The 52,714-nt window shown below is 72.5% G+C and carries 45 protein-coding genes; 26 read left to right on the top strand and 19 right to left on the bottom strand.

Features of this window, described 5'->3' with window-relative positions:
- Positions 1–274: 274 nt before the first annotated feature.
- The gene (locus tag ABEB00_RS19280; protein WP_345621076.1) at positions 275–751 is read right to left on the bottom strand and encodes a GNAT family N-acetyltransferase; all 477 of its coding nucleotides are present in this window, start codon (positions 749–751) and stop codon (positions 275–277) included.
- A 67-nt stretch (positions 752–818) separates the two neighbouring features.
- Between ABEB00_RS19280 and ABEB00_RS19275 the strand changes: the two genes are divergently transcribed.
- On the top strand, positions 819–1,625 hold the full coding sequence (locus ABEB00_RS19275; protein ID WP_345621075.1) for an exodeoxyribonuclease III: 807 nt from the start codon (positions 819–821) through the stop codon (positions 1,623–1,625).
- A 13-nt stretch (positions 1,626–1,638) separates the two neighbouring features.
- On the opposite strand, the gene ABEB00_RS19270 is transcribed toward ABEB00_RS19275, so the two are convergent.
- Positions 1,639–2,418: a MerR family transcriptional regulator gene (locus ABEB00_RS19270; protein ID WP_345621074.1), complete on the bottom strand. Its 780-nt coding sequence runs from the start codon at positions 2,416–2,418 to the stop codon at positions 1,639–1,641.
- Positions 2,419–2,550: 132 nt separating this feature from the next.
- Between ABEB00_RS19270 and ABEB00_RS19265 the strand changes: the two genes are divergently transcribed.
- The 4 genes from ABEB00_RS19265 (at position 2,551) to ABEB00_RS19250 (ending at position 6,309) form a co-directional block, all read left to right on the top strand.
- Complete coding sequence (locus ABEB00_RS19265; protein ID WP_345621073.1) at positions 2,551–4,113, top strand: flavin-containing monooxygenase; 1,563 nt, start codon at positions 2,551–2,553, stop codon at positions 4,111–4,113.
- Positions 4,110–5,108 carry an alpha/beta fold hydrolase gene (locus ABEB00_RS19260; RefSeq protein ID WP_345621072.1) on the top strand — a complete coding sequence of 333 codons (999 nt, stop codon included), beginning with the start codon at positions 4,110–4,112 and terminating at the stop codon, positions 5,106–5,108. The genes ABEB00_RS19265 and ABEB00_RS19260 overlap by 4 nt, the downstream gene beginning before the upstream one ends.
- Complete coding sequence (locus tag ABEB00_RS19255) at positions 5,105–5,989, top strand: SDR family oxidoreductase (protein ID WP_345621071.1); 885 nt, start codon at positions 5,105–5,107, stop codon at positions 5,987–5,989. The genes ABEB00_RS19260 and ABEB00_RS19255 overlap by 4 nt, the downstream gene beginning before the upstream one ends.
- Positions 5,990–6,078: 89 nt before the next feature.
- Entirely contained in the window at positions 6,079–6,309 is a 231-nt protein-coding gene (locus ABEB00_RS19250) for a hypothetical protein (RefSeq protein ID WP_345621070.1), read from the top strand.
- 77 nt (positions 6,310–6,386) lie between these two features.
- Here ABEB00_RS19250 and ABEB00_RS19245 read toward each other — a convergent pair whose 3' ends face one another.
- A complete protein-coding gene (locus ABEB00_RS19245; protein ID WP_345621087.1) occupies positions 6,387–9,839 on the bottom strand; it encodes a S41 family peptidase in 3,453 nt (1,150 codons plus the stop codon).
- A gap of 255 nt (positions 9,840–10,094) precedes the next feature.
- On the opposite strand from ABEB00_RS19245, the gene ABEB00_RS19240 reads away from it, so the two are divergent.
- The 5 genes from ABEB00_RS19240 (at position 10,095) to ABEB00_RS19215 (ending at position 14,798) form a co-directional block, all read left to right on the top strand.
- Positions 10,095–10,694 (top strand): TetR/AcrR family transcriptional regulator, encoded by a 600-nt coding sequence (locus ABEB00_RS19240; protein ID WP_345621069.1) that lies wholly within the window; start codon positions 10,095–10,097, stop codon positions 10,692–10,694.
- 102 nt (positions 10,695–10,796) lie between these two features.
- Positions 10,797–13,067, top strand: coding sequence for an MMPL family transporter (locus ABEB00_RS19235; RefSeq protein WP_345621068.1), 2,271 nt, complete (start codon positions 10,797–10,799; stop codon positions 13,065–13,067).
- 152 nt (positions 13,068–13,219) lie between these two features.
- Positions 13,220–13,729 carry a YbaK/EbsC family protein gene (locus ABEB00_RS19230; RefSeq protein WP_345621066.1) on the top strand — a complete coding sequence of 170 codons (510 nt, stop codon included), beginning with the start codon at positions 13,220–13,222 and terminating at the stop codon, positions 13,727–13,729.
- Positions 13,730–13,914: 185 nt separating this feature from the next.
- Entirely contained in the window at positions 13,915–14,442 is a 528-nt protein-coding gene (locus tag ABEB00_RS19220) for a GNAT family N-acetyltransferase (RefSeq protein WP_345621065.1), read from the top strand.
- Positions 14,443–14,522: 80 nt separating this feature from the next.
- Positions 14,523–14,798 carry a DUF1876 domain-containing protein gene (locus tag ABEB00_RS19215; RefSeq protein ID WP_345621064.1) on the top strand — a complete coding sequence of 92 codons (276 nt, stop codon included), beginning with the start codon at positions 14,523–14,525 and terminating at the stop codon, positions 14,796–14,798.
- A 21-nt stretch (positions 14,799–14,819) separates the two neighbouring features.
- Here ABEB00_RS19215 and ABEB00_RS19210 read toward each other — a convergent pair whose 3' ends face one another.
- The 4 genes from ABEB00_RS19210 to ABEB00_RS19195 all read right to left on the bottom strand — a co-directional run bounded on the left by ABEB00_RS19210 (position 14,820) and on the right by ABEB00_RS19195 (position 18,716).
- Positions 14,820–15,989, bottom strand: a complete 1,170-nt coding sequence (locus tag ABEB00_RS19210) for a serine hydrolase domain-containing protein (protein ID WP_345621063.1) — start codon at positions 15,987–15,989, stop codon at positions 14,820–14,822.
- Between the two features lie 95 nt (positions 15,990–16,084).
- On the bottom strand, positions 16,085–16,879 hold the full coding sequence (locus ABEB00_RS19205; protein ID WP_345621062.1) for an energy-coupling factor ABC transporter ATP-binding protein: 795 nt from the start codon (positions 16,877–16,879) through the stop codon (positions 16,085–16,087).
- On the bottom strand, positions 16,867–17,658 hold the full coding sequence (gene cbiQ / locus ABEB00_RS19200) for a cobalt ECF transporter T component CbiQ (protein WP_345621061.1): 792 nt from the start codon (positions 17,656–17,658) through the stop codon (positions 16,867–16,869). The genes ABEB00_RS19205 and cbiQ overlap by 13 nt, the downstream gene beginning before the upstream one ends.
- Entirely contained in the window at positions 17,658–18,716 is a 1,059-nt protein-coding gene (locus tag ABEB00_RS19195) for an energy-coupling factor ABC transporter permease (RefSeq protein WP_345621060.1), read from the bottom strand. Before ABEB00_RS19195 ends, cbiQ begins: the two co-directional genes overlap by 1 nt.
- Before the next feature lie 201 nt (positions 18,717–18,917).
- Here ABEB00_RS19195 and ABEB00_RS19190 point away from each other — a divergent pair, with 201 nt between their 5' ends.
- Complete coding sequence (locus ABEB00_RS19190; protein ID WP_345621059.1) at positions 18,918–19,370, top strand: SsgA family sporulation/cell division regulator; 453 nt, start codon at positions 18,918–18,920, stop codon at positions 19,368–19,370.
- Between the two features lie 45 nt (positions 19,371–19,415).
- On the opposite strand, the gene ABEB00_RS19185 is transcribed toward ABEB00_RS19190, so the two are convergent.
- From ABEB00_RS19185 to ABEB00_RS19170, 4 genes are all read right to left on the bottom strand, one after another.
- Positions 19,416–21,086, bottom strand: a complete 1,671-nt coding sequence (locus ABEB00_RS19185; protein WP_345621058.1) for a penicillin-binding transpeptidase domain-containing protein — start codon at positions 21,084–21,086, stop codon at positions 19,416–19,418.
- A 76-nt stretch (positions 21,087–21,162) separates the two neighbouring features.
- The gene (locus ABEB00_RS19180) at positions 21,163–22,800 is read right to left on the bottom strand and encodes a penicillin-binding transpeptidase domain-containing protein (RefSeq protein ID WP_345621057.1); all 1,638 of its coding nucleotides are present in this window, start codon (positions 22,798–22,800) and stop codon (positions 21,163–21,165) included.
- A gap of 191 nt (positions 22,801–22,991) precedes the next feature.
- Positions 22,992–25,007 (bottom strand): pentapeptide repeat-containing protein, encoded by a 2,016-nt coding sequence (locus ABEB00_RS19175; RefSeq protein ID WP_345621056.1) that lies wholly within the window; start codon positions 25,005–25,007, stop codon positions 22,992–22,994.
- Between the two features lie 147 nt (positions 25,008–25,154).
- A complete protein-coding gene (locus tag ABEB00_RS19170; protein WP_345621055.1) occupies positions 25,155–26,909 on the bottom strand; it encodes a dolichyl-phosphate-mannose--protein mannosyltransferase in 1,755 nt (584 codons plus the stop codon).
- A 62-nt stretch (positions 26,910–26,971) separates the two neighbouring features.
- Between ABEB00_RS19170 and rsmI the strand changes: the two genes are divergently transcribed.
- The 9 genes from rsmI (at position 26,972) to ABEB00_RS19125 (ending at position 38,023) form a co-directional block, all read left to right on the top strand.
- On the top strand, positions 26,972–27,829 hold the full coding sequence (gene rsmI / locus ABEB00_RS19165; protein WP_345621054.1) for a 16S rRNA (cytidine(1402)-2'-O)-methyltransferase: 858 nt from the start codon (positions 26,972–26,974) through the stop codon (positions 27,827–27,829).
- A 232-nt stretch (positions 27,830–28,061) separates the two neighbouring features.
- Entirely contained in the window at positions 28,062–28,502 is a 441-nt protein-coding gene (locus ABEB00_RS19160; RefSeq protein WP_345621053.1) for a hypothetical protein, read from the top strand.
- 34 nt (positions 28,503–28,536) lie between these two features.
- Positions 28,537–29,424 carry a TatD family hydrolase gene (locus ABEB00_RS19155; protein ID WP_345621052.1) on the top strand — a complete coding sequence of 296 codons (888 nt, stop codon included), beginning with the start codon at positions 28,537–28,539 and terminating at the stop codon, positions 29,422–29,424.
- Between the two features lie 22 nt (positions 29,425–29,446).
- On the top strand, positions 29,447–30,331 hold the full coding sequence (gene rsmA, locus ABEB00_RS19150) for a 16S rRNA (adenine(1518)-N(6)/adenine(1519)-N(6))-dimethyltransferase RsmA (RefSeq protein ID WP_345621051.1): 885 nt from the start codon (positions 29,447–29,449) through the stop codon (positions 30,329–30,331).
- 30 nt (positions 30,332–30,361) lie between these two features.
- Positions 30,362–31,306 carry a 4-(cytidine 5'-diphospho)-2-C-methyl-D-erythritol kinase gene (locus ABEB00_RS19145; RefSeq protein WP_345621050.1) on the top strand — a complete coding sequence of 315 codons (945 nt, stop codon included), beginning with the start codon at positions 30,362–30,364 and terminating at the stop codon, positions 31,304–31,306.
- Positions 31,307–31,328: 22 nt separating this feature from the next.
- A complete protein-coding gene (locus tag ABEB00_RS19140) occupies positions 31,329–33,140 on the top strand; it encodes an ABC-F family ATP-binding cassette domain-containing protein (RefSeq protein WP_345621049.1) in 1,812 nt (603 codons plus the stop codon).
- Positions 33,141–33,373: 233 nt separating this feature from the next.
- Positions 33,374–35,332: an outer membrane protein assembly factor BamB family protein gene (locus tag ABEB00_RS19135; protein ID WP_345621048.1), complete on the top strand. Its 1,959-nt coding sequence runs from the start codon at positions 33,374–33,376 to the stop codon at positions 35,330–35,332.
- 55 nt (positions 35,333–35,387) lie between these two features.
- Positions 35,388–37,172: an outer membrane protein assembly factor BamB family protein gene (locus ABEB00_RS19130; protein ID WP_345621047.1), complete on the top strand. Its 1,785-nt coding sequence runs from the start codon at positions 35,388–35,390 to the stop codon at positions 37,170–37,172.
- A gap of 176 nt (positions 37,173–37,348) precedes the next feature.
- Positions 37,349–38,023 (top strand): helix-turn-helix transcriptional regulator, encoded by a 675-nt coding sequence (locus tag ABEB00_RS19125; RefSeq protein ID WP_345621045.1) that lies wholly within the window; start codon positions 37,349–37,351, stop codon positions 38,021–38,023.
- A 137-nt stretch (positions 38,024–38,160) separates the two neighbouring features.
- Here ABEB00_RS19125 and ABEB00_RS19120 read toward each other — a convergent pair whose 3' ends face one another.
- Entirely contained in the window at positions 38,161–38,463 is a 303-nt protein-coding gene (locus ABEB00_RS19120) for a hypothetical protein (RefSeq protein WP_345621044.1), read from the bottom strand.
- A gap of 21 nt (positions 38,464–38,484) precedes the next feature.
- The gene (locus tag ABEB00_RS19115) at positions 38,485–40,164 is read right to left on the bottom strand and encodes a sodium:solute symporter family protein (RefSeq protein ID WP_345621043.1); all 1,680 of its coding nucleotides are present in this window, start codon (positions 40,162–40,164) and stop codon (positions 38,485–38,487) included.
- A 187-nt stretch (positions 40,165–40,351) separates the two neighbouring features.
- Here ABEB00_RS19115 and galT point away from each other — a divergent pair, with 187 nt between their 5' ends.
- The 3 genes from galT (at position 40,352) to galK (ending at position 43,616) form a co-directional block, all read left to right on the top strand.
- A complete protein-coding gene (gene galT / locus ABEB00_RS19110) occupies positions 40,352–41,413 on the top strand; it encodes a galactose-1-phosphate uridylyltransferase (RefSeq protein ID WP_345621042.1) in 1,062 nt (353 codons plus the stop codon).
- Positions 41,410–42,369 carry a UDP-glucose 4-epimerase GalE gene (galE, locus tag ABEB00_RS19105; RefSeq protein WP_345621041.1) on the top strand — a complete coding sequence of 320 codons (960 nt, stop codon included), beginning with the start codon at positions 41,410–41,412 and terminating at the stop codon, positions 42,367–42,369. Before galT ends, galE begins: the two co-directional genes overlap by 4 nt.
- Positions 42,370–42,437: 68 nt before the next feature.
- On the top strand, positions 42,438–43,616 hold the full coding sequence (gene galK / locus ABEB00_RS19100) for a galactokinase (RefSeq protein ID WP_345621040.1): 1,179 nt from the start codon (positions 42,438–42,440) through the stop codon (positions 43,614–43,616).
- A gap of 79 nt (positions 43,617–43,695) precedes the next feature.
- On the opposite strand, the gene ABEB00_RS19095 is transcribed toward galK, so the two are convergent.
- A complete protein-coding gene (locus ABEB00_RS19095; RefSeq protein WP_345621086.1) occupies positions 43,696–44,175 on the bottom strand; it encodes a GNAT family N-acetyltransferase in 480 nt (159 codons plus the stop codon).
- A 309-nt stretch (positions 44,176–44,484) separates the two neighbouring features.
- Here ABEB00_RS19095 and ABEB00_RS19090 point away from each other — a divergent pair, with 309 nt between their 5' ends.
- A complete protein-coding gene (locus tag ABEB00_RS19090) occupies positions 44,485–45,252 on the top strand; it encodes a response regulator transcription factor (protein WP_345621038.1) in 768 nt (255 codons plus the stop codon).
- On the opposite strand, the gene ABEB00_RS19085 is transcribed toward ABEB00_RS19090, so the two are convergent.
- Positions 45,211–45,708: a MarR family winged helix-turn-helix transcriptional regulator gene (locus tag ABEB00_RS19085; RefSeq protein ID WP_345621037.1), complete on the bottom strand. Its 498-nt coding sequence runs from the start codon at positions 45,706–45,708 to the stop codon at positions 45,211–45,213. The two genes, ABEB00_RS19090 and ABEB00_RS19085, sit on opposite strands and share 42 nt — an antisense overlap.
- Positions 45,709–45,824: 116 nt before the next feature.
- Here ABEB00_RS19085 and ABEB00_RS19080 point away from each other — a divergent pair, with 116 nt between their 5' ends.
- Complete coding sequence (locus ABEB00_RS19080) at positions 45,825–46,634, top strand: trans-aconitate 2-methyltransferase (protein WP_345621036.1); 810 nt, start codon at positions 45,825–45,827, stop codon at positions 46,632–46,634.
- A gap of 59 nt (positions 46,635–46,693) precedes the next feature.
- On the opposite strand, the gene ABEB00_RS19075 is transcribed toward ABEB00_RS19080, so the two are convergent.
- On the bottom strand, positions 46,694–47,371 hold the full coding sequence (locus ABEB00_RS19075) for a TetR family transcriptional regulator (RefSeq protein ID WP_345621035.1): 678 nt from the start codon (positions 47,369–47,371) through the stop codon (positions 46,694–46,696).
- Positions 47,368–48,378 (bottom strand): acyl-CoA desaturase, encoded by a 1,011-nt coding sequence (locus tag ABEB00_RS19070; protein WP_345621034.1) that lies wholly within the window; start codon positions 48,376–48,378, stop codon positions 47,368–47,370. The genes ABEB00_RS19075 and ABEB00_RS19070 overlap by 4 nt, the downstream gene beginning before the upstream one ends.
- A 291-nt stretch (positions 48,379–48,669) precedes the next feature.
- Between ABEB00_RS19070 and ppc the strand changes: the two genes are divergently transcribed.
- Positions 48,670–51,420 carry a phosphoenolpyruvate carboxylase gene (ppc, locus tag ABEB00_RS19065; RefSeq protein WP_345621033.1) on the top strand — a complete coding sequence of 917 codons (2,751 nt, stop codon included), beginning with the start codon at positions 48,670–48,672 and terminating at the stop codon, positions 51,418–51,420.
- 82 nt (positions 51,421–51,502) lie between these two features.
- On the opposite strand, the gene ABEB00_RS19060 is transcribed toward ppc, so the two are convergent.
- Both ABEB00_RS19060 and pth read right to left on the bottom strand, forming a co-directional pair.
- A complete protein-coding gene (locus tag ABEB00_RS19060) occupies positions 51,503–52,003 on the bottom strand; it encodes a hypothetical protein (RefSeq protein WP_345621032.1) in 501 nt (166 codons plus the stop codon).
- A 54-nt stretch (positions 52,004–52,057) separates the two neighbouring features.
- Positions 52,058–52,660: an aminoacyl-tRNA hydrolase gene (pth, locus tag ABEB00_RS19055; protein WP_345621031.1), complete on the bottom strand. Its 603-nt coding sequence runs from the start codon at positions 52,658–52,660 to the stop codon at positions 52,058–52,060.
- Positions 52,661–52,714: the final 54 nt, after the last annotated feature.

Below are 52,714 nucleotides of genomic sequence, written 5' to 3'. Positions count from 1 at the left end.
GCTTCTCCGCTGCTGGTCAGACCCACTCGTGAACACCCCACCGCGACAACTGCTCGCGAAGCAGTTGAGAGAATCCCGTCCGATCGGATAGATCGGGCGGGATTCTTCGTTGTGGTGAAGCACTGCGGTGAAGCACTGTGGTGAAGCCCGTGGTGATGCCCCGTCACCTTCAGGGCCGTCGCGGCGCTCGTCCCGCCGAGGCCATCGCCGTGACCGCGCGGAGTCCGGGCCGCCCGCTTCTCCGGCGGTCCGGACTCCGCCGCTCCGGTGTCCGCTACAGCTTCTTGGCGTAGTTCAGGCTGTCCTCGTGGAAGCGGTAGTAGCCGAACTTCTCGCACGGTTCGTAGCCGCTGGAGGTGTACAGGGCGACGGCCTCGGGCTGCTTGGTGCCGGTCTCCAGGATCATGCGGATGCGGCCCGCGGCGCGGGCGTCCTCCTCCAGGGCGGCGAGGATGCGGCGGGCCAGGCCGCGGCCGCGCATCTGCTCGATCACGAACATCCGCTTCAGCTCGGCGTCCCCGTCCCGGTACCCCTCTTCGTCGGTCTCCCGGGAACGCCAGCCGCCGGTGGCGACCGGGACGCCCGCCTCGTCGTAGGCGATGAGGTAGAGGCCGTTCGGCGGCGCGAAGTCCGACGGCTGGAGGTAGGTGGCGTCGCCGTCGTCGCCGTAGCGGACGGCGTACTCGGCCTGTACCTCGTCGTTGAGCTTCATGGCGTCGGGGTGGTCGAAGGGCACCCGGCGTATGTCCATTGTTCCTACCGTATGTCAAGGTGAATCTGGGACGGGACAGCGTCCAGTGTGCCGGTATCGTGCCGGGATGTTCACCGTGACCTCCGTCAACGTCAATGGCCTGCGTGCCGCCGCGAAGAAGGGTTTCGTGCCGTGGCTCGCCGCCACCGAGGCCGACGTGCTCTGTCTCCAGGAGGTGCGGGCCGAACCGGACCAACTGCCGGACGAGGTCCGCGCCCCCGAGGGCTGGCACGTCACGCACGCTCCCGCCGCCGCGAAGGGCCGGGCCGGCGTCTCCCTCTACACCCGCCGTGAGCCGGACCGCGTCCGGGTCGGCTTCGGCTCCGCGGAGTTCGACGGCGGCGGCCGGTACGTGGAGGCGGACCTGCCCGGTGTGACGATCGCCTCCCTCTATCTGCCCTCCGGCGAGGTGGGCACCGAGCGCCAGGACGAGAAGGTCCGCTTCATGGACGAGTTCCTCGGCCACCTCAAGGGACTGCGCGAGCGGGCCGCCGCCGACGGGCGCGAGGTCGTCGTCTGCGGCGACTGGAACATCGCCCACCGCGAGGCCGACCTGAAGAACTGGCGCGCCAACCGGAAGAACTCCGGCTTCCTCCCCGAGGAGCGGGCGTGGCTGAGCCGCGTCCTGGACCCGGCCGACGGCGGCTACGTCGACGTGGTGCGGGCGCTGCACCCGCAGGCGGAGGGGCCGTATGCGTGGTGGTCGTACCGGGGGAGGGCCTTCGACAACGACGCGGGCTGGCGGATCGACCTCCAGGTGGCGACGCCCGGGCTCGCGGCCACCGCCGTCAAGGGTTACGTCGAGCGCGCCGCCACGCACGCCGAGCGGTGGTCCGACCACGCGCCGGTGACGGTGGTCTACGACCGGTCCTGAGGGGCGGGCCGCTCTACGGCCTCTCTGGCGGCCTCTTCGGCGACTCCTCCGGCGGCCTCTCCGGCGATTTCTCCGGCCGCCCCTCCGGCCGCCCCTCCGGCGGCCCGTCCGCGATCCTCTCCGAGGGCCCTTGCCGAAGGCCGGCCTCGGCCTGTTGTTCCCGTAGTTTCCGGTCCAGGGCCAGTGAGAGTTCCGCCTCCACCACGCTGCGGGCCAGGGGGCGCAGGCGGGGGAGGTCATCAGGGGCCGCGTGGCGCAGGACCAGGTCGGCGAAGAGGGCGGCCAGGGCGTCGGCGTGGGCGCGGACGCGTCCGCCCGCGCCGAGGACCTCGGCGAGCGGGACGCCCTCGCGGACCAGGGCCGAGGAGGCGTCCAGCAGCCGGCGGCTTATGTGGACGACCTCGTCGCCGTCGATGCCGAGATAGCCCAGCTCCATCGCGGCGGCGAGGTTCTCCGGGGTGTCCTGGCCCTCGAAGCGGGCGGCGAGTTCCTCGGGGGTGAGGCGGACCGGGATCTCCTCGGTGGGCTCGCCCAGGCCCAGCAGGTCGCCGACGTCGCGGCCGTGGTCGAAGGCGTCGGCCAGCTCCGCGATGCCGTTCAGGGTGTGGCCGCGTTCCAGCAGGGCGGAGATCGTGCGCAACCGGGCCAGGTGATGGTCGTCGTACCAGGCGATACGGCCCTCGCGGCGGGGCGGCGGGATCAGTTTGCGTTCCCGGTAGAAGCGCAGGGTGCGCACCGTGATGCCGGCCTGCCGGGCCAGTTCCTCCATGCGGTATTCACACTTCTCGGTCACGCCCCGACCTTACGGCGTACCGCCGGTAACTTTCCTTCGCCCGACCCCTACCCATCGGTAGCCGCCTCCTCTACGCTCCCCATTGCGCCAGTGTTCACTGGCGGAGTCAAGGCGATGCGTGGAGGCGTCGGGATGGCCGAGCACAAGCATGTACGGGTGGCGGTGGTCGGATCCGGGTTCGGCGGGCTGGGTGCCGCGGTGCGGCTGCGCCGCGAGGGGATCACCGACTTCGTCGTCCTGGAACGGGCCGGCAGCGTAGGGGGGACCTGGCGGGACAACAGCTACCCCGGGTGCGCCTGCGACGTACCGTCACACCTCTACTCCTTCTCCTTCGCGCCGCACCCGGACTGGCCGCGCGCCTTCTCCGGCCAGCGGCACATCCGCGCCTATCTGGAGCGGGTCGCCGACACCTTCGGGCTCCGCCCCCACCTCCGCTTCGACTCCGAGGTGCGGCGGATGACCTGGGACGCCGAGAAGTTCCGGTGGGAGATAGAGACGGCGAGCGGCAACCTCTCCGCCGACGTCGTCGTCTCCGCCACCGGTCCGCTCTCCGACCCGAAGGTCCCGGACATCCCGGGCCTGGACACCTTCCCCGGGAAGGTCTTCCACTCGGCCCGCTGGGACCACGACTACGACCTCACCGGCAAGCGCGTCGCCATGATCGGCACCGGCGCCTCCGCCATCCAGATCGTCCCGGCGATCCAGCCGAAGGCCGGCCGCCTCACCCTCTTCCAGCGCACCCCGGCCTGGGTGATGCCGCGCATGGACCGGGCGATCAGCGGCGCCGAGCGCCTGCTGCACCGCGCGGTCCCCGCCACCACCAAGCTCCGCCGGGGCCTGCTGTGGGGCATGCGGGAACTCCAGGTGCAGGCGTTCACCAAGCACCCCGAGGAACTCGGCTTCGTCGAGAAGATCGCCAAGCTGAACATGGCCCGCGCGGTCAAGGACCCGGCGCTGCGCGCCAAGCTCACCCCCGACTACCGCATCGGCTGCAAGCGCATCCTGCTGTCCAGCGAGTACTACCCGGCGCTCGCCCAGCCCAATGTGGACGTGGTCGCGAGCGGCCTCAGCGAGGTCCGCGGCTCGACCCTGGTCGCCGCCGACGGCACCGAGACCGAGGCCGACGCGATCATCTTCGGCACCGGCTTCCACGTCACCGACATGCCCATCGCCGAGCGGGTGGTGGGCGCCGACGGGCACACCCTCGCCGAGACCTGGAAGGGCGGCATGGAGGCGCTGCGCGGCGCGACGGCGGCCGGCTTCCCCAACTTCATGACGGTCATCGGGCCCAACACCGGCCTCGGCAACTCCTCGATGATCCTCATGATCGAGTCCCAGCTCAACTACCTCGCCGACTACCTGCGCCAGCTCCACGTGCTCGGCGGCCGGGTCGCCCTCGACGCCCGCCCTGCCGCCGTCGAGTCCTGGAACCACATGGTGCAGGAGCGGATGAAGCGCACGGTGTGGAACACCGGCGGCTGCACGAGCTGGTACCTGGACGCCAGCGGCCGCAACACCACCGTCTGGCCCGGCACCACCGCCGAGTTCCGGCGCGCGACGCGCCGCGTGGATTTGGCGGAGTACGAGGTGCTGCGCCCGGCCGCGACCGACCACCCGTCCTCGACCGGGGGCCGGAGCGTGGCCGGGAGCCCGTCCGCCGGGGCCGGGAAGAGCGGCGCGGAGGTGGGCGCGTGAGCCGTCTCCTCGCCACCGCCTCCGGCGCGTACGCCCCGCCCGCCCCCGCCCGGGAGCTGACCGCCGTCTCCGCCGACGGCGCCCGGCTGCACGTCGAGGTGCACGGCTCGGACGGCGCCCCCGCGGTCGTCCTCGCCCACGGCTGGACCTGCTCGACCGCCTTCTGGGCGGCGCAGATCCGCGCCCTCGCCACCGACCACCGGGTCATCGCCTACGACCAGCGCGGCCACGGCCGCAGCCCGGCGAGCCCCGCCTGCTCCACCGACGCCCTCGCCGACGACCTCGAAGCGGTCCTCGCGGCCACCCTCGCGCCCGGCGAACGGGCCGTGCTCGCCGGTCACTCCATGGGCGGGATGACCGTACTGGCCGCCGCCGCCCGCCCGGCGGTGCGCGCGCACGTCGCCGCGGTCCTGCTCTGCTCCACGGGCAGTTCGAAGCTGGTCGCCTCGGCCACGGTGCTGCCGCTGCGGCCGGGACCGTTGCGGACCTGGCTCACCCGCCGCGTCCTCGGCTCCCGGGCGCCGCTCGGACCGGTCACGCCCGCCGCCCGGCGGGTCCTCAAGTACGGCACCATGGGCCCGGGTTCGGCCCCCGACATGGTCGAGGCGTGCGCCCGGATCGTGCACGCCTGCCCGCGCGGGGTGCGCCACGCCTGGTCGCGGGTGCTCGACCTGCTCGACCTCGACCACGGCATACCGGAGCTGACCGCGCCGGTGGAGGTGGTCGTCGGCACCGCCGACCGGCTGACCCCGCCGGTGCACGCCCGCGCGCTGGCCGCCGCGCTGCCCCACCTCGTCGGCCTCACCGAACTGCCCGGAGTCGGCCACATGACGCCGCTGGAGGCCCCGGACCTGGTCACCGGCAAGATACGCACGCTCGCGGACACCTACCTGTCCGCGCCCGCCTCCGCTTCCACACAGTCCGCTTCCACACAGTCCGCTTCCACACGATCCGCTTCGACACAGACCGCCGTACCGGCCGAGGAGAACGCATGAGCAGGGTGAACCTGGAAGGACGGGTCGCCGTCATCACCGGAGCCGCGCGCGGCGTCGGGGAACTGCTGGCCCGCAAGCTCTCCGCGCGCGGGGTGAAGGTGGCGCTCGTCGGCCTGGAGCCGGACGGGCTGAAGCAGGTCGCCGCCAAGCTGCACAGCGACAGCGAGATCTGGCACGCCGACGTCACCGACCAGGACGCGATGACCCGGGTCGCGGGCGAGGTGAAGGACCGGTTCGGCAAGATCGACATAGTGGTGGCCAACGCCGGTGTCGCCACCGGCGGGCCGTTCGCCGACTCCGACCACGAGGCGTGGCGCCGGGTGATCGAGGTCAACCTGATCGGCTCGGCCGTCACCGCCCGCGCCTTCCTGCCCGCCCTCTTCGAGACCCGCGGCTACCTGCTCCAGGTCGCCTCGCTCGCCGCGCTCACCCCGGCGCCGATGATGTCCGCCTACTGCGCCTCCAAGTCGGGCGTGGAGGCGTACGCGCACAGCCTGCGCGCCGAGGTCGGGCACCGCGGGGTGCGGGTCGGCGTCGGCTACCTGTCCTGGACCGACACCGACATGGTGCGCGGCGCCGACCGGGACGACGTGATGCGGGAGCTGCGGCAGCGGCTGCCGTGGCCGACGAACAAGACGTACCCGCTGGGCCCCGCCGTGGACCGGTTCGTGGAGGGCATCGAGCGCCGGTCGAGCCATGTCTACGCGCAGTGGTGGCTGCGCGGCATGCAGAGCGTGCGCGGCTACCTGCCGACGGTCATCGGCGCGGTCGGGCAGCGGGAGATGCGGCGGTTCGCGGGCCGGCTGGACGGCATGCGGGTCGGGCTGGTCGGAGCGGGCGGCGCGGCCGACGAACAGCAGCGGACCACGCTCCGTAACTGATCGACATGCGCAGGGTCACCGCCCGTGTGAATCTGATCGGGCCCGGCCACTTCACCGGCCGGAACCGACTCACCCAGGAGTGAACCCACATGGGTATCAAGGACCAGTTCCAGGAGAAGTCCGAGCGGCTGCGGGACCAGGGCCGGCCCGAGGCCGACCAGGCCAGGGACCGCCTGCAGCAGGAGCGCGGCCGTCGTCGGGACGACGACGGCCCGGAGCAGCCGGCCCGCCGCGAGGCCGACGACCGCTTCGACACGGACTTCGACCGCGATCGCAACCGCGACCGGGACCGCGACCGGGACCGCGACAGCAACCGCTGACGCGAGACGCCGTCGAGCGGTCAGGGGCGCCCCTCCGGTGACGGAGGGGCGCCCCTTCCCTCTGTCCGGTCACTACCTCAGTTCTCGCGGGATTCGCGGGATTCGCGGGGCTTCCGGGGTGGCAGCGGCGGACGGGAGCGGTCCGGTACGTCGTCCAGGCCGGGCGGGGTGGCGGGCGGGCCGGCCGCCAGCAGCTCCAGGGCGATCCGGACCGCCTCGTCCAGCACCGGACAGCGGCCCTCGGCCCAGTCCAGCGGGGTGCGCAGGACGGGTACGTCGGGGTCGACGCCCCGGTTCTCCACCGACCAGCCGTAGGCGTCGAACCAGGCCGCGTTCATCGGCACCGTGATCACCGTGCCGTCGCCCAGGCCGTGCCGCCCGGTGATGCCGACCACCCCGCCCCAGGTGCGCTGCCCCACCACCGGCCCGAGCCGCAGCAGCTTGAACGCCGCCGTGATCATGTCGCCGTCGGAGGACGTCGCCTCGTCCGCGAGCGCGACGACCGGCCCGCGCGGCGCGTTCGAGGTGTACGACACCGGCTGCGCGTCCCGGGTCAGGTCCCAGCCCAGGATGGTGCGGGTCAGCTTCTCCAGGACCAGTTCGCTGATGTGCCCGCCCGCGTTGCCGCGCACGTCCACCAGGAGCGCCGGCCGGGAGACCTCCAGGCGCAGGTCGCGGTTGAACTGCGCCCAGCCCGAGCCGCCCAGGTCCGGGATGTGCAGATAGCCGCAGCGGCCGCCGCTCAGCTCCCGTACCAGCGCGCGGCGTTTGGCCACCCAGTCCTGGTAGCGCAGCGGCCGGTCGTCGACGAGCGGGACCACGGCGACGCGGCGGGGCGGCCCGCTGCCCTCGCCCGGCGCGAAGGCCAGCTCCACGGTCGTACCGCCCGCCCCGGCCAGCAGCGGGTACGGGCCCGTGACCGGGTCCACCGGGCGGCCGCCGACGTGGGTGAGGACCGCCCCCTCGCGGACGCCGGTGCCGGCCAGCGGGGAACGGGCCCTGGAGTCCGAGGAGTCGCCGGGCAGGATGCGTTTCACCACCCAGCGGCCGTCCCGGCAGACGAAGTCGGCGCCGAGCAGGCCTTGGCGGCGCCGGTAGTGGGCCGGGCCCTCGTTGCGGCGGGCGGCGGTGACGTAGGCGTGCGAGGTGCCCAGTTCGCCGAGGACCTCCCGCAGCAGGTCGGCGAAGTCGTCCGGGGAGGCGACCCGGTCCACCAGCGGGCGGTACTGGGCCAGCACCGCGTCCCAGTCCACCCCGCACATGCCGGGGTCCCAGAAGTGGGCGCGGATCAGCCGGCCGGCCTCCTCGTACGCCTGGCGCCACTCGGCACCCGGGTCGACCTCGTGCAGGATGCGGCGCAGGTCGATCCAGGTGGTGCTGTCGCCGTCGCCGGGCTCGGCGGCGGGCACGGCGCGCACCTCGTCCTCGTCCAGCACGACGAGGCGGGTGCCGTCGCCGCTGACCGCGAACCAGTCCAGGTGGTCGACGAGTTCGGACTTGCGGGCCTTGGCGAGGTCGAAGTGCTCCAGGGTGGGCCGCTCGCTGGGGTCGGCGGGGTTGGCGAAGGTCTCACCGAGGGCGCCGGAGATCGGCCAGCGCAGCCAGACCAGTCCACCGCCCGCTACCGGGTGCAGCGCGGAGTACTTGGAGGCGGTGACCGGGAACGGCGTCACCCGGCTGGCCAGCCCCTCGACCTCGACGGTCACCGCGGGGCCCGCGCCGGTCACCGCGGGCCCCTCGCCGGACGCCTCCTCGACCGGGTCCAGGCCCCCGGCGGCCGGGCGGCCCTCCGGGTTCAGCGCGAAGGGCGAGGGGGTCGCCGAGGAGAGGGGGACCAGGTAGGGGCGGCAGCCGAGCGGGAAGGAGAGGTCACCGGTGTGGACGTCGTACACCGGGTCGAAACCGCGCCAGGAGAGGAAGGCGAGGTAGCGGCCGTCGCGGGTGAAGACCGGGTTCTCGTCCTCGAACCGGCCGTCGGTGACGTCCACGACGACCGGGGCGTCCCGCCCGGTGATCCGGGCGATCCTGATCTGGCGCAGGGAGCGGCCGACGCCGGGATGGGACCAGGCCAGCCAGGTCCCGTCCGGGGAGAAGGCGAGGTCGCGCACGGGGCCGTTGCCGGACCGGATCAACTCGGTGACCTCGTCCCCGGGGGCCCCGCCGTCGGGAACCGTGTCCGTGTCGCTGCCGGGGACCGCGTCCACGTCGCTGCCGGGAACCGTGCCCGCCTCGGCGTCGGGGACCAGGCCCGCCTCACCGTCGGGGACCAGGCCCGCCTCGCCCTCGGAGACCTCGTCCGCGGGGACGGAGAGCAGCAGCAGCCGGCCGTCGTGGGAGGCGACGGCGAGGCGTTCGCCCCGCGGGTCCGCGACCAGCTCCAGCACCCGGCCGAGCCTGCCGGGGGCCGTCCGCCGGGGCGCGCGGCACCCCGTGGCCCGGGGCAGGTGGGAGATCTCGACGGCGTCCTCGCCGTCGGCGTCGGTGACGTAGGCGATCCGGCCGCTTCCCCCGAGCATCTCCGGCAGCCGCACCCGTACCCCCGGGGTGTCGGCGAGGGTGCGGGCGGGGCCGTCGCGGTGGGTGAGCCAGTACAGGCTGCCGCGGACGACGACCGCGCTGCCGCGGCCCGTCTCGTCCACCGAGACGCCGCCCACGTGCTGGGCGGCGGGCACCTGGTACGTACGCCGTCCCGCGCGCGGCCCGTCCAGCCGGACGTCGAGCCGGCGTGGCACCGAGCCGGCCGACAGGTCGTCGACCAGCCACAGGTCGCCCGCGCACTGGTAGACCACCCGGGTCCCGTCGCTCGCGGCGTGCCGGGCGTAGCAGGCGTCGTGGTCGGTGTGGCGGCGCAGGTCCGCGCCGTCGTACGCGCACGAGTAGAGGTTGCCGACACCTTCGTGGTCGGAGAGGAAGGCGATCCGGCCGCCGGCGAACAGGGGGGAGTCGAGGTGGCCGCCGAGGCCGGGGAGCAGGCGCCGGCCGTGCAGCCAGAGCCGGCCCGTGGCGCCGCCCCGGTAGCGCTTCCAGGCGGCGGGCTCGTGCGGCGGGGCGCCGGTGAGCAGCAGGGTCCGCCGCTCCCCGTCGAGGTCGGCGGCCTGGAGGTCGCAGACCGGTCCCCAGGGCAGTTTGCGGCCCGGGTCGCCGTCGGGGGAGATCTTGTATGCCCAGGTCAGGTGGGAGAAGGGCTCGCCCTGGGAGGTGACGGCGAGGACGGCGGTGGTGCCGTCCGGCTCGGGCGGGGACCAGCCGCGGACGCGGGTGTCGAGGTTGCCCCAGTGGGTGAGCCGCCGGCCCGGCCCGCCCGCGACCGGCACCAGGTGGACCTCCGGGACGAGACCGCGCCAGCTCGTGTACGCCACCTGCCGGCCGTCCGGCGAGAAGCGGGGGTGCCCGGCCTTGGCCCGGTCGACGGTGAGCCGCCAGGCACGGCCCGGGCCGTCCAGCGGCGCGAGCCAGAGGTCGTCCTCGGCCACGAAGCAGAGCAGGTCGGCGTGGAGGTGGGGCAGGCGCAGATAGCTCACTCTCCCCATGCTTTTCCGGGGTCGGGGCACCAGCAACTCGTGCGACTCGTACAGGTGCCCGGTGCGGCCCGGGAAGGCGCTCATGGTGACGGTCCTCCGCTTACGGAGAGCTGACAACCGTGACGCACGACACGTACGAAACAGTTTCGTTTCGCTTAGGGGATGAGATACATTCATCACGTACGCACCCGGTGGCGTCCTCGGTCGATCCCGGGGGCGTTCCCGGGATCAGTTCCGCGGTTCGAGCCAGGAAGGGGCGGGGAGATGGCCGAGGTCGCGACGGTGCGCCGCAGCCGCATCACCCCCGAGCGCGAGGCCGAGCTGTACGCGGCCGTGCTCGACCTGCTCCGCGAAGTCGGTTACGACGCCCTCACCATGGACGCCGTGGCGGCCCGCACCCGCTCCAGCAAGGCCACGCTCTACCGCCAGTGGGGCGGCAAGGCCGAGCTGGTGGTCAAGGCCATCCGGCACGACAAACCCGGCGAGATCGGCGACATCGACACCGGCACGCTCCGCGGCGACCTGCACGCCCTGCTGGCCCGCGAGGACGACTGCGCCATGGAACGGAACTCCGCGCTGATGCGGGGTGTCGCCATGGCCCTCCACCAGAACCCGGACCTGCGTCAGGCGTTCCGGGAACAGCTCATCGAACCCGAGACGGCGGAGTTCCAGCGGGTGCTGCGACGCGCCGTCGACCGCGGCGAGATCAGACCGGACTGTCCGGCGCTGGACTTCCTCGTCCACATGATGGTCGGCGGCTTCGCCACCCGTACCCTCCTCGACGAGCAGCCGCCGACGCGTGCCTTCCTCACCTCCTACATCGACGCCGTGATCCTCCCCGCACTCGGCGTCACCACCACCTGACACGTCCCCCTCGCAAGGCCCCACCTGACGTCACCGCTCACGTCGCCGGGCTGATCACCCCTGCCCCGAAACACCCCACGACCTGACCGGGAGTACGCCCTCGTGGCCACGTTCCTCTACAAACTCGGCCGGCTCGCCTTCCGGCGACGGCACTTCGTCGCCCTGATATGGGTGGCGCTGCTGACCCTCGCCGGTGTCGGCGCGGCCAGCGCCCCGCCCGCCGGCTCCACCTCGTTCTCCATCCCCGGCACCGAAGCGCAGAAAGCTTTCGACCTGCTGGAACAGCGCTTCCCGGGCCAGAGCGCCGACGGGGCCACGGCCCGTGTCGTCTTCAAGGCGCCGGCCGGCGAGAAGATGACGGACGCCGACCACAAGGCCACCGTCGAGAAGGCTGTCGGCACGCTGTCCGACGGCTCCGAGGTCGCCTCGGTCGCCGACCCCTACCAGGGCAAGGCCGTCAGCAAGGACGGCACGGTCGCGTACGCGTCGGTGAAGTACGACGTCTCCGGCATGGAACTGGCGGAGACCACCAAGGACGCCCTGGAGGACACCGCCCAGCAGGCGCGGGACGCCGGGCTGACCGTCGAGGTCGGCGGTGACGCGCTCTCCGCGGTGCCGCACACCGGCGCCACCGAGGTCATCGGCATCGCGGTCGCCGCCGTCGTCCTCGTCATCACCTTCGGTTCGCTGGTCGCCGCCGGACTGCCGCTGCTCACCGCGCTCATCGGCGTCGGCATCGGCGTCTCCTCCATCACCGCCCTGGCCAGCGCCCTGGAACTGGGCTCCACCACCTCCATCCTGGCGATGATGATCGGCCTCGCGGTCGGTATCGACTACGCCCTGTTCATCGTCTCCCGCTACCGCGCGGAACTCGCCGAGGGCCGGGAGCGCGAGGAGGCCGCCGGCCGGGCGGTCGGCACCGCGGGCTCCGCGGTGGTCTTCGCCGGCCTCACGGTCGTCATCGCCCTGGTGGGCCTCGCCGTCGTCAACATCCCGATGCTGACCAAGATGGGCATCGCGGCGGCGGCCACGGTCGCCATCGCGGTCCTGATCGCCCTCACCCTGGTCCCGGCGCTGCTCGGGTACGCGGGCCGCAGGGTCAAGCCGGCCGGCGCGAAGGGCAGGTTCCGCGGGCGCAAGGCCGCCGGGAACCAGGCCGGTTCCGGGAGCCAGGCCGGTTCCGGGAACCAGTCCGCCGGGAACCAGTCCGCCGGGCCCGCGAAGCCCAATATGGGCACCCGCTGGGCGCGGTTCGTCGTCCGCCGCCCGCTGGCCGTCCTCCTCCTCGGAGTCATCGGCCTCGGCGCCGCCGCGATCCCCGCCGCCTCCCTCGAACTCGGCCTGCCCGACGACGGCTCCCAGCCCACCGACACCACCCAGCGCCGCGCCTACGACCTCCTGTCGGAGGGCTTCGGGGCGGGCTTCAACGGCCCGCTGATGGTCGTGGTGGACGCCAAGGGCAGCGACGACGCGAAGGCCGCGTTCACCGCGGTGTCGGACGAGATCAAGGGCCTGGACGGCGTCGTCACGGTGACCCCGCCCGCACCCAACAAGGCGGGTGACACGGCGACCATCACCGTCATCCCCGACTCCAAGCCGTCCTCCGTCGCCACCGAGGACCTGGTGCACGGCATCCGCGACGCGGGCGCCGACGTCCGGGCCGACACCGGCGCCGAGACCCTGGTCACCGGCTCCACGGCGATGAACATCGACGTCAGCCAGAAACTCAACGACGCGCTGATCCCGTACCTGATCCTGGTCGTCGGCCTGGCCTTCCTCCTGCTGATCGTCGTCTTCCGCTCGATCCTGGTCCCGCTGAAGGCCGCCCTCGGCTTCCTGCTCAGCGTGCTGGCCGCGCTCGGCGCCGTCGTCGCGGTCTTCCAGTGGGGCTGGTTCTCCGGCCTGATGGGCGTCGAGGAGACCGGCCCGGTCATGTCGATGATGCCGATCTTCATGGTCGGCGTGGTCTTCGGCCTCGCCATGGACTACGAGGTCTTCCTCGTGACCCGGATGCGCGAGGCGTACGTCCACGGCGAGAAGCCCGCCGAGGCGATCATCACCGGGTTCAAGCACGGCGCCCGGGTCGTCACCGCCGCCGCGGTCATCATGATGGCGGTCTTCGCCGGCTTCATCGGCTCCAGCGAGGCGATGGTCAAGATGATCGGCTTCGGCCTGGCGATCGCGGTCTTCTTCGACGCGTTCGTCGTCCGCATGGCCTTGGTCCCGGCGGTGCTCGCGCTGCTCGACAAGCGGGCCTGGTGGCTGCCGAAGTGGCTCGACCGCGCCCTGCCCAACGTGGACGTCGAGGGCGAGGGCCTGAAGAAACTGTCCGACGCCCGGGACGACGAGGACAAGGAACTGGCACGCGCCTGACGCGTCGCGTCCTTCCTGAGAAAGACCGCCGGTGAGGGCTCCGTGGGGACGGGGCAGCCCTCACCGGCTTTCTCCGTCTTCTCCGTCCCGGCTCATGCCCGGAGCCGAAACCCGCTCGCCCGCCTCACGTACGCACCACTACCCTGCCCCGCATGACGACGACGCCCGACGGTTCCTCCGCAGCCCACCCCCGTTTCGCCGAGGCGCTCGGCGCGCTAGGTCTGGACGGTCTCACCTCGCGGGTGCGGCGCTTCCCGGAGGCGACCCGTACCGCCGCCGAGGCCGCCGCCGCGGTCGGGTGCGAGCTGAGCCAGATCTGCAAGTCGCTGATCTTCGCGGCGGACGGCGTCCCCGTGCTGGTGCTCGTGGACGGCGCCTCCCGCGTCGACGTGGAGCGGGTCCGGGAGGAACTCGGCGCCGAGAAGGTCACCCGGGCCAAGGCCGACGTCGTACGGGAGACCACCGGGTACGCCATCGGCGGCGTGCCGCCCTTCGGGCACCGCACGCGCACCCGCGTCCTCGCCGACCGCTCGCTGCTCGCCCACGACCTCGTCTGGGCCGCCGCCGGCACCCCGTACGCCGTCTTCCCGATGGCGCCGAGGGAACTGGTCGTCCATGCCGGCGCCACCCTGGTGGACGTGCGCGAGCGGCAGCCGTCGTGACGCCACTGGCCGGAGCAGGCCACGCACACCGCGGCCACCGTCTTCACGATCATGGACGGCGTCCCGCTTCCTGGACGGATGCGCACCCTGACCGGAGACTTTCACCGAGACCTGCCCAGGCCGGCGCCGGCCACGTCGTACGCCCGTGACTGGGCAGACCGTATGCGGGATGAAGGGAGTCGAGCGTGACCAGAGCGATCGACCTGCGGCATTACGGCCGGGGAAGCCTTCCGGCGGGCTTCAGGCAGATGCTGATCGACGTGCACGCCGACGCCTACGCCGATGCGATGGACGACGCGTTCAACCGGCGATTCCCCTGGTTCGTCGACCACTGGTCAGGAACGGACGGCTTCACCTGCGTCGTCGCCTTCGACGCAGACGAGCCGACCGGCTTCGCCTACGGCGCCTTGCTCCAGCCGGGCCGCGAATGGTGGCGCTCCACCGACTTCGAACCGGACGAAGGCTCCACGGCGACATACGCCGTTTCCGAGGTCATGGTGCGCCCGCGGTGGCGGAAGCAAGGCATCTCGGATCGTCTGCACGAAGCGCTGTTGAAGGAGCGCGGCGAGGACCTTGCCGTACTCCTGGTGGACGTGACGCACCCGAAGGTGCGGAAACTGTACGAGACGTGGGGCTACGAGAAGGTGGGCGAGCGGCAGCCGTTCGCCGACTCCCCTGTCTACGCGGTCATGGTGAAGAGGCTGCACCCCTGAACGAACCGGCCTGGATGCGCCCCGCGCCCCCGAGGAGCACCCTGGGAGGAGGGCTTTCGGGAGTTCGGGAGGTGAACGTCATGACGCACACCACCGTGGGGTGGCACGTCGAGCTGGAGTTCTCGGAGGACGACCAGCACACGCGGGCGGTCGCGATGGTGCGGTTGCCCGACGGCAGCGAGGAGCGGGCGCACGGGCACGCCAGCCGGCACCGCGTGGACGCGCGGCAGCCGCGCGTCGGTGAGGAGATCGCCGGGGCGCGGGCGCTGAACGAACTGGCGATGCGGCTGCTGACCAAGGCGCACGAGGAGATCGACGAGGTGTCGGGGAGGGTGTCCCACCCGATCCACGTCTGACACCCGGACGCGCGCCGCGCCTCAGGCCGTCTCCAGGACCGCCCGTACCGCCTTCACCAGCGCCTGGGCCCGGGGGTCGGCCGTCACCGTCCGGCGGAAGCCGTTGGTGACGTAGCCGAAGGCGATGCCCGACTCGGGGTCGGCGAAGCCGAGGGAGCCGCCGCGGCCCGGGTGGCCGAAGGAGGCGGGGGAGAGCAGCGGGGACGCGCCGCCGTGCAGCATGTAGCCGAGGCCGAAGCGGGTGGGGACGACCAGGACGCGGTCGGGGCCCGCGGACTCCTCCGTCCGGGCCAGCTCCGCGGTCGCCGCGTCGAACAGCCGGACGCCGTCCACCTCGCCGATCAGCCCGGCGTAGAACCGGGCCAGCCCGTCGGCGGTCGCGATGCCCCCGGCGGCGGGGAGCGCCGCCGCCCGGTAGGCCGGGGTGTTCTGGTCGGCGGCGGGCGTGATCGCGGCGAAGGCGCGGCGGGTGAGGGACGCGGGGTCCTCGTAGGCGGCGGTGACCGCCCGCTTGGGGCGCACGCGCAGACCGCCGGCCGGTTCGGGGGCGGTGAGCGGACCGACCCGCCCGGCCCGTCCGGCGGCTTCCTCCGCGGCCGGCAGCCCCAGCCACAGGTCCAGGCCCAGCGGGCGGGCGATCTCGTCGGCGATCCACTCACCGGTGCCCCGGCCGGTCACCCGGCGCACCAGTCCGTCCAGCAGCCAGCCGTACGTCAGCGCGTGGTAGCCGTGGTCGGTGCCCGGCTCCCAGACCGGGGACTGCGCGGCGACGGCCTCGATGCCGCGCCGCGGGTCGAGGGCCTCCCCGGGCGTCAGCGGCCGGTCGAGCAGGGGCAGCCCGGCCCGGTGGTTCAGCACGTGCCGGACCAGCACCCGTTCCTTGCCGTGCGCCTTGAACCCGGGCCAGTACGCCCCCACCGGCGCGTCCAGGTCCAGTGCGCCGCGCAGGTGCAGCAGGAGCGGTACGGCGGCGGCGACGCCCTTGGTCGCCGAGCGCACCACCTGGGCGGTGCCCCGCTCCCAGGGCGCGGTGCCGTCGATGTCCCGCACGCCGCCCCACAGGTCGACGACCCGGCGGCCGTCCCGGTAGACGGCGACGGCGGCGCCCCGGTCGCCCAGGGCGGTGAAGTTCCGTACGAACGCGTCCCTGACCGGTTCGAACCCCTCGGCCACTGTGCCGTGCACGTCCACGTCCGCCGTCCCTCTCCACTCGCACCCGTCGGGTGCGCTCGCCCGCTACAGCGCGTGCAACAGCCGCCGGGCGGGCCGGATTCCTCAGCGGCGCGTCATGTGCGCGTCGTCACGGAGCGCGGGTCGAAGCCGAAGGGGAGTTCCAGGCGGTGGGCGGCCATCAGTTCCTCGTCGCAGAGCAGGTCGGCGGTCGGGCCGTCCGCCGCGATCACGCCCTCGCTGAGGACCAGGGAGCGGGGGCAGAGCTGGAGGGCGTACGGCAGGTCGTGCGTGACCATCAGGACCGTCACGTCCAGGGAGAGCAGGATGTCGGCGAGTTCGCGGCGGGAGGCCGGGTCCAGGTTGGAGGACGGCTCGTCCAGCACCAGGATCTCCGGCTCCATGGCGAGTACGGTCGCCACCGCCACCCGGCGCCGCTGGCCGAACGAGAGGTGGTGCGGGGGCCGGTCCCGGAACGCGCCCATGCCGACCAGGCCCAGCGCCCGGTCCACCCGCTGCTCCAGCTCCGGGCCCGTCACTCCGGCCGCCGCCGGTCCGAACGCCACGTCCTCGCGCACGGTCGGCATGAAGAGCTGGTCGTCGGGGTCCTGGAAGACGATCCCGACCCGGCGCCGGATCTCCGCCATGTGCCGCTTGCCCACCGGCAGCCCGGCGACCTCGACCGTGCCGGCGCCGCCGGTCAGGATGCCGTTCAGGTGCAGGACCAGAGTCGTCTTGCCGGCGCCGTTCGGACCGAGCAGGGCGACCCGCTCCCCGCGCGCGACCGAGAAGTCGACGCCGAAGAGGGCCTGGTGCCCGTCGGGGTAGGCGAAGGCGAGGCCGGAGACCTTCAGGGAGGCAGGGGCGGCGGGGGTCGCGGGGGATGCGGGGGTCGCGGTCACAGGGTCCATCCCAGCAGACAGACGAGCAGCGCCGCGCACGGGAGGGTCAGCGCGGCGGACCACTGGGTCCGGGAGGCGGTCACCTCGTCGATGACCGGCATGGAACCGGCGTAGCCGCGGCTGATCATGGCCAGGTGGACGCGTTCGCCGCGCTCGTAGGAGCGGATGAAGAGCGCGCCCGCCGACTTGGCGAGGACACCCCAGTGCCGTACACCGCTCGCCTCGAAGCCGCGCGACTCCCGGGCGATCCGCATCCGCCGCATCTCGTCGGCGATCACATCGCCGTACCGGATCATGAAGGAGGCGATCTGCACCAGCAGCGGCGGGAGCTTCAGGCGCTGCAGGCCGAGGAGCAGTTCGCGCAGTTCGGTGGTGGAGGCCAGCAGGACCGAGGCGGCGACGCCCAGGGTGCCCTTGGCCAGCACGTTCCACGCGCCCCACAGGCCGTTGACGCTCAGCGACAGGCCCAGCGCCTCGACCCGCTCGCCCTCCGCGACGAACGGCATCAGCACCGCGAACGCGACGAACGGGACCTCGATCAGCAGCCGCTTGAGCAGGAACCCGGCCGGGACGCGGGCCGCGTACGCCACGGCCGCGAGCAGGACGGCGTACAGGCCGAACGCCCACATCGCCTCGCGCGGGGTGGAGACCACGACCACCACGAAGCCGAAGACGGCGGCGAGTTTGGTGTGCGGCGGCAGAGCGTGCACGGCGGAGTGTCCGTGCCGGTAGAGCCGGTGGGCGCCCGCACCGCTGAACGCGTGCGAGGTACCCCCGTCCGCGCCCATCAGGCGCTCGTGGAACTGGCGCTCGTGGAACCGGGCGAGACGTCGTCGGTACGGCGCCTGCGCACCGCCCAGAACACCGCGCTGCCCGCGACGACCGTGACGCCGACGCCGATCACGCCCGCGAGGCCGCCGGAGAGCCGGGCGTCCGTGACGTCCTCGACGCCGTAGTCGGCGAGCGGGGAGTCGGCGTTCGCGTGCTCCTCGGCCTTGCTGTCGATGCCCTTGTCGGCGGCGACCTTCTCCAGACCGTCGGGGCTGGCGGAGGCGTAGAAGCTGACGAAGCCGGCCAGCACGAGCGAGGTCACCAGGCCGGTGATCCACAGCTTGCGGTGGGAGCGGGCGGCGACCGGGACCGGGGCGGGCGCGGCGGCGTCGACCAGTTCGCCGCCGACCCGCAGCTTCAGCCGCTGCTCCAGGCCGCGGGCGCCGTACACCAGGTCCGGGCGGACGGCGATGACGGCGCCGACGGTCAGCGCGGTGATCACGGCCTCGCCGATGCCGATCAGGACGTGCACGCCGATCATGGCGGTGGCGACCTTGCCGAGGGAGACGTCGGTGGTGCCGCCGATCCAGTACAGGAAGGTGAAGGCGACGGCGGCGGCCGGGACGGAGACGAGCGCGGCGACGAAGGAGGCGACGGTCACCGTGCGGCGGGTGCGCGGCAGCACCTTCACCAGGCCCCGGAAGAGCGCGTAGGCGACGACCGTCGTGACGATGGCCATGTCGGTGATGTTGACGCCGAGGGCGGTGAGGCCGCCGTCCGCGAAGAGGATGCCCTGCATGAGCAGGACCACGGAGACGCAGAGGACCCCGGTGAAGGGGCCCACGAGTATCGCGGCGAGCGCCCCGCCGAGCAGATGGCCGCTGGTCCCCGCCGCGACGGGGAAGTTCAGCATCTGCACGGCGAAGATGAACGCCGCGACGAGGCCGGCCAGCGGGGCCGTCCGCTCGTCCAGCTCGCGGCGCGCGCCGCGCAGGCTGACCGCGACGGCGGCCGCCGCGACGACACCGGTGACCGCGGAGGTCGGGGCGTTGATGAATCCGTCAGGTACGTGCACCTCTCGATGATAGGGAGCAGTTGCGACCTCTATGCAAGAGCGAGGTAAAAGCTGACCTCACATGTGATGTCTCGCCCGAAGGGCGCGTTTCGTGGAATATGCGACATTGGAGTGGAAGGGAGTGGGAGGGAGCGGGGGAGTGGGGTGGGACGCGGAGTCCGCGGAGTCCTGTCCAGGTCGCGCAGTGTGAGGTGCCGTCCGATGCCTGTGATCGAGCAGTACGCACGAGTCCACGTCCTCACCGACGCGGACGCCCCGGACGAGGACTGCGGCGGCCGGAGCCTGCCGGTGAAGCTGCGCTACGACCCCGGGGCCGACCCCCGGTCGGTGTGCGTCGCGCTGCCGGGCACCGGGCCGGCGTCCGGGAACGGCGTCCGCGAGTGGGCCTTCCCCCGCGAACTGCTGGAACGGGGGCTGCGCGCGGCGGCCGGGACGGGCGCGATCCGGGTGTGGCCGTGCGGCCGGGTGCAGACCGTGGTCGAGTTCCACTCCGGTTCCGGCGGTTCCAGCGGTTCCGGGCGGGGGTGCTCGGTGGTCCAGTTCGAGACGAAGACGCTGCTGCGCTTCCTGGGGCTGACGTACGCGGCGGAGACGGCGGCGGCTCACGCGGAACCGGAACCGGAAACGGTGACGGCGACGGTGGCTCCGCGCTGAGGCGGGCGGGAGCGCCGGGGCGGGCGCCCGCCCCGGCGTGGTCCGTCAGCCGCCCGCCTTCAGCAGCGCCGCCACGATCGGCCCCGCGGTGTCCCCGCCGTGGCCGCCCGCCTGCACCACGGCCGCCGCGGCGAGATCGTCGCGGTAGGCGGTGAACCAGCCGTTCGGCTTCTTCTGGCCGTCCACCTCGGCCGAGCCGGTCTTCGCCCCGGTGTCGCCGGGAACCCCGGCCATCGCCTCGGCCGCCGTGCCGTAGTCCGCGGTGTACGCCATCAGCTCCCGCAGTTGCGCCAGCGTGCCGGCGGACATCTTCCGCGAGGCGGTGGCGAGGGTGCGGCCGTCCACCGACGGAGCGACCAGGTACGGCTGGTGGAAGGCGCCGGACCGGACCGTCGCCGACACCGACGCCATGTTCAGCGGGTTCATCCGGACCCCGCCCTGCCCGATGAGGGACGCGGCCTTCTGGGCGGCGCTCTGCACCGGCACCGCCCCGTCGAAGGACGGCACGCCGATCGCCCAGTCGTCGCGGCCGAGACCGAAGACCTCCTGGGCCTGCCGGGTCAGGTCGTCGTCCGCGAGCTTGCCGGCCCGGCTGATGAAGGCGGTGTTGCAGGAGCGCGCGAAGCTCGCCTTGAACGTGCCGCCCTTGATCGAGAACTTGTCGTCGTTCTGGAACTTCCAGCCGCCGTAGCTGGAGTACTTCGGGCACGGGTGCGGCTTGTCGGCGGAGGCCAGGCCCTTCTCGATCAGCAGCGAGGAGGTGAGGACCTTCATCGTGGAGCCGGGCGCCAGCGAACCCTGGAAGCCGGTGTTGAAGCCGTGGCCGCTGTTGGCGACCGCGAGGATCTCGCCGGTCGACGCCCGGGTCAGGACCACCGAGGACCGCGCCCGCCGCGCCACCTGCTTCTCGGCGGCGGCCTGCAGAGCGGGGTCCAGCGTGGTCTTCACGGTGCCCGGCGTGCCCTCGCTCAGCTCCAGCAGCGTCTTGTCGGAGAGCTTCTTCGCCTTCGACGCCTTGCCGCGCACCACGCGCAGTTCCACGCCGGCCGTGCCGCCGGCCCGCTTGCCGTACTTCTCCCGCAGCCCGTCCAGGACCGTGCCGAGCGAGGGGTACTTCGCGGCCGTGAGCGCGCCGCCGTCGCGGTCCACCGCCTCGATGGGCGGGTCCCCGGCCTCCCCGGTGACGAGCCGGTCGCCCTCCGCCAGGTCCGGGTGGAGGACGGCGGGCGTCCAGTCGACCCGCGGCTCCCCGTCGCCGTCCCGGCGCACGACGGTCAGCGCGCTGTCGTAGGCGAGCGGCGCGCGCGTCCTGTCGTGGACCACGGTCGCCTTGACGGAGAACGGGACCTTCGCGCCGACGGGGGTGCCCGGGGTGAGGGTGAGGCCCTCGGTACGGGCGTCCTTGCCGTAGGCGGTGAGCAGGGCCTTCGCGGGGGCGGCGGCGTCGGTGGCCTCGGCCGCCCCGGCGAGTTCGCCGCCCTGCCAGGCGGTGAGGAAGCGCTGGGCGGCCGAGGTCACCTCGGCCGCCGACAGCGGGCCGGTCTTCGCCTTCTTCACCGCGCCGGAGGTGGTGTGCGCCCCGTCGGAGTCCGTCCCGTCACCGGCCAGCGCCCAGGCGCCGACCCCGGCGGCACCGACGACGACCGCGGCGATCACCCCGCCGATCACGGCGGGTCCGGTCTTCCGTCGCTCGGCGACGTGCCTTCTGTTGCCCACTGCTTCCCGTTCCCTCGGTGCCGTCCCGACTGTCAACGACGGCCCTCAGCCTAAAGTCCCGCGCGGGTCCGCCTGTTCAGCTTCCCGCCCGCAGGACGTCCGCCACGATCGGTCCGGCCGCGTCGCCGCCGTGCCCGCCCTGCTCCGTCATGGCCGCCGCCGCGACGTCGTCGCGGAACCCGGTGAACCAACTGTCGGACGTCTCCACGCCGTCGACCTCGGCCGAACCGGTCTTCGCGCCGATGTCGCCGCCCAGCCCCGACATGGCCTGGGCGCCGGTGCCCTGCGTGGCGGTGAGCCGCATCATCTGCTTGAGCTGCGCGGCGGTGTCCGAGGGCAGGCCCTTGGCGACGGCAAGTTCCCGGTCGTCCAGCTCGGTGGAGACCAGGTAGGGCTGGCGGAAGGTGCCGGTGATCGCGGTGGCCGTCACCGAGGCCAGGTTCAGCGGGTTCATCTGGACCTGGCCCTGGCCGATGGCGTTGGCCGCGCGGTCCGGGCCGGCGGAGGCGGGCACCGAACCGTCGAAGGAGACGATGCCGGTCTTCCAGTCGTCCCGGCCGAGACCGAACCGTTCCTCGGCCTCCGCCGTCAGCGAGGCGTCGGTGAGCGGCTCCTCGTCGATGAGCTGGATGAAGGCGGTGTTGCACGAGCGCTGGAAGCTGCCGGCCAGGGTGGCGCCCTCGTCGGGCTGCATGCCGGTGAGGTTCTTGAAGGTCTGGCTCTGCCAGACCGCGCTGTCCCGGCAGGGGGCGGGGCCGTTCATCGAGGTCACGCCGTTGTCGATGAGCATCGCCGCGGTGATGATCTTCATGGTGGAGCCGGGCGCCTTGCGTCCCTCAAAAGCCGCGTTGAAGCCGTCCGCGCGATGGTTGGCGACCGCGAGCACCTCGCCCGTGCTGGGCTTGACCGCCACCACCGACGACTCGTCGTACTGCCCGACCGCCCGCTCGGCCGCCGCCTGCACCCCCGCGCTCAGCGTGGTGCGCAGCTTGCCGGGGACGCCCTCGGCGAGGGTGAGCAGCGGGGTGTCGGCGGCCCCCTCGGCGGTGTGCCGGACCATCAGCTCGACCCCGGACTCACCGCCGGCCTGCTCGCCGTACTTCTCCCGCAGAGTGTCCAGGACCGGGCCGAGCGAGGGGTACTCCTTCTTCGTCAGCACTGTGCCGTCGCGGTCCACGGCCTCGATCGGCGGGCTGGCCGACTCGGTGGTCACCAGCACGTCACCCCGCTGCAGCTCCGGGTGGACGACGGACGGCTGCCAGTCGACCAGCGCCCGCCCGGTGGTCTCCCCGCGCACCACCCGCAGCTCGCTCCGGTACGTGAGCGGCTTGGACTTCCCGTGGTACGACACCTTCGCCCGCACGGTGTACGGCACCGTCGTGCCGGACGCGGTGCGGGTGGCCGTGCCGGGCGTGACCCTGACGTCCCCGATGTGTGCCTCGTCGGCGTACGAGGTGAGCAGCGCGACGGCCGACGCGTCGTCGTTGGTGAATGTCGCCGCAGTCTCCGCCCGCCCCCGCTCCCAGGCCGCGAAGAACTTCCCGGCCGTCTCCTCGGCCTCGTCCGCGCTCGGCGGCCCGGTCTCGGCCGCCGCCCCGCCCGGACCGGTGCCGCCGTCCAGCGCGGACACCACGTTGTAGGCCCCGTACCCGGCGCCGCCCACCATCACGGCGAACACCCCGCCTATGACGGCGACCTTGACCCCCCTGCCCATCGGCAGTCCCCTCCCCGTCCCGCTTCCGCCCGCCTTCGATGGAACACGTTGATTGAACACGTTCGAAAGCGCCGACGGCGGCAGCCTAGTTGCCCGGGGTGACCGGCGGCACGGATGTTTCCGTTTGTTGGCCGAACGGAGATCAGCCGACGGAACGGGAACACCCCGGTACCGGGACGTTCCGCACGCCGTCAGGTGACCGAAGGGCGGCCCCGGGGCAGGACCGCTTGGTCCCAGACGGCCGTCGCCCCGTCCACGCCGGCCAGGTGCGCGTCGGTGAGGTCGGCTCCGGTGAAGTTCGCTCCGTCGACGTCCGCGACCCCCAGACTCCGGGAGTCGTCCTTCGTGAAGTCGGCCTCCCGGAGTGCCGCCCCGGTGAGATCCGCGCCCGTCAACCGGGCCCCGGAGAGGTCCGCGCGCTCCAGGTTGGTCACTGCCCCGTCGTCCCGGTGAAAGAGGCTCGCGTGCGACAGGTTCGCTCCCGACAGGTCCGCGCCCACCAGGACCGCCCCGTCCCACCAGACGCCGCTGAGGTCGGTGCCGATGAACTCGGCCGCGGAGAAGTCCGCGTCACTCAACAGGGCTCCGGACAGGCGGGCACCGTCGAACCAGGCCGATCCGAACTGGCTCAGCCTCAGGTCGGCGTGGGTGAGGTCGGCACCGCGCAGATCCGCGTTGGCGAAGTTCGTCGACGAGATCTCGGCTCCTATGAGGGAGGTGTTCCGTAGGTCTATTCTCGGCATGTCCGCGGCGGACGGCACCCTCCCCAGGACGGAGAGGGCCGCCTGCACATCCTCCGTGGGCCGTGCCTTCTCGTCCTTACGGCGCCGCTCCAGCTCCCGCTTGTTCTTGGGCGTCTTCGCGTGCTCCCTGACGTACGAGCAGAGAACGCCGACCAGGGTCGGCTGTTCGCCGGGGTTCTCCCGCATCATCCGTTCGATGCCGTAGATGCTGCTGACTCTCACGTTGACCGCGTCGTCACCGAGATTGGAGACGGTCTCGTTGTACACGGAGGAGACCTGGTCGCGCTGAGTGAGGTCGAGTGTGTCGCTGGCCTGGCTGATCGTGACGGCGGTGAAGGCCAGTGCCAGCAGGGCGGGTATCGCCGGGAGAGCGGTCGCCGCCGGCATGAGACGCTGCCAGCGGCCCGGGTCGCGCTGAGCCGCGGCGACCGCGTGCTGCGGCTGGGCCGGAACCGGACCGGGAGGGGGCGCGGCGCCGAGTTGCGCCGGTGCGAGCAGTGCGAGCCACCGGCGGGCGTACACGCGGTCCTGCACGGTGGCCAGCAACGCGATCAGGGCGGGCAGCGCGGCCGATCCCTCGCGCAGGTACCGCCCCGATGCCTTGCCCAGGGCCTCGGTCACCTGCGCGGTGTGCTCTTGGAGTTCCGTACGCCGGACGGTGTCCGCCGGGACCCCCGCCGCGGCGAAGTCTTCCAGCGCGGTGCGGAGTTCGCTGACGCGCTCGTCCAGGACGGTGGCTTCCGGAGCGGTGGGGCGCAGCGCGTCGCGGCAGGCCGCCAGCGCCTCCAGGCAGCGAAGATCCGGGGCCTCCTGCTTCAGCCAGGTCCGGAAGCCGGCCGCGGCCGACCGCCTGAGCCGCCAGGCGGCGACCGGCAGCGCCACCGCGACCCCGAGATCGAACCCCGCCTCGAAACCGCTCCACCACGGAAGGAAGGCCGGTTCGCACCCGCGGAACAGCGAGAAGGACCGGCACTCCTCGTCATATCCGGCGAACCATGTGGCCTGGTCGAACGACTCGTAGAAGAGGGTGTCCGTGTCCAGGAGGTCGGACAGCGGTCCCGCCATCGCGTATTCCCAGATCAGGGCCCACGTGCCCAGCGTGACCCCGCACAGCGCGAGAACGAGGGGGACGTACAGCGACCAGACGCGGGAGCCGGCCCGCAGCACCCGTTCCGAGCGGTCCGCCTCCGCCAGATGTCTCCGGAAATCCGCGGCGGGCGTCGTATTGCCCAGGCCCTGGTGGCGCCGCACCGCGGTGGCAGCCCGCAGCCGGCGGCCGACGGCCGCGGTACGGAGGCGGACGAGGCGACGGGGGACCAGCGCGACATGGCGCCCGGTACGCCGGTGGGGGTCGCTGTGGGCGGCGGCCGCCCTGACAACTCGCCAGATTGCCGCCGTCCCGAGACAGGTGAGCACCGCCCCGATCAGCGCGCGTACCCAGTCGGCCCACTCCGTGAAGTCCATCGTGCTCGCTCCGCCCCCGCGGTCACCGGTCCCCGACCGGCCGGAACCGAAGTATGCATGAGCGAGCGCGGGTGCGAGCCCTGGTTTTCCGGATGCGCGCGGCGGTCGCGTCCACGGGACGCGACCGGAGTGCCGGGGGACGGCTGACTAGACCCACGTATCGAGCCACATCCGGGACCGCCAGTCGTCCATCGGGATGGCGGTGCCCGTGTAGATCGGCCAGAAGTAGATGAAGTTCCAGGCGATCAGCAGGACCAGGACGCCCGCCGCCATCGCGCCCGCCGCGCGGCGGGTGTCGCTCGATCCCGGGCGGCCGACGACCGCCCCCAGCAGCATCGCCACCGCGAGGCAGAGGAACGGCAGGAAGACGACGGCGTAGAAGAGGAAGATCGTGCGCTCCTGGTACATGAACCAGGGCAGATAGCCGGCCGCGACGCCGCAGGCGATCGCGCCCGCGCGCCAGTCGCGGCGGAAGAGCCAGCGCCACAGCACGTACAGCAGCGCGAAGCAGCCCACCCACCACAGCAGCGGGGTGCCGAGCGCCAGGACCTCGCGGGCGCACTTCTCGCCCGCGTCCGCCGGGCAGCCGTCCGTGCCGGGCGACGGCGACTCGTAGAAGTAGGAGACCGGGCGGCCCAGGACGATCCAGCTCCACGGGTTGGACTGGTACGTGTGCGGCGAGGTCAGGTGGGTGTGGAACTCCAGCACCTGCGACTCGTAGTGCCACAGGCTGCGCCACCAGTCGGGGAAGAGCCAGGACCAGCCGCTGTCCTTGCCGTCGGTGGCGGCCCAGTCACGGTAGTAGCCGCCGGAGCCGTCGGCGGGGGAGAGGATCCAGGTGGTCCAGGACGCCAGGTAGGTGAGGACCGCGACCGGGACGGTGGCGAGGAAGGCCCAGCCCAGGTCGTGCCTGAGGACGGCCAGCCGCGGGCGGGCGGCGCCGGCCACCCGGCGCGCGCCCACGTCCCACAGGACCGCCAGCACGCAGAACGCCGCCAGGATGTACAGGCCGTTCCACTTGGTGCCGATGGCCAGGCCCAGCATCAGCCCCGCCGCCCAGCGCCACGGCCGCCACCCGATCCGGGTGGTCGCGGCGATGTGCGCGTCCGGGCGGGCCCGGCCGTCGGCGGCGTCCACTGGCAGCGCCGCGGCGAGGCGGGCGCGCGCCCGGTCGCGGTCGACGAGCAGACAGCCGAAGGCGGCCAGGACGAAGAAGACCAGCACGCTGTCCAGGAGCGCGGTCCGGCTCATCACGAAGGCGAGACCGTCCACCGCCATCAGCGCGCCCGCCAGGCAGCCGAGGAAGGTGGAGCGGAACAGGCGGCGCCCGATGCGGCACAGCAGCAGCACCGACAAGGTGCCGAGCAGCGCCGTCATGAACCGCCAGCCGAACGGGCCGAACCCGAAGAGCCACTCACCGGCGCCGATGACGAACTTGCCGACCGGCGGGTGCACGACGTACGCCGCGTCCGTCGGGATCGAGACGTCGCCGCCGGAGTTCAGGACCAGGTCGTTGGCGTTCTTGTCCCAGTTGACCTCGAAACCGCGGTGGATCAGCGCCCACGCGTCCTTGGCGTAGTACGTCTCGTCGAATATCACCGCCTTCGGGCTGCCCAGGTCCCAGAACCGGAGCACCCCCGCCACCAGCGTGACCAGCAGCGGACCGCCCCAGGCCGACCACTTCACCAGCCGGTCCGCCGCGGGGCCGCCGAGGCCCAGGAAGGCCCACAGCCGCGGCCCCGGGCGGGTGTACGGCGGCACCAGCCGGTCGCGGACGTCGCCCTCGGGGACCGCCGGGTGGCCGAAACGGCGCAGCCGCCGCTGCCAGGGGGGCCGCCGCTCGTGCGGTGCCTGGTCCTGCCGGGTGTCCATGGAGTCCATCGACGACGCTGTACTGGTCACCGCGCCATCGTAGGGAACCGGTCTGTGCGAGTCCCGTCCTTGCCCCCTGCGAGGATGGAAACGTGACAGTCGCAACCGGACTCCTGGTCCTCGCAGGCACCCCCATCGGTGACCTCTCCGACGCCCCGCCCCGGCTCGCCGCGGAACTGGCGGGCGCCGACGTCGTCGCCGCGGAGGACACCCGGCGGCTGCGCCGCCTCACCCAGGCCCTCGGGGTGACGCCCAAGGGGCGCGTGGTGTCGTACTTCGAGGGCAACGAGGCCGCCCGCACACCGGAGCTGGTCGAGGCGCTGGCCGGCGGGGCGCGGGTGCTGCTGGTGACCGACGCGGGCATGCCCTCGGTCTCCGACCCCGGCTACCGGCTGGTCGCCGCCGCCGTCGAGCGGGACGTGAAGGTCACCGCGGTGCCCGGCCCGTCCGCCGTGCTCACCGCGCTCGCCCTGTCCGCGCTGCCGGTGGACCGCTTCTGCTTCGAGGGCTTCCTGCCCCGCAAGGCCGGCGAGCGCCTCACCCGGCTGCGCGAGGTCGCCGCCGAGCGCCGCACCCTCGTCTACTTCGAGGCCCCGCACCGCCTCGACGACACCCTCGCCGCCATGGCCGAGGTCTTCGGCACCGACCGCCGCGCCGCCGTCTGCCGCGAGCTGACCAAGACGTACGAGGAGGTCAAGCGCGGCCCGCTGGGCGAACTGGCGGCCTGGGCGGCCGAGGGCGTGCGCGGCGAGATCACCGTCGTCGTCGAGGGCGCCCCGGCCAAGAGCGCGGCGGAGACCGGCCCCGAGGAACTGGTGCGCAGGGTGCGGGTGCGCGAGGAGGCGGGGGAGCGGCGCAAGGAGGCGATCGCCGCGGTCGCCGTCGAGGCGGGCGTGCCCAAGCGCGAGGTGTTCGACGCGGTGGTGGCGGCGAAGAACGCCGGCGCGTAGACCGGGACACCGGCGGGCGAGCCGGACGCCGGTGCGCGCCCGCGCCCCATGGGCCGGCAAACGGACGGTCGGCCAGGCAAAGGCGGAACCGCCCCGAACGGCCGCTTCGGCAAGGAAGCCCCAAATCGTCGCCAACAATCGACAGCTCTGGTGCATTCGTTCCGGTACGGGCATCCACTGGAGGAGGAACGGGACGTCCAGCCCCCATCTCCAGAGGATCACGGGAGTCGGCATGAGCGACAGCACAGGGCAACCCGGACCGCGCGCGGGAGCGTCGGCGGTCGTCCACGAGTCGTACTCGTTCGCGTGCATGCGGTGCGGGAACGGCTGGGAGCAGTCCTACGAGATCGAGCACCACGCGGACGCCTCGGGCCGGCGGTTCGTGCGGTACGTGGCGGACGGGCGGATCGTGCCCTCGCCGCTGGGCCGGCCCGCCTGCCACAACTGCGGCGGGAACGTCGTACGGATCATGCGGGCCGGCCGGGTCGCCTCGGCGCGGGACGCGGCGTACGGACCGCGCCGGGTGGCGGCGCCCGCCGCGACGGTCCCCGGGCCGGTCGAGGTGGCGCCCGCCGGGCCGGTCGAGGTGGCTGCGGGCACCGGCGCCGAAGGGCACCACTGGCACCTCTCCGACCTGCTGCACGTCCTCCACCTGCACCGCAAGGCGAGCTGACCGCCCGGGGGGCCGGGTTCCGTAGGATCGGGGCATGCCTTCGAACGCCCCGGCCGACAAGAACGCGGCGCCCCCGCCGCCCGAACCCCTGCGCGTGCCGGTCGCCGACTCGCACACCCACCTCGACATGCAGCCGGGCACGGTGGCGCAGGGCCTCGCCGAGGCCGCGTCCGTGGGCGTCACCACGGTCGTCCAGGTCGGCTGCGACCTCGCCGGATCGCGCTGGGCGGCCCAGACGGCGGCCGCGTACGACAGCGTCCACGCCACCGTCGCCCTGCACCCCAACGAGGCGCCGCGGATCGTCCACGGCGACCCTGGGGGAGACCGGTCCCGGCAGGGCGCGCGCGTGCCCGGCGGGGACGCCGCCCTGGACGAGGCGCTCGCCGAGATCGACCGGCTCGCAGCCCTCCCGCAGGTCAAGGGCGTCGGCGAGACGGGACTCGACCACTTCCGCACCGGACCGGAGGGGAGGGGGGCCCAGGAACGGTCGTTCCGGGCGCACATCGAGATCGCCAAGCGGCACGGCAAGGCCCTGGTCATCCACGACCGCGAGGCTCACGCCGACGTCCTGCGCGTGCTCAAGGAGGAGGGCGCCCCCGAGCGGACCGTCTTCCACTGCTACTCCGGCGACGCCGAGATGGCCGGGATCTGCGCCGAGGCCGGCTACTACATGTCCTTCGCCGGGAACGTCACCTTCAAGAACGCCCAGAACCTGCGCGACGCCCTCGCGGTGGCGCCGCTGGAACTGGTCCTGGTGGAGACCGACGCGCCCTTCCTCACCCCGGCGCCCTACCGGGGCCGGCCCAACGCCCCCTACCTGATCCCCGTCACCGTCCGCGCGATGGCGGCCGTGCGCGGCCTCGACGAGGACACCCTCGCCACCGCCCTCGCGGCCAACACGGCACGGGCCTTCGACTACTGACACCCCGGGCTACCCTTGCACGGTGAGCAGCCCCACCCCTCCCGACGCCCTCCTGGGCCCCGCCGACGTCCGCGAACTCGCGGCGGTCCTCGGCGTGCGGCCCACCAAGCAGCGCGGCCAGAACTTCGTCATCGACGCCAACACGGTCCGCCGTATCGTGCGCACCGCGGGCGTCCGCCCCGACGACGTGGTGGTCGAGGTGGGGCCCGGTCTCGGCTCGCTCACCCTGGCCCTGCTGGAGGCGGCCGACCGGGTCGTCGCCGTCGAGATCGACGACGTCCTCGCCGCCGCCCTCCCCGCCACCGTCACCGCCCGCAGGCCCGAGCGCGCCGACCGGTTCACGCTCGTGCACTGCGACGCCATGCGGGTCACCGAGCTGCCGGGCCCGGCCCCGACCGCGCTCGTCGCCAACCTGCCGTACAACGTGGCCGTGCCCGTCCTGCTGCACATGCTGGAGACCTTCCCGAGCATCGAGCGGACCCTGGTCATGGTGCAGGCGGAGGTCGCCGACCGGCTCGCCGCCGGACCCGGCTCCAGGGTGTACGGCGTGCCCTCCGTGAAGGCCAACTGGTACGCCGAGGTCAAGCGGGCCGGCTCGATCGGCCGGAACGTGTTCTGGCCCGCGCCGAACGTCGACAGCGGCCTGGTGTCGCTGGTCCGCCGCCCCGAGCCGCTGCGCACGACCGCCTCCCGGAGCGAGGTCTTCGCCGTCGTCGACGCGGCCTTCGCCCAGCGCCGCAAGACCCTGCGGGCCGCGCTGGCCGGCTGGGCCGGGTCGGCCGCCGCCGCCGAGGCCGCCCTGGTCGCCGCGGGCGTCTCACCGCAGGCCCGCGGCGAGGCGCTGAGCGTGGAAGAGTTCGTACGTGTCGCCGAGAACAAGACACGTATCGCCGAGAACGAGAAGTGACACCCAGAAGTGACGGAGAGTGACGAGCACGTGAGTGTGACGGTCCGCGTCCCCGCCAAGGTCAACGTCCAGCTCGCGGTGGGCCCCGCCCGCCTCGACGGCTTCCACGACCTGGCCAACGTCTTCCTCGCCGTCGGCCTCTACGACGAGGTCACCGCGGCCCCCGCCGAGAAGCTCCGGATCACCTGCGAGGGCCCGGACGCCGGCCTGGTCCCGCTGGACCGCACCAACCTCGCGGCCCGCGCCGCCGAAGCGCTCGCCGAGCGGTACGGCCGCACACCCGACGTGCACCTGCACATCACCAAGGACATCCCGGTGGCCGGCGGCATGGCGGGCGGCAGCGCGGACGGCGCCGCCGCCCTGGTCGCCTGCGACGCGCTCTGGGGCACCGGCGCCTCCCGCGACGTGCTGCTGGAGATCTGCGCCGAACTGGGCAGCGACGTGCCCTTCAGCCTGGTCGGCGGCGCGGCGCTCGGCACCGGACGCGGCGAACGGCTCACCGCGCTGGAGGTGGGCGGCACCTTCCACTGGGTCTTCGCGACCGCCGCGCGCGGCCTGTCCACCCCGGCCGTCTTCCGCGAGTTCGACCGGCTCGGCGAGGGCGTGGACATTCCCGCGCCCGTCGCCTCCCGGCCGGTCCTGGACGCCCTCGCCAAGGGCGACGCCGCCGCCCTCGCGGTGGCCGTCTCCAACGATCTCCAGCCCGCGGCGCTCTCCCTCTTCCCCGAACTCGCCGACACCCTCGCCGCGGGCCGCGCGGCCGGCGCCCTCACCGGCCTCGTCTCCGGTTCCGGCCCCACCACCGCCTTCCTCGCCGCCGACGCCAACGCCGCGGCCGAGATCGCCGCCGTGCTGCGCGCCTCCGGCACCTGCGCGTCGGCCCGGGTCGCCGAGGCCCCGGCGGCGGGGGCGGGGGCGGCGGGAGCGACGGCGGTCGCCGGGCCGCTGCCCGCAGGGCCTACGCTGGAAGGCTGAACGTCCCCCAGGCAGGAGAAAAATGGCCGTCAACCTGGTCAATGTCGAGAACGTCAGCAAGGTGTACGGCACCCGGGCCCTGCTGGACGGCGTCTCCCTCGGCGTCTCCGAGGGCGACCGCATCGGCGTCGTGGGCCGCAACGGCGACGGCAAGACCACGCTGATCCGGATGCTCGCCAAGCTGGAGGAGGCCGACACCGGCCGCGTCACCCACCTCGGCGGGCTGCGCCTGGGCGTGCTCACCCAGCACGACTCCCTCGACCCCGCCGCCACCGTGCGGCACGAGGTCATCGGTGACCTGGCCGACCACGAGTGGGCGGGCAACTCCAAGATCAGGGACGTGCTGACCGGCCTCTTCGGCGGCCTGGACCTGCCCGGCTTCCCGCAGGGCCTGGACACCGTCATCGGCCCGCTCTCCGGCGGAGAGCGCCGCCGGATCGCGCTCGCCAAGCTCCTCATCGACGAGCAGGACCTGGTCGTCCTGGACGAGCCGACCAACCACCTCGACGTCGAGGGCATCGCCTGGCTCGCCCGCCACCTGCGCGAGCGCCGCTCCGCGCTGGTCTGCGTCACCCACGACCGCTGGTTCCTCGACCAGGTCTGCACCCGCATGTGGGACGTGCAGAAGGGCGACGTCTTCGAGTACGAGGGCGGCTACTCCGACTACGTCTTCGCCCGCGCCGAGCGCGAGCGGATCGCCGCCACCGAGGAGGTCAAGCGGCAGAACCTGGTCCGCAAGGAGCTGGCCTGGCTGCGCCGCGGCGCCCCCGCCCGCACCTCCAAGCCGAGGTTCCGGGTCGAGGCCGCCAACGAGCTGATCGCGGACGTGCCCCCGCCCCGGGACAGCAGCGAGCTGATGAAGTTCGCCTCCTCCCGGCTCGGCAGGACCGTCTTCGACCTGGAGGACGTGACCGTCCAGGCCGGCCCCAAGGTGCTGCTCAAGCACCTGACCTGGCAGCTCGGCCCCGGCGACCGGTTCGGCCTGGTCGGTGTCAACGGCGCCGGCAAGACCTCCCTGCTGCGCGCGCTCGCCGAGGCCGCCTACAGCGGGGGCGAGCACCAGCCGGCCGGCGGCCAGGTCAAGGTCGGCCGGACGGTCAAGCTGGCCTACCTCTCCCAGGAGGTCGCCGAACTCGACCCCGCCTGGCGGGTGCTGGAGGCCGTGCAGCAGGTCCGGGAACGCGTCGACCTCGGCAAGGGCCGCGAGATGACCGCCGGACAGCTCTGCGAGACCTTCGGCTTCGGCAAGGAGAAGCAGTGGACGCCGGTCGGCGACCTCTCCGGCGGTGAGCGCCGCCGCCTGCAGATCCTCCGGCTCCTCATGGACGAGCCCAACGTCCTCTTCCTCGACGAGCCCACCAACGACCTCGACATCGAGACCCTCACGCAGTTGGAGGACGTCCTCGACGGCTGGCCCGGGTCGATGATCGTCATCTCCCACGACCGGTTCTTCGTCGAGCGCACCACCGACCGCGTCTTCGCCCTGCTCGGCGACGGCGCGCTGCGGATGCTGCCGCGCGGCATCGACGAGTACCTGGAGCGCCGGCTGCGCATGGAGGAGGCGGCCGCCGCCTCGGTCCCGGCCGCGGCGGTGCCGGCCACCGCCGGGACCGAGAGGAGCGCCGCCGACCAGCGCGTCGCCAAGAAGGAACTGCAGAAGATCGAGCGGCAGTTGGACAAGGTCGCCGAGCGCGAGACCAAGCTGCACGCGCGGATCGCCGAGAACGCCACGGACTTCGCGAAGGTGGCCGAACTCGACACCGAGCTGCGGGAGCTGTCCGGTCAGCGCGACGAACTGGAGATGCGCTGGCTGGAACTGGCCGAGGACGCCTGACACCGCACACAAGAGGCGCGCGGTGCGTGAAGGGGGCGTGAAGGCGCGTAACAGGGGCATCACAGGGCGGTTCTCCCTTGGGAACGGGTACGGGACGAACCGGTGTGACGTGTGTTCCGGGTGATAAAAAGGGCCGTCCGAGACTGTCTGAGAATCGCCTGAGAAACACGGGGTGTGTCGGAAACGCAGCACCGTCGGCGCGGCGTCACATCCGTCACGAGGGGGAACCACTGATGAGCCAGCCGCCCAACCAGCCGCCGAACGAGCCGCCCAGCCAGCCGCCCGGCGAGCCCTCGGGCCGGCCGTCGCAGGGCGGCTTCGGCCCGCCCCAGGACCCGCCGCCGCAGGCCCCGCCGGTTCCGCAGGGCCCGCCCCCGCCGGTTCCGCAGGGCCCGCCCCCGCCGGCTCCGCAGGGCCCGCCCCCGCCGGCTCCGCAGGGCCCGCCCCCGCCGCCGCAGGGCGCCCCGCCCCAGCCCGGTTACGGATACCCGCAGAGCCCCCCGCCCGGCCCGCCCGGCTACGGACAGCCGCCGCATCCGGCTTACGGACAGCCGCAACAGCCGGGCCACGGACAGCCGCAGCAGCCGGTCTACGGCCAGCCGCAGCCGGGTTACGGACACCCGCAGCAGCCGGGGCCGTACGCCCAGCCCGGTCCCTACGGACAAGCCCAGCAGCCCGGCCCGTACGGCGGCCCGCCCGGCTACGGCCCTCCGCAGCAGCCCGGTCACCCCGGCGCCCCCGGCATGCCGCCGCCCGGCGGTTCCCGCAACCCCTTCAGGGGCAAGCCGGGACTGGCCGTCGCCGCGGCCGTCGCCGGGCTCCTCGTCATCGGCGGCGGGGTGTACGCGATCACCGCGACCGGTGACGACGGCGGCAAGGAACCGGTAGCCCAGGGCAGCGACGACCCCCGACCGGCCTCCCCCTCGGCCTCGGCCTCCGGGAGCGGTGGCACCGACGCGGGCGGCGCCGACCCGGACCACCTCAACCAGGGCCGCGCCGCCGGCGACTCCCGGGTGCTCTGGTACAAGCCCGCGCCCGACGTGGGCGCCTCCGGAGCCGACGCCCCCGGCCTGTGGATCACCGGCAAGACGGCCGTGAAGGCCGCGTACAAACAGCTCTACGCCTACCGCGTCGGGGACGGCGAGGCCGCCTGGGACCCGATCGCCTTCCCGCAGAAGATCTGCTCGGTCACCACGGAGAAGAGCGCCGACGACAAGGTCGTCGTCGCGTACATGAGCGGCTCAAGCGACCGCGCCAAGTGCAACCAGCTCCAGCAGATCGACCTCGACACCGGCGCGAAGGGCTGGTCCCAGAAGATCCCCGACGGCGAGCTGTTCGACTCCACGCTCTCCGTCGAACTGAGCCTCACCGGCGACACCCTGATGGTCGGCCGCTCCCAGTCGGGGACGGCGTTCGACGTCACCAGCGGCGACAGGCTCTACGACAAGAAGCGGTACGGCGACGCCTGCTTCCCCGCCGGTTTCGCAGGCGGCGAGCGGCTGATCCAGGTCGCCTCCTGCGGCGCCGGCACCGACGACGAGCACGACGAACTCCAGGAACTGGACCCGAGGACCGGCAAGGTCAAGTGGACCTACCAGTACGAGAAGGGGTGGCGGATCGCCCGCGCCTACTCCCTCGACCCGGTCGTCGTCTACGCCACCAACAAGGACAAGAAGAGCTGGAACATCTCCAGCTTCGCCGGTGGCGAGGTCACCTCCCAGGTCGACGTGGACGAGGAGTTCGCGCCCTCCTGCGGCTGGGCCGTCCTCGAACGTGACCTCCAGGGCTGCCAGGGCGTCGTCGTCGCCGACGACACGCTCTACCTGCCGACCAAGGCCCTCACCGGCGCCAACGAGATCGTCGCGATCAGCCTCGCCAGCGGCAAGGAGGAGTGGCGGGTGAAGTCCCCGGCCGACGAGTCGATGATCCCGGTCCGGGTCGACGGCCCGAACCTCGTGGCGTACGTCGACGCGTCCTACGACGCGGGCGGCCAGGTCGTCTCCGTACCCACCGGCGGCAGCGCCCACAAGCCGGTGAAGCTGCTGCAGAACCCGCAGAGCGCCGCGGACGTCGAGGGCGGCTTCTACTCCAAGCAGGTCGTCTGGGCCGACGACCGCCTCTACGTCGCCACGACGCGCCTGACCGGCAACGACGCGGCGAAGGAAAAGCTGATGCTCGTCTACGGCAAGTGAGCCTCCGCCCCCGTCCGTTCCGCCGTCCCCGCCCCCACTCCGAGGTGTCCGCCCCATGAGCCAGCCGCCGCCCCCGCCGCCCCAGCCGCCCCAGCCTCCTCAGCAGCCGCCCCAGCCGCCGCAGGGGGGCGGTGGCGGGTTCGGTCCGCCGCAGCAGCCGCCGCCGCCCGGGTACGGGTATCCGCAGCAGCCCGCGCCGTCCGGGTACGGGTATCCCGGGCAGCCGCCGGCCCCGGCCTACGGGCAGCAGCCGGGGCCGAATCCGTACGGGCAGCCGACCCCGCCCTACGGGCAGCAGCTCGGCTACGCCTATCCGCCGCCGCACACCCCCTACCCGACGCAGCCGATCGGGCCCGGCGGGCCCGGTGGCGGCAGGAACAGGACCGTCGCCGTCGTCGTGGCCGCCGTCGTCGCGCTCGCGCTCGTCGTCGGCGGCGTCGTCTGGTTCGCCCACTCCTCCGGTGACGAGGGCGGCAAGGACGACACCGCCACCTCCGGCTCCACCACCGGCGGCGGGGACGAGAAGGGCGGTACCGACGGCCCCGCGGTCGCCGACGGGCAGGAGAAGGTGCCCGCCGACCCCGCCTCCGAGGTCCTCTTCCAGGTCCCGTCCCCCAAGGTGGACAAGGACGAGCGGAGCGTCGTCGTGGCCGGCTCCTGGCTCACCGACAAGGTGTACGCCAAGAGCGGCATCGCCGAGATCACCGGCTACGACCCCGGGAAGGGCGACGAGCTGTGGACCATCCCGCTGGCGGGCCCGGTCTGCACGGTCAGCAAGTACGTCACCGTCGACAACAAGGCGGCCGTCGTCCACCAGCCCGCCATGCCGACCAGGGCCAAGCCCTCGCAGGGGTGCAGCCAGGTCACCCTCATCGACCTCGACACGGGCCGCATGCTCTGGTCCAAGGAGGCCAAGGCGGAGCGGAGCGGCGACCGGCCGATGGCCTTCAGCAACGTCACCGTCAGCAAGGACACGGTCGCCGCGGGCGGCCTCGCCGGCGGGGTCGGCTGGGACATCTCCTCGGGCGCCACGCTGTGGTCCCCGAAGGCGGACGACTCCTGCTACGACAACGGTTACGGCGGTGGCCCGAAGCTGGTCGTGGTGCGCAAGTGCGGTGAACTGGACGCGCGGCAGCTCCACATCCAGACCATCGACCCGAAGACCGGGAAGGTCGTCTCGGAGTACGAGATGGCCCCGGGCATCGAGTACGCGGCCGTCGTCTCCACCGATCCGCTGGTGGTCGCCGCCGACGTCGGCGACTCCGCCGGTGACGGCAGCGGCATCTCGGACTTCTTCTCCCTCGACAACAAGACCGGCAAGCTCCGCAACCGCATCTCGGCGCCCGGCAAGAACTTCGCCGCCCGCTGCGACGCGATCAGCAGGGTCGAGCAGTGCAGCGGGCTCACGGTCGGCAACGACCGGCTGTACATCGCGACCGAGGAGCACAAGGGCAGCGGCGAGTCCTACAGCTTCACCAACGAGATCGTCGTCTTCGACCTGGCCACCGGCAAGCAGACCGGCGAGCGCGCCGACGCGGGCGACGGCTACACGATGACTCCGCTGCGGATGGACGGCGGCGATGTGATCGCCTACAAGGAGCCGCCGTACAACAAGGGCGGGCAGGTCGTGAGCATCGACGGCCGTACGTTCGAGGAGACCAAGCTGCTGGAGAACCCCGCGACGAAGAACGTGCGCGACGTGGAGACCCAGATGCAGCCCGAGTACGCGGAGATCATCTACTCGCAGGGGCGGCTGTACCTGGCGGCGCAGTTCGCCAGCGCGCTGAGCGCCTCGGACGACAAGCGGTACCTGACGGTCGCGTTCGGTGCGAGCGGCTGATCAGTAACCGGAGATCTGTGCGGTCGCGGCCCCGTCCCTGGTCAGGGACGGGGCCGCGGTGCGAGCGATTTCGGCGATCCGGGGCGCTTCTCACCGGTAGGGGCAGCGCGACGTCGAACAAGCGTGTAGCTTCCGGGGGCAGGCCGGGGGACTGTGGGGAACTGGGGGGTTGCTCGATGGGAGTGCGGCTGATGGTGGTCGACGACCACCGACTGCTCGCCGAGGCGCTGGCCTCGGCGCTGAAGCTGCGCGGGCACCGGGTGCTCGCCGCGGCGGCGCCGCCCGCCGGGGCGGCGGATCTGGTGATCAGCCGGGCGCCCGAGGTGTGCCTGCTGGGGACGGCCACGCCGGCCGAGCCGGGGATCTTCGACCCCGTGGTGCGGATCAAACGGGACCGGCCGCAGGTGGCGGTGGTGGTGCTGGGGCCGGTGCCGAGCCCCCGGGGGATAGCGGCGGCCTTCGCGGCGGGGGCGTCGGGGTACGTGCGGCACGACGAGCGGATAGAGGGCGTCGAGCGGGCGATCATGAAGGCGCGGGCCGGGGAGGCCGCGGTGGCGCCGGCGCTGTTGCAGGGGGCGTTCGCGGAGCTGCTGAATCCGGTGGCGCAGCCGGACGACGAGGGGCAGCGGCTGCTGCAGATGCTGACGCCTCGGGAGGTGGAGGTGCTGGTGCGGGTCGCGGACGGGGAGGACACGCGGCTGATCGCGGCGGGGATGGGGATCGCGCCGTCCACCGCCCGCACCCATGTGCAGCGGGTGCTGATGAAGCTGGGGGTGGGGTCGCGGCTGGAGGCCGCCGCGCTGGCGGCCCGTACGGGGCTGCTGGACCGGGCGGTCGCCTCCGGCGGGTGAGCGGGCATGCCTGCGGCGGCCTGTGGCCGGTTCGGCGGGGGTGCGGGCGGACACCCCCCCGTCCCCTTGCCGCCGTACGCGGGGCCTGGCCCCCCGCCCCGGCTTCGACGCCGGGGCGGGTCATGCGGGCCTCGGATCTACTCGTCCGTCGGCGTGGCCGCGGGGGGCGGCGGGGCCGTCGGGCGGAGCTTCAGCCAGGCCAGGAAGAACAGGCCGAGGAGCAGCATGCCCAGGCCGGTCCAGAGGTTGATGTTGACGCCCTCGGCCTTGTCGATGTCGGCGTCGGACGCCGTGAGGCCCGCGATCGTGACGATCACGCCGTAGAGCACGAAGAGACCGCCGATGATCCGCCGGATGTCGAACAGCCGCGCGGCCGTCGCGGACTCGCTCTCCAGCTCGGAGACCTTCTCGTGGACGTTCTTCTCGGAGTGGTCTGACATGTTCTCTCAATCCTCCCGCGGTCAGAACGAGAACGGGATGTAGCAGAGGGCGGCCAGTACGACGGCGCTCCAGCCCAGCAGCGCGGGCTTGCGGTACCAGGCGTCGTCTCCCTCGGCGGGCGGCTCGGACATGCCGGGGGAGGTGGTGCCGTAGACCAGGCCCTGCAGTTCGGCGGCCGGCTTCGGCGTGGTGAACAGGGTGACGACGACCATGACCACCGCGCCCGCGACGAAGCCCGCGATCGCGGAGACGAAGTTGGCGCCCTGGTCGGAGGGGATGTCGATGACGCCCTGCTTGTACAGCCAGAAGTAGTTCACCATCGCGGCCGTGGTGCCCGCGACCAGGCCCCAGAAGCCCGACTTCATGGACGCGCGCTTCCAGAACATGCCGATGATGAAGACCACGAACATCGGGACGTTGAAGAAGGAGAACAGCGTCTGGAGGTAACTCATGATGTTGGAGAAGGAGGAGGCCAGGAACGCCGTGCCGATCGAGGCCAGGACGCCGACCGCGGTGATCAGGCGGCCGAAGCGCACGTAGTAGGCGTCCTCGCGGTCCTTGACCACGTACTTCTGCCAGATGTCGGTGGTGAACACCGTGTTGAAGGACGAGATGTTGGCCGCCATGCCCGCCATGAAGGCGGCGAGGAGGCCGGTGACCGCGATGCCCAGGACGCCGTTGGGGAGCAACTGCTCCATGAGGTACGGGATCGCGTCGTTGTACTGGAGGTCGGAGCCGGGGGTGCCGATCTTGGGGACCAGCGCGGCGGCGACCAGACCCGGGATCATCACCAGGAAGACGATGAAGATCTTCGGGAACGCGGCGATCAGCGGGGTGCGCTTGGCGGCGGAGATGTTCTTCGCGGAGAGCGCGCGCTGCACCTCGGCGAAGTTGGTCGTCCAGTAGCCGAAGGAGAGGACGAAGCCGAGGCCGAGGACGATGGTCAGCCAGTTGGCGCCGAGCGGGTTGTCGCTGCCGATGCCGGTGCCGCCCCACGACGTCATGAAGTCGGCGCCGTGCTGTGCGGAGAGGTTGCCGGACAGACCGTCCCAGCCGCCGACCTTCTTCAGGCCCAGGATGGTGATCGGGATCAGGGCCGCCATGATCACGAAGAACTGGAGGACCTCGTTGTAGATCGCCGAGGAGAGGCCGCCGAGGGTGATGTAGGCGAGGACGAAGAAGCCGGCGACCACGATGGCCACCCACTCCGGCCAGCCGAGGAGCGCCTCGACGACGATCGCGAGGGCGTACAGGTTGACGCCCGCGATCAGGATCGCCGCGACGGCGAACAGGATCGAGCTGAGCATGTGCGCCGCTTTGTCGAAGCGGAGCAGCAGGAACTCCGGGACCGAGCGGACCTTGGAGCCGTAGTAGAACGGCATCATCACCAGGCCGAGGAAGACCATGGCCGGGATGGCGCCGATCCAGTACCAGTGCGTGGTGTAGACGCCGTACTGGGCGGAGTTGGCGGCCATGCCGAGGATCTCGGTGGCCCCCAGGTTGGCCGCCACGAAGGCGAGTCCGGTGACCCAGGCGGGCAGCGAGCGGCCGGACAGGAAGAAGTCGAGGCTCGTCTTGACCGAGCGCCGGGCGGCGAAGCCGATGCCCAGCACGACCAGGAAGTAGATCGCGAGGATCGAGTAGTCGAGCCAGTTGGTGGGGAGTCGAAGCTCCGCGGCCAGATATGTGGGGGTTTCCATAAGCACTCGCTTCGTTGCGTGAACTGATCCGGAGCGGAACCTACGCCTCCGCGTTCAGATATTGAACACTTCCGGTGAGGTTCTTTGTTTGATTGTGATGAACGCCGGTCGGGTTGGTTCTGTTGTGTTATGTTTGATTGTGTTGGGTCCTCGGTGGGTGCAGTGGTGGGTGTAGGGAGTCCGGACAGTGAAGAAGACCTCGACCCGGCTGGCCGACGGCCGCGAGCTGATCTACTACGACCTGCGCGACGACACCGTGCGGGACGCCGTGGACCGCCGGCCGCTGGAACCGACCGTCACCTCCTCGCAGATCCGGCGGGACGTGCTGCTGGGGGACGCGGTCGCCGTCGCCTCGCACCGGCAGGGACGTACGTACCACCCGCCGGCCGACCAGTGCCCGCTGTGCCCCACCCGGGGCGACCGGCTGAGCGAGATCCCGGACTCGTCGTACGACGTCGTGGTCTTCGAGAACCGTTTCCCCTCGCTGGCCGGCGACTCCGGACGCTGCGAGGTCGTCTGCTTCACCTCCGACCACCAGGCGTCCTTCGCCTCGCTCAGCGAGGAGCAGGCCCGTCTGGTGCTGGACGCGTGGACGGACCGCACGGCGGAGCTGTCGCATCTGCCCTCCGTTGAGCAGGTGTTCTGTTTCGAGAACCGGGGCGCCGAGATCGGGGTGACACTGGGTCACCCTCATGGGCAGATCTACGCCTACCCCTTCACCACGCCTCGCACCGCCCTGATGTTGCGCCAGGTGGCCGCCCACAAGGAGGCGGCCGGCGGGGAGAACCTCTTCGACACCGTGCTGGCCCGGGAACTGGCGGGCGAACGGCTGGTCCTGGAGGGCGAGCACTGGGCCGCCTTCGTGCCGTACGCCGCGCACTGGCCCTACGAGGTGCACCTCTACCCGAAGCGGCGGGTGCCCGATCTGCTCGCCCTCGGCGAGGCGGCGCGCACCGAGTTTCCCCGGGTCTATCTGGAACTCCTGCGGCGCTTCGACCGGATCTTCGGACCGGACGAGCCGCCCACGCCCTACATCGCGGCCTGGCACCAGGCGCCGTTCGGGCAGTCGGCGGAGTGCGAAGGGGTGACGCGGGACGACTTCGCGCTGCACCTTGAGCTTTTCACCATTCGCCGTACGTCCGGCAAGCTGAAGTTCCTCGCGGGGTCCGAGTCCGGCATGAACGTGTTCATCAACGACGTGCCGCCGGAGACCGCGGCCGAGCGACTGCGAGAGGTAGCGAGTTCATGAGCGGTAAGTACCTGGTCACGGGTGGCGCGGGATACGTCGGCAGCGTGGTCGCCCAGCACCTGCTGGAGGCCGGCCACGAGGTGGTCGTCCTGGACAACCTGTCGACGGGTTTCCGCGAGGGTGTGCCGGCCGGGGCGTCCTTCGTCGAGGGTGACATCCGCGACGCCGCCAAGTGGCTGGACGCCTCCTTCGACGGGGTGCTGCACTTCGCCGCGTTCTCGCAGGTCGGCGAGTCGGTGGTGCAGCCGGAGAAGTACTGGGAGAACAACGTCGGCGGCACCATGGCGCTGCTCGGCGCCATGCGCGCGGCGGGCGTGCGCACCCTGGTCTTCTCCTCGACGGCGGCGACCTACGGGGAGCCGGAGCGGGTCCCGATCGTCGAGTCGGCGCCGACCGCCCCCACCAACCCCTACGGCGCCTCCAAGCTCGCCGTCGACCACATGATCAGCGGCGAGGCGGCCGCCCACGGCCTGGGCGCGGTGTCACTGCGGTACTTCAACGTGGCGGGCGCCTACGGGCAGTGCGGCGAGCGGCACGACCCCGAGTCGCACCTCATTCCGCTGGTCCTCCAGGTCGCCCAGGGCCGCCGGGACGCCATCTCCGTCTACGGCGACGACTACCCGACGCCGGACGGCACCTGCGTGCGCGACTACATCCACGTCGCCGACCTCGCCGAGGCGCACCTGCTGGCGCTGGCCGCCGCCGCGCCGGGCGAGCACCTGATCTGCAACCTCGGCAACGGCAACGGCTTCTCGGTCCGCGAGGTGATCGAGACCGTCCGCCGGGTGACGGGCCACCCGATCCCCGAGGTCGTGGCCCCGCGCCGGGGCGGCGATCCGGCGACCCTGGTGGCGTCGGCCGCCACCGCCCGCGAGAAGCTGGGCTGGAACCCGTCCCGCGCGGACCTCGCGGACATCGTCGCGGACGCGTGGGAGTTCGCGCGCCGAGGTGCGTGACACGGCCGGTCGTCAGCGGCCGGTCGTCAGTGGTCGGTAACAGGTACGAAGAGGGCAGGGGTCAGGGCATGAGCGAGGATGTCGCCGCGGTCGCGCAGGCGGTCGCCGGACGGTTCCGGGAGCTGTACGGGGCCGGACCGGAAGGGGTGTGGGCGGCCCCCGGCCGGGTCAACCTCATCGGCGAGCACACCGACTACAACGACGGCTTCGTCATGCCGTTCGCCCTGCCGCACCAGGCGGTGGCGGCCGTCTCCCGGCGCGACGACGGCGTCCTGCGCCTGCACTCGGCGGACATCGACGCCGGTGTGGCCGAACTGCGCGTGGCCGACCTCCTGCCCGAGTCGGACAAGGGCTGGACGGCGTACCCCTCGGGTGTCGTCTGGGCGCTGCGCGAGGCCGGGCACGAGGTGACCGGCGCCGACATCCACCTCGCCTCGACGGTCCCGGCGGGCGCCGGGCTCTCCTCCTCGGCGGCCCTGGAGGTCGTCGTCGCCCTCGCCCTGAACGACCTGTTCGGCCTGGAACTGCGCGGCTGGCAGCTCGCCCGCCTGTGCCAGCGCGCGGAGAACGTCTACGTCGGCGCCCCGGTCGGCATCATGGACCAGACGGCCTCCGCCTGCTGCGAGGCCGGGCACGCCCTCTTCCTGGACACCCGCGACCTCGCGCAGCGGCAGATTCCCTTCGACCTGGCCGCCGAGGGCCTGCGCCTGCTGGTGGTGGACACCCGGGTCAAGCACTCGCACAGCGAGGGCGAGTACGGCAAGCGGCGCGCGGGCTGCGAGCGCGGCGCCGCCCTCCTCGGTGTCGACGCCCTGCGGGACGTGCCCTACGACGCCCTGGACGAGGCCCTGGAGCGGCTCGCCGACGACGAGGAGGCGCTCCGTCTGGTCCGGCACGTCGTCACCGAGGACCAGCGGGTCGAACGGGCCGTCGCCCTGCTGGAGTCCGGGGAGACCCGCGCCATCGGGCCGGTCCTCTACGAGGGCCACGCCTCCCTGCGCGACGACTTCCGCATCTCCTGCCCCGAACTGGACCTGGTGGTCGACACCGCCTCGGCCGCCGGCGCCCTCGGCGCCCGGATGACGGGCGGCGGTTTCGGCGGCTCGGCGATCGTGCTGACCGAGGCCGCGGCGGTGGACACGCTCACCGAGGCGGTGACGCGGGCGTTCGCGAAGGCCGGTTTCCGCACCCCCCGCGTCTTCGAGGCGGTGCCGTCCCCGGGCGCCCGCCGACTGCGCCGGGCGTGAGCGGCGCCGGGTTCACCGACCGCGCCGGCCTCCCGCGCGGCGCGCCGGTGATCCCGGCCCGACCGGGCCGCCCCGGCCTTCAGGCCAGGCGTTTCACCAGGCCGTACTCCGTGACGCCCGGCGGGTAGTCCTCGATCACGGACACCACCTCGTATCCCTGCTTCCGGTAGAAGTCCGGCGCCTGGAAGTCCCACGTCTCCAGGCGCACGGCCCGGCAGCCCCGCTCGCGGCGCGCGACCTGCTCCGCCCGGTCCAGCAGACGGGAGCCGAGGCCCGCGCCCCGGTGCCGCTCGTCCACCCACAGGTACGTCACGTGCAGCCAGCTCGTCCACGTGTGACCGACCAGTCCGCCGGCCAGTCCGCCGGCCGGCCCCTCTGCCGGGTCCCGGTCCGGGTCCATCAGCCACACGTGCAGCGGCACTTCGCGTTCGTGAGGGGTTCCGCGCAACGCGCGCAGGACCGGTGAGGCCCTGGTGTTCGTCTCCAGCAGCCGTGTGCGCAGCATTTCTCGCCGGATTTTGTCGACTTCTGTCTCAAGAACAAACATGCGGCACACCATAAACGTGCCGGGCCGCCAGTTCTGCAAATACTCTTCCGCTCCCGCCCTTCGTCCGTACCCTGTTGCACAGCACCGGTGGGGGCCGGTGCCGTTCAGGGGGCGAGACAGTCGGGTACGGCGCCCGGTGCGGGGTAGCGGTCACTGCGCGACGGCGGTCGCGCGGCGGTGGCGATCCGTCCCCGGCCACGGCGTCGGACGCAGCGTCAGACGTGTGCACGGATACGGGAAGCGGGCTCCGTACCCGCTCTGCTGTCGTCTTGTGAAGAGGGAGATCCCCTGCTCCCGAGGGAGCCTGGGGAAGGGGGTCACGTGGTTCGCATCCGAGTCCTGGTCGTCGACGACCATCGCATCTTCGCCGAGTCCCTCGCGGCGGCACTGGCCGCCGAACCGGACGTCGACGTCTCCGCGGCGGGCAGCGGCCCGGCCGCGCTGCGCTGCATGGAGCGGGCGACGGCCGAGGGACGGCGGTACGACGTGCTCCTCGTCGACGCCGACCTCGGCGGCAACGTGGCCGCCATGCGGCCCGCCGGTCCCGTGCGGGACGACGGCGAGGACGGACTGGTCGACGGGATCTCGCTGGTCACGGGGGTACGGTCGGCGCAGCCAGGGGTACGGACCGTCGTCCTCGCCGAGAAGGACGACCCGCGGCGGGCGGCGCTCGCCCTCCAGGCCGGCGCCGGTGGCTGGGTGGCGAAGGACTGCTCGCTGTCCCGGCTGCTCACCGTGATCCGGGGAGTGCTGCGCGACGAGACGCACCTGCCGCCCGCCCTGCTCACCGGCGTGCTGCGCGAGCTGACCGCCGCCCGCAAGCACCGCACCGAGAGCGAGCTGCTGGTGGAGTCGCTGACGCCGCGCGAGCGGGAGGTGCTGCGGTGCATGGTCGCGGGGCTCGGCCGCAAGGCCGTCGCCGAGCGGCTGTTCCTCTCCCCGCACACGGTCCGCACCCATATGCAGAACGTCCTCGGCAAGCTCGGCGTCCACTCCACCCTCGCCGCCGTCGCGCTCGCCCGGCGGGCCGGGGTGGGTCCGGTCGACCTATCCGGGGATGTTGTCGAACGGGGCGGTCAACTGGCGTAGCAGTCCCGCCAGCTCGCCGCGCTGGGCGCGGGACAGCTCCGCGAGGATGGCCCGCTCCTGGTCGAGCAGGCCGGCCAGGGCCTGGTCGGCGCGGTCCCGGCCCTCGGCGGTGAGCCGGACCAGCACGCCGCGCCGGTCACTGGGGTCGGGCAGGCGTTCCACCAGGCTCTTGTGGGCCAGCCGGTCGATGCGGTTGGTCATGGTGCCCGAGGTGACCAGGGTCTGGGTGAGCAACTGCCCCGGCGAGAGCTGGTACGGGGTGCCCGCGCGGCGCAGCGCGGTGAGCACGTCGAACTCCCACGGCTCCAACTGGTGCTCGGCGAAGGCCAGCCGGCGGGCGCGGTCCAGGTGCCGGGCCAGTCTGCTGACCCGGCTCAGCACTTCGAGCGGTTCCACGTCGAGGTCCGGGCGCTCCCGGCGCCACGCAGCGACCAGCCGATCGACCTCGTCCTCCATGTCGATCAGTGTAGTGGTTGTGTCGACGTGAAGTCTCTTGACGTCAAGAGAGGTGCGGGTGAGCCTGGAGCAGCACCCGGTCCCGTACCGCCACCATCCCCCGGGAGGTCCGCCCCATGCCCGACACCACCCCCGCCTGGGACCCCGCCCGGTACCTGCGCCACGCCGGCCACCGCGCCCGCCCCTTCGCCGACCTGCTCGCCCGGGTCCCGGACCTGCCCGCGCGGGCACCCCGGATCGCCGACCTCGGCTGCGGACCGGGCAACGCCACCGCCTTGCTCACCGCCCGCTGGCCCACCGCCCACGTCACCGGCCACGACAACTCCCCCGAGATGCTCGAACGGGCCCGCGCGGGGGCCGGTCCCACCCCGGGCGGCGGCCGCCTCGACTTCGCGACCACCGACGTCCGCACCTGGACCCCCGCCGAGCCGCACGACCTGATCCTCAGCAACGCCACCCTGCACTGGATCCCCGGCCACACCGACCTCTTCGCCGGCTGGATCGCCGCACTCGCCCCCGGCGGCGTCCTCGCCTTCCAGGTACCCGGCAACTTCGACGCCCCCAGCCACCGCCTGCTGCGCCGGCTGGCCCCCGACGGCACCGCGCACCGCACCGACACCGTCCACACCCCCGAGGAGTACCTGGCCCGCCTCACCGGCCTCGGCTGCACCGTCGACGCCTGGGAGACGACCTACATCCACCTGCTGACCGGCGAGGACCCCGTACTGGACTGGGTCGGGGGCACCACCCTGCGCCCCGTCCTCACGGCCCTCGACGACGCCCCGGAACGCCGGGACGCGTTCCTGGACCGGTACCGCGACGCCCTGCGCACCGCCTATCCACCGGGCCCGCACGGCACCCCGTTCCCGTTCCGCAGGGTGTTCGCGGTGGCCCGCAAGGAGACCGGCCGGACCGGCCCCTCCTGAACCGGGCTCCTCCTGAACCCGGCCTCTCCGGCACCCGGCACCGGCCCGGCACCCGGGCCTCAGTTCTTCCGGTGACCGATCAGCCGCGGCTTCTGGTTCAGCCCGTCCAGGCCGTGCCAGGCCAGATTGACCAGGTGGGCCGCCACCTCCGCCTTCTTCGGACGGCGGACGTCCAGCCACCACTGACCGGTCAGCGCGACCATGCCCACCAGGGCCTGGGCGTAGAGCGGGGCCAGCTTGGAGTCGAAGCCGCGGTTCTTGAACTCGCGGCCCAGGATGTCCTCCACCTGCGTGGCGATGTCCGAGATGAGAGAGGCGAAGGAACCCGTGGACTGCGGGATCGGGGAGTCACGGACCAGGATGCGGAAACCGTCCGTGTACTCCTCGATGTAGTCCAGCAGGGCGAACGCGGCCTGCTCGCACAGCTCCCGGGGGTGCCCGGCGGTGAGCGAACTCGTCACCATGTCCAGCAGACGGCGCATCTCCCGGTCCACCACCACCGCGTACAGCCCCTCCTTGCCGCCGAAGTGCTCGTACACCATCGGCTTGGACACCCCGGCCTTCGCCGCGATCTCCTCCACCGACGTGCCCTCGAAACCCTTCGCGGCGAAAAGCGTGCGACCGATCTCCAGCAACTGCTCGCGACGCTCGGCACCGGTCATGCGGGTGCGCCGTACGCGCCGCGGCTTGTCATTGCTCGGGGTGCTGCTGGAGTCGGTCGCCACGACACCAATCATGCCGCCTCGGCGGTCTCCGTCCGGGGCCGGGAGCCGTCTTGCACCGTGTGACGGCGCGAATCGATACGCGAGCGTGACGGCCAGCGCACGTCGTACGCCCACCCGCACAGCTCGAAGAGACGGATGAACCGCGCCGAGGAGTCGACCTGCCCGCGCTCCACCCCGTGCCGCGCCGACGTCGGGTCCGCGTGGTGCAGGTTGTGCCAGGACTCACCGCAGGACAGGACCGCGAGCCACCACACGTTGCCCGAGCGGTCCCGCGACTTGAACGGCCGCTTGCCGACCGCGTGGCAGATGGAGTTGATCGACCAGGTCACGTGGTGCAGCAGCGCCACCCGCACGAGTGAACCCCAGAAGAACCCGGTGAACGCGCCCCACCAGGACATCGTGGCCAGACCACCGATCAGCGGCGGCAGGGCCAGCGACAACAGCGTCCACAGGATGAACGTCCGGGAGATCACCCGCAGCGCCGGGTCCTTGATCAGATCCGGCGCGTACTTCTCCTGCGAGGTCTGCTCCTCGTCGAACATCCAGGCGACGTGCGCCCACCACAACCCCTTCATCAGGGCCGGCACCGTCTCCCCGTACCGCCACGGCGAGTGCGGGTCACCCTCGGCGTCGGAGAACCTGTGGTGCTTGCGATGGTCGGCCACCCACCGCACCAGCGGCCCCTCCACCGCCATCGAACCCGCGATCGCCAACGCGATCTTCAACGGCCGCTTCGCCTTGAAGGAACCATGGGTGAAGTGCCGGTGGAAGCCGATGGTGATGCCGTGGCAGCCGAGGAAGTAGAAGAAGACCAGCAGCCCCAGGTCCAGCCAGCTCACACCCCACCCCCACGCCAGCGGCACCGCCGCCACCAGCGCGAGGAACGGGACGGTGATGAAGAGCAGCAGGGTGATCTGCTCGATCGAACGCTTCTGCTCGCCGCCCAGCGTCGCGGAGGGCGCCGCGGAGCCGTCGGATGCCGTCGGAACGTCTGGGATCACATCGGAACTCATGGTCATGCGTGTCCTCTGACAGGGTCGGGGGTCGAGGCCGGTGCCGGGCCGTGGACAGCGTGCGTACTTCCTACGGTTCCGTAACCTACGGCGACGTAAGTATGGCAGTGCGTAGCTCCCCGGCAAGAGCCCGTGAGCCTGCGCGTCCGGGTGGACACCTATCCTGGGAGTCGGTCGGACAGCGCGGTCCGCTCTGACTCTTTCCCGGACGTCCGGCCCCGTAAGCGGCACCCGCCGCCGGAGACGGCGTTCGGGTTCCCTCCCGGACGAGCTTCAACACTGCAAGGAGCCGCACCTGTGAGCAGTGCCGACGACCAGAGCACGACGACGAACAGCAGCACCGAGCTGCGCGCCGACATCCGCCGGCTGGGCGATCTCCTCGGAGAGACCCTCGTCCGGCAGGAGGGCCCCGAGCTGCTGGAACTCGTCGAGAAGGTACGCCGCCTCACGCGCGAGGACGGCGAGGCCGCAGCGGAACTGCTGCGCGGTACCGAACTGGACACCGCGGCCAAGCTGGTCCGCGCCTTCTCCACCTACTTCCACCTCGCCAACGTCACCGAACAGGTGCACCGCGGCCGCGAGCTGCGCGCCCGCCGCGCCGCCGAGGGCGGCCTGCTCGCCCGCACCGCCGACCGGCTGAAGGACGCCGACCCCGAGCACCTGCGCGCGACCGCCGCCAACCTCAACGTGCGGCCCGTCTTCACGGCCCACCCCACCGAGGCCGCCCGCCGCTCGGTCCTCAACAAGCTGCGCCGCATCGCCGCCCTCCTCGACACCCCCGTCATCGAGTCCGACCGGCGCCGCCTGGACACCCGCCTCGCCGAGAACATCGACCTCGTCTGGCAGACCGACGAACTGCGCGTCGTACGCCCCGAACCGGCGGACGAGGCCCGCAACGCCATCTACTACCTCGACGAACTGCACGCCGGCGCCGTCGGCGACGTCCTGGAGGACCTCACCGCCGAACTGGAACGCGTCGGCGTCAAGCTCCCCGACGGCACCCGCCCGCTCACCTTCGGCACCTGGATCGGCGGCGACCGCGACGGCAACCCCAACGTCACCCCCCAGGTCACCTGGGACGTCCTGATCCTCCAGCACGAACACGGCATCAACGACGCCCTGGAGATGATCGACGAGCTGCGCGGCTTCCTGTCGAACTCCATCCGCTACACCGGAGCGACCGAGGAACTGCTGGGCTCGCTCAAGGCCGACCTGGAACGGCTCCCCGAGATCAGCCCCCGCTACAAGCGCCTGAACTCCGAGGAGCCCTACCGCCTCAAGGCCACCGCCATCCGGCAGAAGCTGGAGAACACCAAGGCCCGCCTGGCCCGGAGCACCCCGCACGAGGACGGCCGCGACTACCTCGGCACCGCCGAACTCCTCGAAGACCTGCGGATCATCCAGACCTCCCTGCGCGAGCACCGCGGCGCCCTCTTCGCCGACGGCCGCCTCGCCCGCACCATCCGCACCCTGGCCGCCTTCGGCCTCCAGCTCGCCACCATGGACGTCCGCGAACACGCCGACGCCCACCACCACGCCCTCGGCCAGCTCTTCGACCGGCTCGGCGAGGAGTCCTGGCGCTACGCCGACATGCCCCGCGAGTACCGCGCCAAGCTCCTCGCCAAGGAACTGCGCAGCAGGCGCCCGCTGGCCCCGACGCCCGCACCCGTGGACGCCGCCGGCGAGAAGACCCTCGGCGTCTTCCGCACCGTACGGCGCGCCCTGGCGATCTTCGGACCCGAGGTCATCGAGTCGTACATCATCTCCATGTGCCAGGGCGCCGACGACGTGTTCGCCGCCGCCGTCCTCGCCCGCGAGGCCGGCCTGCTCGACCTGCACGCCGGCTGGGCCAAGATCGGCATCGTGCCGCTCCTGGAGACCACCGACGAGCTGAAGGCCGCCGACACCATCCTGGAGGACCTGCTCTCCGACCCGTCCTACCGGCGCCTGGTCGCGCTGCGGGGCGACGTCCAGGAGGTCATGCTCGGCTACTCCGACTCCTCCAAGTTCGGCGGCATCACCACCTCCCAGTGGGAGATCCACCGCGCCCAGCGCCGGCTGCGCGACGTCGCCCACCGCTACGGGGTGCGCCTGCGCCTCTTCCACGGCCGCGGCGGCACCGTCGGCCGCGGCGGCGGCCCCTCGCACGACGCGATCCTCGCCCAGCCCTGGGGCACCCTGGAGGGCGAGATCAAGGTGACGGAGCAGGGCGAGGTCATCTCCGACAAGTACCTCGTGCCGTCGCTGGCCCGGGAGAACCTGGAACTGACGGTCGCCGCCACCCTCCAGGCCTCCGCCCTGCACACCGCCCCCCGCCAGTCCGACGAGGCCCTCGCCCGCTGGGACGCCGCGATGGACGTCGTCTCCGACGCCGCCCACACCGCCTACCGCAAGCTGGTCGAGGACCCCGACCTGCCCTCGTACTTCTTCGCCTCCACCCCCGTCGACCAGCTCGCCGACCTCCACCTCGGCTCCCGGCCCTCCCGCCGGCCCGACTCCGGCGCCGGACTCGACGGACTGCGCGCCATCCCCTGGGTGTTCGGCTGGACCCAGTCCCGGCAGATCGTCCCCGGCTGGTTCGGCGTCGGCTCGGGACTCAAGGCGCTGCGCGAGGCGGGTCTGCGGCCGGAAGGGGACACCGTGCTCGACGAGATGCACGGGCAGTGGCACTTCTTCCAGAACTTCATCTCCAACGTCGAGATGACCCTGGCCAAGACCGACCTGCGCATCGCCCAGCACTACGTCGACACCCTCGTCCCCGACGAACTGAAGCACGTCTTCGACACCATCAGGGCCGAACACGAACTCACCGTCGCCGAAGTCCTCAAGATCACCGGCGAGAGTGAACTCCTCGACGCCCAGCCCGTCCTGAAGCAGACCTTCACCGTCCGCGACGCCTACCTCGACCCGATCTCCTACCTCCAGGTCGCCCTGCTCAAGCGGCAGCGCGACGCCGCCGCCGGCGACCAGGAACCCGACCCGCTGCTCGCCCGCGCCCTGCTGCTCACCGTCAACGGAGTCGCCGCCGGCCTGCGCAACACCGGCTGACCCGCACCGCGCACCGCACATCGAGAAAGGGCGCTGCCCCCGAGCCGTCCGGCCCGGGGGCAGCGCCCTTTCCCACCCCGCTTCAGATCACCACGTACGTGGCCGTCAGCAGCGCCACACCCGACCCGGCCAGCACCCACGCCGCCCGGGTCCGCCGCAGCCCGCCCGCCACCACCACCGACGCCAGCAGCAGCGCACCGCCCAGCGGCACCCACGCGTACAGCACCCCGCCCGGCCCCGACCGCACCGCCTCGCCGCCGTCGCCCGGCTTCAGCACCACGGAGTACGTCTCGCCCTCCGCCACGGCGACCGAGTCCTCCAGCACGACCCGCGCCCGGGCCCGCGACCCCGCCGACACCGGCGTGTACGGCCCGCCGCACACCCCGCCGCCGCACCGCGTCACCTCGACCGTGCCGCGCTCCCGGCCCTTGGACAGCAGCACGTGCTGCGCGGTACCCCACGACGCCCACACCCCGGCGATCAGGATCAGCACGGTGACCGCGCCCATCGCCGCGACGCGCCCGAGGCGCAGCACGGTGGCCGACGCCCGGGGACCCTGGGAGGAAGAGACCGCTGAAGGCATGGCCGCGATCCTTGGCCATGCCCCCACTCTCGGTCAACCTCGGTGGGGGAAACGTCAGGAGTTGTACAACCCCTGCGCCCGCTCCAACCCCTCCGACACCAGACACTCCACCGCGTCCGCCGCCCGGTCCACGAACCAGTCCAGCTCCTTGCGCTCCACCGACGAGAAGTCCTTCAGCACGAAATCCGCCACCTGCATCCGCCCCGGCGGCCGCCCGATCCCGCACCGCACCCGGTGATACTCCGGCCCCATCGCCTTCGTCATCGACTTCAGCCCGTTGTGCCCGTTGTCCCCACCGGCCAGCTTCACCCGCAGCACCCCGAAGTCGATGTCCAACTCGTCATGGACCGCCACCACCCGCGCCGTCGGCACCTTGTAGAAGTCCCGCAGCGCCGTCACCGGACCACCCGACAGATTCATGTACGACATCGGCTTCGCCAGCACCACCCGCCGGCTCCCCGGCCCCGGCGGACCCAGCCGCCCCTCCACCACCTGCGCCTGCGCCTTCCCGTGCCGCTTGAACCGCGCCCCGAGCCGCTCCGCCAGCAGATCCACCACCATGAAACCGACGTTGTGCCGGTTGCGCTCGTACTCCGGCCCCGGATTGCCGAGACCGGCGATCAGCCAGGGAGCCGCAGAATCCGTCGTCACGTCCATGTCTCCTCGATACGCGGATACGCGCCGGCCGCTGCCCCCTCGCAACACGAGGAA

It is taken from the genome of Streptomyces ziwulingensis (assembly GCF_039542605.1).
GTDB lineage: Bacteria > Actinomycetota > Actinomycetes > Streptomycetales > Streptomycetaceae > Streptomyces > Streptomyces ziwulingensis.
This window is presented reverse-complemented; position numbering and strand designations above follow the sequence as displayed.

Bases quoted from the DNA above. Each gene is read 5' to 3' on its own strand.
- ABEB00_RS19280 (WP_345621076.1), bottom strand. From the start codon at position 751: ATGGACATACGCCGGGTGCCCTTCGACCACCCCGACGCCATGAAGCTC.
- ABEB00_RS19275 (WP_345621075.1), top strand. From the start codon at position 819: ATGTTCACCGTGACCTCCGTCAACGTCAATGGCCTGCGTGCCGCCGCG.
- ABEB00_RS19265 (WP_345621073.1), top strand. From the start codon at position 2,551: ATGGCCGAGCACAAGCATGTACGGGTGGCGGTGGTCGGATCCGGGTTC.
- ABEB00_RS19255 (WP_345621071.1), top strand. From the start codon at position 5,105: ATGAGCAGGGTGAACCTGGAAGGACGGGTCGCCGTCATCACCGGAGCC.
- ABEB00_RS19250 (WP_345621070.1), top strand. From the start codon at position 6,079: ATGGGTATCAAGGACCAGTTCCAGGAGAAGTCCGAGCGGCTGCGGGAC.
- ABEB00_RS19245 (WP_345621087.1), bottom strand. From the start codon at position 9,839: ATGGGGAGAGTGAGCTATCTGCGCCTGCCCCACCTCCACGCCGACCTG.
- ABEB00_RS19240 (WP_345621069.1), top strand. From the start codon at position 10,095: ATGGCCGAGGTCGCGACGGTGCGCCGCAGCCGCATCACCCCCGAGCGC.
- ABEB00_RS19230 (WP_345621066.1), top strand. From the start codon at position 13,220: ATGACGACGACGCCCGACGGTTCCTCCGCAGCCCACCCCCGTTTCGCC.
- ABEB00_RS19215 (WP_345621064.1), top strand. From the start codon at position 14,523: ATGACGCACACCACCGTGGGGTGGCACGTCGAGCTGGAGTTCTCGGAG.
- ABEB00_RS19205 (WP_345621062.1), bottom strand. From the start codon at position 16,879: ATGGACCCTGTGACCGCGACCCCCGCATCCCCCGCGACCCCCGCCGCC.
- cbiQ (WP_345621061.1), bottom strand. From the start codon at position 17,658: ATGGGCGCGGACGGGGGTACCTCGCACGCGTTCAGCGGTGCGGGCGCC.
- ABEB00_RS19190 (WP_345621059.1), top strand. From the start codon at position 18,918: ATGCCTGTGATCGAGCAGTACGCACGAGTCCACGTCCTCACCGACGCG.
- ABEB00_RS19180 (WP_345621057.1), bottom strand. From the start codon at position 22,800: ATGGGCAGGGGGGTCAAGGTCGCCGTCATAGGCGGGGTGTTCGCCGTG.
- ABEB00_RS19175 (WP_345621056.1), bottom strand. From the start codon at position 25,007: ATGGACTTCACGGAGTGGGCCGACTGGGTACGCGCGCTGATCGGGGCG.
- ABEB00_RS19160 (WP_345621053.1), top strand. From the start codon at position 28,062: ATGAGCGACAGCACAGGGCAACCCGGACCGCGCGCGGGAGCGTCGGCG.
- ABEB00_RS19155 (WP_345621052.1), top strand. From the start codon at position 28,537: ATGCCTTCGAACGCCCCGGCCGACAAGAACGCGGCGCCCCCGCCGCCC.
- ABEB00_RS19140 (WP_345621049.1), top strand. From the start codon at position 31,329: ATGGCCGTCAACCTGGTCAATGTCGAGAACGTCAGCAAGGTGTACGGC.
- ABEB00_RS19135 (WP_345621048.1), top strand. From the start codon at position 33,374: ATGAGCCAGCCGCCCAACCAGCCGCCGAACGAGCCGCCCAGCCAGCCG.
- ABEB00_RS19130 (WP_345621047.1), top strand. From the start codon at position 35,388: ATGAGCCAGCCGCCGCCCCCGCCGCCCCAGCCGCCCCAGCCTCCTCAG.
- ABEB00_RS19125 (WP_345621045.1), top strand. From the start codon at position 37,349: ATGGGAGTGCGGCTGATGGTGGTCGACGACCACCGACTGCTCGCCGAG.
- ABEB00_RS19120 (WP_345621044.1), bottom strand. From the start codon at position 38,463: ATGTCAGACCACTCCGAGAAGAACGTCCACGAGAAGGTCTCCGAGCTG.
- ABEB00_RS19115 (WP_345621043.1), bottom strand. From the start codon at position 40,164: ATGGAAACCCCCACATATCTGGCCGCGGAGCTTCGACTCCCCACCAAC.
- galE (WP_345621041.1), top strand. From the start codon at position 41,410: ATGAGCGGTAAGTACCTGGTCACGGGTGGCGCGGGATACGTCGGCAGC.
- galK (WP_345621040.1), top strand. From the start codon at position 42,438: ATGAGCGAGGATGTCGCCGCGGTCGCGCAGGCGGTCGCCGGACGGTTC.
- ABEB00_RS19095 (WP_345621086.1), bottom strand. From the start codon at position 44,175: ATGGTGTGCCGCATGTTTGTTCTTGAGACAGAAGTCGACAAAATCCGG.
- ABEB00_RS19085 (WP_345621037.1), bottom strand. From the start codon at position 45,708: ATGGAGGACGAGGTCGATCGGCTGGTCGCTGCGTGGCGCCGGGAGCGC.
- ABEB00_RS19080 (WP_345621036.1), top strand. From the start codon at position 45,825: ATGCCCGACACCACCCCCGCCTGGGACCCCGCCCGGTACCTGCGCCAC.
- ABEB00_RS19075 (WP_345621035.1), bottom strand. From the start codon at position 47,371: ATGATTGGTGTCGTGGCGACCGACTCCAGCAGCACCCCGAGCAATGAC.
- ABEB00_RS19070 (WP_345621034.1), bottom strand. From the start codon at position 48,378: ATGACCATGAGTTCCGATGTGATCCCAGACGTTCCGACGGCATCCGAC.
- ABEB00_RS19060 (WP_345621032.1), bottom strand. From the start codon at position 52,003: ATGCCTTCAGCGGTCTCTTCCTCCCAGGGTCCCCGGGCGTCGGCCACC.
- pth (WP_345621031.1), bottom strand. From the start codon at position 52,660: ATGGACGTGACGACGGATTCTGCGGCTCCCTGGCTGATCGCCGGTCTC.